This window comes from Mycobacterium sp. 236(2023) (genome assembly GCF_029623955.1).
Classification (GTDB): Bacteria; Actinomycetota; Actinomycetes; order Mycobacteriales; family Mycobacteriaceae; genus Mycobacterium.
Map to the genome: position 1 here is coordinate 342241 of NZ_JARSBP010000001.1, position 55789 is coordinate 398029.

60 protein-coding genes (2 of these 60 running past the window's edge) are annotated in these 55789 nt (G+C 67.3%); 32 read left to right on the forward strand and 28 right to left on the reverse strand.

Going from position 1 to position 55789, the window contains the following annotated elements; translation table 11 throughout:
• The 5 genes from dnaK to P9A17_RS01600 all read left to right on the forward strand — a co-directional run.
• Positions 1 to 1172: the 3' portion of a molecular chaperone DnaK gene (gene dnaK, locus P9A17_RS01580; RefSeq protein WP_278036838.1), read on the forward strand. The gene continues 694 nt to the left of window position 1, outside the view; the window shows 1172 of its 1866 coding nt (coding positions 695–1866); the start codon falls outside the window, past its left edge; it ends in the stop codon at positions 1170 to 1172.
• Positions 1169 to 1810: a nucleotide exchange factor GrpE gene (gene grpE / locus P9A17_RS01585; protein ID WP_278036839.1), complete on the forward strand. Its 642-nt coding sequence runs from the start codon at positions 1169 to 1171 to the stop codon at positions 1808 to 1810. Before dnaK ends, grpE begins: the two co-directional genes overlap by 4 nt.
• A 39-nt stretch (positions 1811 to 1849) precedes the next feature.
• Positions 1850 to 3034: a molecular chaperone DnaJ gene (dnaJ, locus tag P9A17_RS01590; RefSeq protein WP_278036840.1), complete on the forward strand. Its 1185-nt coding sequence runs from the start codon at positions 1850 to 1852 to the stop codon at positions 3032 to 3034.
• Complete coding sequence (locus P9A17_RS01595; protein ID WP_278036841.1) at positions 3031 to 3405, forward strand: helix-turn-helix domain-containing protein; 375 nt, start codon at positions 3031 to 3033, stop codon at positions 3403 to 3405. Before dnaJ ends, P9A17_RS01595 begins: the two co-directional genes overlap by 4 nt.
• 146 nt (positions 3406 to 3551) lie before the next feature.
• Positions 3552 to 4790 carry a DoxX family protein gene (locus P9A17_RS01600; protein WP_278036842.1) on the forward strand — a complete coding sequence of 413 codons (1239 nt, stop codon included), beginning with the start codon at positions 3552 to 3554 and terminating at the stop codon, positions 4788 to 4790.
• Between the two features lie 2 nt (positions 4791 to 4792).
• On the opposite strand, the gene P9A17_RS01605 is transcribed toward P9A17_RS01600, so the two are convergent.
• The 3 genes from P9A17_RS01605 to P9A17_RS01615 all read right to left on the reverse strand — a co-directional run bounded on the left by P9A17_RS01605 (position 4793) and on the right by P9A17_RS01615 (position 7743).
• On the reverse strand, positions 4793 to 5695 hold the full coding sequence (locus P9A17_RS01605) for an aldose 1-epimerase (RefSeq protein ID WP_278036843.1): 903 nt from the start codon (positions 5693 to 5695) through the stop codon (positions 4793 to 4795).
• Between the two features lie 24 nt (positions 5696 to 5719).
• Entirely contained in the window at positions 5720 to 6886 is a 1167-nt protein-coding gene (locus P9A17_RS01610) for an FAD-binding oxidoreductase (RefSeq protein ID WP_278036844.1), read from the reverse strand.
• 179 nt (positions 6887 to 7065) lie between these two features.
• A complete protein-coding gene (locus P9A17_RS01615; RefSeq protein WP_278036845.1) occupies positions 7066 to 7743 on the reverse strand; it encodes a GAP family protein in 678 nt (225 codons plus the stop codon).
• A gap of 68 nt (positions 7744 to 7811) precedes the next feature.
• Here P9A17_RS01615 and P9A17_RS01620 point away from each other — a divergent pair, with 68 nt between their 5' ends.
• The 3 genes from P9A17_RS01620 to P9A17_RS01630 all read left to right on the forward strand — a co-directional run bounded on the left by P9A17_RS01620 (position 7812) and on the right by P9A17_RS01630 (position 9655).
• Positions 7812 to 8762 carry an antibiotic biosynthesis monooxygenase gene (locus P9A17_RS01620; RefSeq protein ID WP_278036846.1) on the forward strand — a complete coding sequence of 317 codons (951 nt, stop codon included), beginning with the start codon at positions 7812 to 7814 and terminating at the stop codon, positions 8760 to 8762.
• Between the two features lie 20 nt (positions 8763 to 8782).
• Positions 8783 to 9136, forward strand: a complete 354-nt coding sequence (locus tag P9A17_RS01625) for a VOC family protein (RefSeq protein ID WP_278036847.1) — start codon at positions 8783 to 8785, stop codon at positions 9134 to 9136.
• Between the two features lie 63 nt (positions 9137 to 9199).
• Complete coding sequence (locus P9A17_RS01630) at positions 9200 to 9655, forward strand: GtrA family protein (protein WP_278036848.1); 456 nt, start codon at positions 9200 to 9202, stop codon at positions 9653 to 9655.
• A gap of 73 nt (positions 9656 to 9728) precedes the next feature.
• Here the strand turns inward: P9A17_RS01630 and P9A17_RS01635 are convergent, their stop codons facing one another.
• The 5 genes from P9A17_RS01635 to P9A17_RS01655 form a co-directional block, all read right to left on the reverse strand.
• On the reverse strand, positions 9729 to 11012 hold the full coding sequence (locus tag P9A17_RS01635; RefSeq protein WP_278036849.1) for an LLM class flavin-dependent oxidoreductase: 1284 nt from the start codon (positions 11010 to 11012) through the stop codon (positions 9729 to 9731).
• Between the two features lie 32 nt (positions 11013 to 11044).
• Positions 11045 to 12367 (reverse strand): LLM class flavin-dependent oxidoreductase, encoded by a 1323-nt coding sequence (locus tag P9A17_RS01640; RefSeq protein WP_278036850.1) that lies wholly within the window; start codon positions 12365 to 12367, stop codon positions 11045 to 11047.
• Positions 12364 to 12693, reverse strand: a complete 330-nt coding sequence (locus tag P9A17_RS01645; RefSeq protein ID WP_278036851.1) for a hypothetical protein — start codon at positions 12691 to 12693, stop codon at positions 12364 to 12366. The genes P9A17_RS01640 and P9A17_RS01645 overlap by 4 nt, the downstream gene beginning before the upstream one ends.
• On the reverse strand, positions 12690 to 14219 hold the full coding sequence (locus tag P9A17_RS01650; protein WP_278036852.1) for a sodium:solute symporter: 1530 nt from the start codon (positions 14217 to 14219) through the stop codon (positions 12690 to 12692). The genes P9A17_RS01645 and P9A17_RS01650 overlap by 4 nt, the downstream gene beginning before the upstream one ends.
• A 170-nt stretch (positions 14220 to 14389) precedes the next feature.
• Entirely contained in the window at positions 14390 to 15007 is a 618-nt protein-coding gene (locus P9A17_RS01655; RefSeq protein ID WP_278036853.1) for a hypothetical protein, read from the reverse strand.
• Positions 15008 to 15100: 93 nt separating this feature from the next.
• Between P9A17_RS01655 and P9A17_RS01660 the strand changes: the two genes are divergently transcribed.
• From P9A17_RS01660 to P9A17_RS01685, 6 genes are all read left to right on the forward strand, one after another.
• The gene (locus P9A17_RS01660) at positions 15101 to 16063 is read left to right on the forward strand and encodes a phosphatase PAP2 family protein (protein WP_278036854.1); all 963 of its coding nucleotides are present in this window, start codon (positions 15101 to 15103) and stop codon (positions 16061 to 16063) included.
• A 130-nt stretch (positions 16064 to 16193) separates the two neighbouring features.
• Positions 16194 to 18740, forward strand: a complete 2547-nt coding sequence (clpB, locus tag P9A17_RS01665; RefSeq protein ID WP_278036855.1) for an ATP-dependent chaperone ClpB — start codon at positions 16194 to 16196, stop codon at positions 18738 to 18740.
• A gap of 146 nt (positions 18741 to 18886) precedes the next feature.
• Positions 18887 to 19702: a trehalose monomycolate transport factor TtfA gene (gene ttfA / locus P9A17_RS01670; RefSeq protein ID WP_278036856.1), complete on the forward strand. Its 816-nt coding sequence runs from the start codon at positions 18887 to 18889 to the stop codon at positions 19700 to 19702.
• A gap of 14 nt (positions 19703 to 19716) precedes the next feature.
• Positions 19717 to 20493, forward strand: a complete 777-nt coding sequence (locus P9A17_RS01675) for an SDR family oxidoreductase (protein WP_278036857.1) — start codon at positions 19717 to 19719, stop codon at positions 20491 to 20493.
• Positions 20494 to 20499: 6 nt separating this feature from the next.
• The gene (locus P9A17_RS01680; RefSeq protein WP_278036858.1) at positions 20500 to 21399 is read left to right on the forward strand and encodes a hypothetical protein; all 900 of its coding nucleotides are present in this window, start codon (positions 20500 to 20502) and stop codon (positions 21397 to 21399) included.
• Positions 21396 to 22040, forward strand: a complete 645-nt coding sequence (locus tag P9A17_RS01685; protein WP_278036859.1) for a TrmH family RNA methyltransferase — start codon at positions 21396 to 21398, stop codon at positions 22038 to 22040. Before P9A17_RS01680 ends, P9A17_RS01685 begins: the two co-directional genes overlap by 4 nt.
• On the opposite strand, the gene P9A17_RS01690 is transcribed toward P9A17_RS01685, so the two are convergent.
• Together P9A17_RS01690 and P9A17_RS01695 are read right to left on the reverse strand one after the other, a co-directional pair.
• Complete coding sequence (locus P9A17_RS01690; protein WP_278036860.1) at positions 21924 to 23537, reverse strand: MFS transporter; 1614 nt, start codon at positions 23535 to 23537, stop codon at positions 21924 to 21926. The genes P9A17_RS01685 and P9A17_RS01690 overlap by 117 nt on opposite strands.
• The gene (locus P9A17_RS01695) at positions 23534 to 24076 is read right to left on the reverse strand and encodes a TetR/AcrR family transcriptional regulator (protein ID WP_278036861.1); all 543 of its coding nucleotides are present in this window, start codon (positions 24074 to 24076) and stop codon (positions 23534 to 23536) included. The genes P9A17_RS01690 and P9A17_RS01695 overlap by 4 nt, the downstream gene beginning before the upstream one ends.
• A gap of 73 nt (positions 24077 to 24149) precedes the next feature.
• Here P9A17_RS01695 and P9A17_RS01700 point away from each other — a divergent pair, with 73 nt between their 5' ends.
• A complete protein-coding gene (locus P9A17_RS01700; RefSeq protein WP_278036862.1) occupies positions 24150 to 25280 on the forward strand; it encodes a glycoside hydrolase family 76 protein in 1131 nt (376 codons plus the stop codon).
• Positions 25277 to 27133, forward strand: a complete 1857-nt coding sequence (gene nhaA, locus P9A17_RS01705) for a Na+/H+ antiporter NhaA (protein WP_278036863.1) — start codon at positions 25277 to 25279, stop codon at positions 27131 to 27133. Before P9A17_RS01700 ends, nhaA begins: the two co-directional genes overlap by 4 nt.
• On the opposite strand, the gene P9A17_RS01710 is transcribed toward nhaA, so the two are convergent.
• Positions 27122 to 28549, reverse strand: coding sequence for an MFS transporter (locus tag P9A17_RS01710; RefSeq protein WP_278036864.1), 1428 nt, complete (start codon positions 28547 to 28549; stop codon positions 27122 to 27124). The two genes, nhaA and P9A17_RS01710, sit on opposite strands and share 12 nt — an antisense overlap.
• A 49-nt stretch (positions 28550 to 28598) precedes the next feature.
• Here P9A17_RS01710 and P9A17_RS01715 point away from each other — a divergent pair, with 49 nt between their 5' ends.
• Entirely contained in the window at positions 28599 to 29201 is a 603-nt protein-coding gene (locus tag P9A17_RS01715) for a TetR/AcrR family transcriptional regulator (protein ID WP_278036865.1), read from the forward strand.
• On the opposite strand, the gene P9A17_RS01720 is transcribed toward P9A17_RS01715, so the two are convergent.
• On the reverse strand, positions 29198 to 29881 hold the full coding sequence (locus tag P9A17_RS01720; RefSeq protein WP_278037011.1) for a VTT domain-containing protein: 684 nt from the start codon (positions 29879 to 29881) through the stop codon (positions 29198 to 29200). The two genes, P9A17_RS01715 and P9A17_RS01720, sit on opposite strands and share 4 nt — an antisense overlap.
• Positions 29882 to 29938: 57 nt before the next feature.
• On the opposite strand from P9A17_RS01720, the gene P9A17_RS01725 reads away from it, so the two are divergent.
• Both P9A17_RS01725 and P9A17_RS01730 read left to right on the forward strand, forming a co-directional pair.
• A complete protein-coding gene (locus P9A17_RS01725) occupies positions 29939 to 30952 on the forward strand; it encodes an alcohol dehydrogenase catalytic domain-containing protein (protein ID WP_278036866.1) in 1014 nt (337 codons plus the stop codon).
• A gap of 48 nt (positions 30953 to 31000) precedes the next feature.
• Complete coding sequence (locus P9A17_RS01730; protein WP_278036867.1) at positions 31001 to 31525, forward strand: DUF3558 family protein; 525 nt, start codon at positions 31001 to 31003, stop codon at positions 31523 to 31525.
• Here the strand turns inward: P9A17_RS01730 and P9A17_RS01735 are convergent, their stop codons facing one another.
• Positions 31526 to 32302 carry a hypothetical protein gene (locus P9A17_RS01735; protein ID WP_278036868.1) on the reverse strand — a complete coding sequence of 259 codons (777 nt, stop codon included), beginning with the start codon at positions 32300 to 32302 and terminating at the stop codon, positions 31526 to 31528.
• 181 nt (positions 32303 to 32483) lie between these two features.
• Between P9A17_RS01735 and P9A17_RS01740 the strand changes: the two genes are divergently transcribed.
• Complete coding sequence (locus P9A17_RS01740) at positions 32484 to 32789, forward strand: DUF732 domain-containing protein (protein WP_278036869.1); 306 nt, start codon at positions 32484 to 32486, stop codon at positions 32787 to 32789.
• A gap of 255 nt (positions 32790 to 33044) precedes the next feature.
• The gene (gene fbaA / locus P9A17_RS01745) at positions 33045 to 34079 is read left to right on the forward strand and encodes a class II fructose-bisphosphate aldolase (protein ID WP_278036870.1); all 1035 of its coding nucleotides are present in this window, start codon (positions 33045 to 33047) and stop codon (positions 34077 to 34079) included.
• Positions 34080 to 34138: 59 nt separating this feature from the next.
• Here the strand turns inward: fbaA and P9A17_RS01750 are convergent, their stop codons facing one another.
• Positions 34139 to 34915, reverse strand: coding sequence for a DUF4878 domain-containing protein (locus P9A17_RS01750; protein ID WP_278036871.1), 777 nt, complete (start codon positions 34913 to 34915; stop codon positions 34139 to 34141).
• A gap of 62 nt (positions 34916 to 34977) precedes the next feature.
• Between P9A17_RS01750 and P9A17_RS01755 the strand changes: the two genes are divergently transcribed.
• Positions 34978 to 35394 carry a DUF3151 domain-containing protein gene (locus P9A17_RS01755; protein ID WP_278036872.1) on the forward strand — a complete coding sequence of 139 codons (417 nt, stop codon included), beginning with the start codon at positions 34978 to 34980 and terminating at the stop codon, positions 35392 to 35394.
• A gap of 5 nt (positions 35395 to 35399) precedes the next feature.
• On the opposite strand, the gene P9A17_RS01760 is transcribed toward P9A17_RS01755, so the two are convergent.
• From P9A17_RS01760 to P9A17_RS01770, 3 genes are read right to left on the reverse strand one after another with little or no spacing between them, the layout of a single operon-like run.
• Positions 35400 to 36293 (reverse strand): cation diffusion facilitator family transporter, encoded by an 894-nt coding sequence (locus P9A17_RS01760; RefSeq protein WP_278036873.1) that lies wholly within the window; start codon positions 36291 to 36293, stop codon positions 35400 to 35402.
• A 40-nt stretch (positions 36294 to 36333) separates the two neighbouring features.
• Entirely contained in the window at positions 36334 to 37113 is a 780-nt protein-coding gene (locus tag P9A17_RS01765; protein WP_278036874.1) for a site-2 protease family protein, read from the reverse strand.
• 20 nt (positions 37114 to 37133) lie between these two features.
• Positions 37134 to 37724 (reverse strand): peptidase M50, encoded by a 591-nt coding sequence (locus tag P9A17_RS01770; RefSeq protein ID WP_278036875.1) that lies wholly within the window; start codon positions 37722 to 37724, stop codon positions 37134 to 37136.
• 113 nt (positions 37725 to 37837) lie between these two features.
• On the opposite strand from P9A17_RS01770, the gene P9A17_RS01775 reads away from it, so the two are divergent.
• The 4 genes from P9A17_RS01775 (at position 37838) to P9A17_RS01790 (ending at position 41607) form a co-directional block, all read left to right on the forward strand.
• On the forward strand, positions 37838 to 39127 hold the full coding sequence (locus tag P9A17_RS01775) for an adenylosuccinate synthase (protein ID WP_278036876.1): 1290 nt from the start codon (positions 37838 to 37840) through the stop codon (positions 39125 to 39127).
• Positions 39128 to 39131: 4 nt separating this feature from the next.
• Entirely contained in the window at positions 39132 to 39767 is a 636-nt protein-coding gene (locus P9A17_RS01780) for a PaaI family thioesterase (RefSeq protein WP_278036877.1), read from the forward strand.
• 111 nt (positions 39768 to 39878) lie between these two features.
• Positions 39879 to 40898 carry a GGDEF domain-containing protein gene (locus P9A17_RS01785; protein WP_278036878.1) on the forward strand — a complete coding sequence of 340 codons (1020 nt, stop codon included), beginning with the start codon at positions 39879 to 39881 and terminating at the stop codon, positions 40896 to 40898.
• Positions 40899 to 40923: 25 nt separating this feature from the next.
• Positions 40924 to 41607 carry a hypothetical protein gene (locus tag P9A17_RS01790; protein ID WP_278036879.1) on the forward strand — a complete coding sequence of 228 codons (684 nt, stop codon included), beginning with the start codon at positions 40924 to 40926 and terminating at the stop codon, positions 41605 to 41607.
• Here P9A17_RS01790 and P9A17_RS01795 read toward each other — a convergent pair.
• From P9A17_RS01795 to P9A17_RS01810, 4 genes are read right to left on the reverse strand one after another with little or no spacing between them, the layout of a single operon-like run.
• Positions 41564 to 41761, reverse strand: coding sequence for a ferredoxin (locus P9A17_RS01795; RefSeq protein WP_278036880.1), 198 nt, complete (start codon positions 41759 to 41761; stop codon positions 41564 to 41566). The genes P9A17_RS01790 and P9A17_RS01795 overlap by 44 nt on opposite strands.
• The gene (locus P9A17_RS01800) at positions 41758 to 42975 is read right to left on the reverse strand and encodes a cytochrome P450 (protein WP_278036881.1); all 1218 of its coding nucleotides are present in this window, start codon (positions 42973 to 42975) and stop codon (positions 41758 to 41760) included. The genes P9A17_RS01795 and P9A17_RS01800 overlap by 4 nt, the downstream gene beginning before the upstream one ends.
• Before the next feature lie 9 nt (positions 42976 to 42984).
• Positions 42985 to 43791 (reverse strand): alpha/beta fold hydrolase, encoded by an 807-nt coding sequence (locus P9A17_RS01805; RefSeq protein WP_278036882.1) that lies wholly within the window; start codon positions 43789 to 43791, stop codon positions 42985 to 42987.
• Positions 43742 to 45790 carry an efflux RND transporter permease subunit gene (locus tag P9A17_RS01810; protein WP_278036883.1) on the reverse strand — a complete coding sequence of 683 codons (2049 nt, stop codon included), beginning with the start codon at positions 45788 to 45790 and terminating at the stop codon, positions 43742 to 43744. The genes P9A17_RS01805 and P9A17_RS01810 overlap by 50 nt, the downstream gene beginning before the upstream one ends.
• 62 nt (positions 45791 to 45852) lie before the next feature.
• On the opposite strand from P9A17_RS01810, the gene P9A17_RS01815 reads away from it, so the two are divergent.
• Positions 45853 to 46329 carry a MarR family transcriptional regulator gene (locus tag P9A17_RS01815; protein ID WP_278036884.1) on the forward strand — a complete coding sequence of 159 codons (477 nt, stop codon included), beginning with the start codon at positions 45853 to 45855 and terminating at the stop codon, positions 46327 to 46329.
• Here the strand turns inward: P9A17_RS01815 and P9A17_RS01820 are convergent.
• The 3 genes from P9A17_RS01820 to P9A17_RS01830 are packed head-to-tail and all read right to left on the reverse strand — an operon-like array spanning position 46307 to position 49804.
• Positions 46307 to 47242, reverse strand: coding sequence for an SDR family oxidoreductase (locus tag P9A17_RS01820; protein WP_278036885.1), 936 nt, complete (start codon positions 47240 to 47242; stop codon positions 46307 to 46309). The genes P9A17_RS01815 and P9A17_RS01820 overlap by 23 nt on opposite strands.
• Before the next feature lie 21 nt (positions 47243 to 47263).
• Positions 47264 to 48157 carry a helix-turn-helix transcriptional regulator gene (locus P9A17_RS01825; protein ID WP_278036886.1) on the reverse strand — a complete coding sequence of 298 codons (894 nt, stop codon included), beginning with the start codon at positions 48155 to 48157 and terminating at the stop codon, positions 47264 to 47266.
• Between the two features lie 60 nt (positions 48158 to 48217).
• Positions 48218 to 49804, reverse strand: coding sequence for a Na+/H+ antiporter (locus tag P9A17_RS01830; protein ID WP_278036887.1), 1587 nt, complete (start codon positions 49802 to 49804; stop codon positions 48218 to 48220).
• Between the two features lie 39 nt (positions 49805 to 49843).
• Between P9A17_RS01830 and purT the strand changes: the two genes are divergently transcribed.
• The 5 genes from purT to P9A17_RS01855 are packed head-to-tail and all read left to right on the forward strand — an operon-like array spanning position 49844 to position 53505.
• Positions 49844 to 50968 carry a formate-dependent phosphoribosylglycinamide formyltransferase gene (purT, locus tag P9A17_RS01835; protein WP_278036888.1) on the forward strand — a complete coding sequence of 375 codons (1125 nt, stop codon included), beginning with the start codon at positions 49844 to 49846 and terminating at the stop codon, positions 50966 to 50968.
• Complete coding sequence (locus P9A17_RS01840; RefSeq protein ID WP_278036889.1) at positions 50965 to 51408, forward strand: lumazine-binding protein; 444 nt, start codon at positions 50965 to 50967, stop codon at positions 51406 to 51408. Before purT ends, P9A17_RS01840 begins: the two co-directional genes overlap by 4 nt.
• Before the next feature lie 19 nt (positions 51409 to 51427).
• Positions 51428 to 51841, forward strand: coding sequence for a rhodanese-like domain-containing protein (locus tag P9A17_RS01845; RefSeq protein ID WP_278036890.1), 414 nt, complete (start codon positions 51428 to 51430; stop codon positions 51839 to 51841).
• Entirely contained in the window at positions 51838 to 53061 is a 1224-nt protein-coding gene (locus P9A17_RS01850; RefSeq protein ID WP_278036891.1) for an O-succinylhomoserine sulfhydrylase, read from the forward strand. The genes P9A17_RS01845 and P9A17_RS01850 overlap by 4 nt, the downstream gene beginning before the upstream one ends.
• Positions 53062 to 53505: a hypothetical protein gene (locus P9A17_RS01855; protein ID WP_278036892.1), complete on the forward strand. Its 444-nt coding sequence runs from the start codon at positions 53062 to 53064 to the stop codon at positions 53503 to 53505.
• On the opposite strand, the gene P9A17_RS01860 is transcribed toward P9A17_RS01855, so the two are convergent.
• The 4 genes in view from P9A17_RS01860 to P9A17_RS01875 are tightly spaced (at most 20 nt apart) and all read right to left on the reverse strand, a layout consistent with a single transcriptional unit that may run on beyond the window.
• Positions 53506 to 54375 carry an SDR family oxidoreductase gene (locus P9A17_RS01860; RefSeq protein ID WP_278036893.1) on the reverse strand — a complete coding sequence of 290 codons (870 nt, stop codon included), beginning with the start codon at positions 54373 to 54375 and terminating at the stop codon, positions 53506 to 53508.
• 20 nt (positions 54376 to 54395) lie between these two features.
• On the reverse strand, positions 54396 to 55133 hold the full coding sequence (locus P9A17_RS01865; protein ID WP_278036894.1) for a DUF899 family protein: 738 nt from the start codon (positions 55131 to 55133) through the stop codon (positions 54396 to 54398).
• Positions 55130 to 55774 carry a maleylpyruvate isomerase N-terminal domain-containing protein gene (locus P9A17_RS01870; protein WP_278036895.1) on the reverse strand — a complete coding sequence of 215 codons (645 nt, stop codon included), beginning with the start codon at positions 55772 to 55774 and terminating at the stop codon, positions 55130 to 55132. The genes P9A17_RS01865 and P9A17_RS01870 overlap by 4 nt, the downstream gene beginning before the upstream one ends.
• Positions 55761 to 55789, reverse strand: partial view of a DUF899 domain-containing protein gene (locus P9A17_RS01875; RefSeq protein ID WP_278036896.1) — the final stretch only. 694 nt of this gene lie beyond the right edge of the window; only the last 29 of its 723 coding nucleotides appear in the window; the start codon falls outside the window, past its right edge; its stop codon occupies positions 55761 to 55763. The genes P9A17_RS01870 and P9A17_RS01875 overlap by 14 nt, the downstream gene beginning before the upstream one ends.

Sequence of the window (55789 nt, forward strand, 5' to 3'; positions counted from 1 at the left end):
AGCGTCTGCGTGAGGCTGCGGAGAAGGCAAAGATCGAACTCAGCTCCTCGCAGAGCACGTCGATCAACCTGCCCTACATCACCGTCGACGCCGACAAGAACCCGCTGTTCCTCGATGAGCAGCTGACCCGGTCGGAGTTCCAGAAGATCACTCAGGATCTGCTGGACCGCACCCGCAAGCCGTTCCAGTCGGTCATCAAGGACGCCGGCATCTCGGTCGGCGAGATCGACCACGTCGTGCTCGTCGGTGGTTCCACCCGCATGCCCGCGGTCTCCGAACTGGTCAAGGAAATGACCGGTGGCCAGGAGCCCAACAAGGGCGTCAACCCGGACGAGGTCGTCGCCGTCGGCGCCGCCCTGCAGGCCGGTGTGCTCAAGGGTGAGGTGAAAGACGTTCTGCTGCTTGACGTCACCCCGCTGTCCCTCGGTATCGAAACCAAGGGTGGCGTGATGACCAAGCTCATCGAGCGCAACACCACCATCCCCACCAAGCGCTCCGAGACCTTCACCACCGCTGATGACAATCAGCCCTCGGTGCAGATCCAGGTGTTCCAGGGTGAGCGCGAGATCGCGTCGCACAACAAGCTGCTCGGTTCGTTCGAGCTGACCGGCATCCCGCCGGCCCCGCGCGGTGTGCCGCAGATCGAGGTCACCTTCGACATCGACGCCAACGGCATCGTGCACGTGACCGCGAAGGACAAGGGCACCGGCAAGGAAAACACGATCAAGATCCAGGAAGGCTCCGGCCTGTCCAAGGAAGAGATCGACCGGATGATCAAGGACGCCGAAGCGCACGCCGACGAAGACCGTCAGCGTCGCGAAGAGGCCGACGTCCGCAACCAGGCCGAGTCGCTGGTCTACCAGACGGAGAAGTTCGTCAAGGAGCAGCGCGAAGCCGAAGGCGGATCGAAGGTCCCGGAAGACACGTTGACCAAGGTCGACGGCGCCATCACCGAGGCCAAGACCGCGCTCGCCGGCACCGACATCGCCGCCATCAAGGCGGCCATGGAGAAGCTCGGCGAGGAGAGCCAGGCTCTCGGCCAGGCGATCTACGAGGCCACCCAGGCCGAGCAGGCCGCCGGTGGACCCGCGGGCGGTGCCGAGGGCGCCTCGAGCTCCAACGATGACGTCGTCGACGCTGAGGTTGTTGAGGACGACCAGGAGCGCAAGTGAGTGCCGACGATCAGCGCCGTGTAGACGAAGAGCGAGAGCCGATCACTTTCACCGACAAGCGGCGCATCGACCCCCAAACGGGTGAAGTGCGCGAGGCCCCGGCGACGGAGCCGGCCCCCGGTGGGCCGGCCCCGGAAGCCGAGGCGGCCGGTAGTGCTGAGGTCGACGAACTGAAGTCGACGTTGCAGCGCGTGAAGGCGGAGTATGACAACTACCGCAAGCGCGCGCTGCGTGATCAGCAGGCGATCGCGGAGAGGGCCAAGGCGTCGGCAGTGGTTCAGCTGCTGCCGGTGCTCGACGACCTCGACCGTGCCCGTAGCCACGGTGACCTGGAATCCGGGCCGCTGAAGTCCGTCGCGGACAAGCTCTCGACGGCGCTTGAGGGACTGGGACTTTCAGGTTTCGGCGAGGAAGGCGATGCCTTCGACCCCGCGTTGCACGAAGCCGTGCAGCACGAGGGCGACGGGACGCATCCCGTCGTCGGCACCGTGATGCGCCGCGGCTACAAGGTCGGCGAGCAGGTCGTCCGCCACGCGATGGTCGGTGTCATCGACACAGTTCCGGACACCGCGCCCGGCGCGTCCGGGGCCGGCAATGCCGACGCAGGGGCCCAACAGGCTTCAGAATCAGAGAACTGATTGAACATTCACGACGAGCAGGTGAGGAGGTGACGCGATATGGCCCAACGCGAGTGGGTTGAGAAGGACTTCTACAAAGTGCTCGGCGTCGCCTCCGATGCCGACGAGAAGGAGATCAAGCGGGCTGCCCGCAAGATCCTCGCGGACAACCACCCTGACCGGAATCCGGGCAACACCGAGGCCGAGGAGCGGTACAAGGCCGCCTCCGAAGCCAAAGAGGTGCTCACCGATTCCGCGAAGCGCAAGGAGTACGACGAGACCCGCCGTCTGTTCGCAGGCGGCGGTTTCGGACGCGGCCGCTACAGCGGCGGTGGAGGATTCCCCGGCGGCTTCGGCGGCGGCGACGGTCAGGAGTTCAATCTCAACGACCTGTTCGACGCCGCCGGACAATCCGGCGGAGCCAACATCGGCGACCTTTTCGGCGGGCTGTTCGGACGCGGCGCACAACAGCCGCGTCCGACCCGCCCCCGCAGGGGTAACGACCTGGAGACCGAAACCGAGCTGAGCTTCCTGGAAGCGACCAAGGGTGTGGCGATGCCGTTGCGGCTCACCAGCCCGGCGCCGTGCACGAACTGCCACGGCAGCGGTGCACGCCCGGGAACCAGCCCGAAGGTGTGTCCGAACTGCAACGGCGCGGGCGTGGTCAGCCGCAACCAGGGTGCGTTCGGATTCTCCGAGCCGTGCACGGAATGCCGTGGCAGTGGGTCGATCATCGAGAACCCGTGTGACGAGTGCAAGGGCACCGGTGTGACGACGCGGACCCGCACGATCAACGTCCGGATCCCACCCGGTGTGGAAGACGGACAGCGGATCCGGTTGGCAGGGCAGGGCGAGGCCGGGTTGCGCGGGGCGCCTTCGGGTGACCTCTACGTGACCGTTCACGTCAAGCCGGACAAGGTCTTCGGTCGCAACGGCGACGACCTGACGGTCGCGGTCCCGGTAAGCTTCCACGAATTGGCTTTGGGGACAACGCTTTCCGTGCCGACGCTGGAAGGAAAGGTCGGGGTTCGCGTACCCAAGGGCACCTCAGACGGCCGTATCCTGCGCGTCCGGGGCCGCGGCGTCCCGAAACGTGCGGGCGGGCATGGTGATCTGCTGGTCACCGTCAAGGTGGCGGTGCCGCCGGACCTCGAGGGCGAGGCAGCTGAGGCGCTGGAGGCCTATGCCAAGGCCGAGCGTGCCAGTGGCTTCGACCCGAGAGCAGGTTGGGCAGGTTCGCTGTGACCGCCGGTCGGAGAGACCCCAGGGAAGAAGCCAGGACCTTCCTGATCTCGGTGGCCGCCGAGCTGGCCGGTATGCATGCGCAGACCCTGCGCACCTACGACCGGCTCGGCCTGGTCAGCCCGGAGCGCAGTTCCGGTGGGGGACGGCGCTATTCACAACGGGACGTCGATCTGCTCCGCGAGGTGCAGCGGCTGTCTCAGGATGAAGGCGTCAACCTCGCCGGGATCAAGCGCATCATCGAGCTGACCAACCAGGTCGAGGCGTTGCAGGCGCGGGTGCACGAACTCAGCAACGAGGTCGAGCATCTGCGTGCTCAGCCCCGTCCCAAGAGCACCGCGCTGGTGGTCTGGCAGCCCCGCAACAAGCGCTGACGCGCCGAAACTGAAACCTCGCAGGCCTCTTCTCGAAGTTTGGCCGCGAGGTTTCCGTTTCGGCAAAAGGCCGGGGGTTAACCCCACCCCCGCGACGGGGGCACGCCCGATTGCTCGACGTGGCGGCGACGGTGACCATGGTCGCTGTGACAACGCCGTGGCACCCATTGACCCGGATCGCCTTCCGCTTCTGCTTCCTCTACTTCGGCCTGTTCTGCCTGACTTTCGCGCAGATCCTCTTCGTCTACGCAGGCATCCTGGGTCGGTGGTTGCCGGAAGACGCGATCATCTGGCAGATGACGGTGTCGGAACCACTGTTCACCTGGGTGGGCCACCACGTCTTCGGAGTCGACGCAGTCCTGCATCTGGATTCGGGCAGCGGCGACCAGACCGTCATCTGGGTGATGGTGTTCGTACTGGTCGTCGCGGCGACCGTGGGGACGCTGGTGTGGACGGTGCTGGACCGTCGTCGGGCCGAATACCGCAGGCTCTACGCCTGGTTCGCGATGTTCCTCCGCCTGAGCCTCGCCGGCCAGATGCTGTTCTACGGTGTCGCGAAAGTCATCCCGTCGCAGATGCCGTCACCGCCGCTGGCCGCACTGCTGACACCGTTCGGCGACCTCACCCCGATGTCCGTTCTGTGGCTGCAGGTCGGCAGCTCGCATCCGTACGAGATGGCCCTGGGCGCGGTCGAGGTGATCGCCGGCCTGCTTCTCTTCTGGAATCGCACCGCGACGCTGGGCGCGCTGGTCTCCGCGATGGCGATGGCGCAGGTGTTCCTGCTGAACATGACCTACGACGTTCCGGTCAAGGTCCTGTCGTCTCATCTTCTTCTGATCAGCCTCATCCTGGTGGCGCCCCATGTCGGTCGACTTTCCAATATTCTTGTGCTGCAGCGTCCTTCGGAGCCGGCAACGCAGCCGGATCTGTTCCAGAGCCTGCGTGCCAACCGGGCCGCCACCGCGGTTGTGGCGCTGCTATGTGCGTGGGTGTCGATCGGAATCGCCATCGAAGGCTGGAGTGCGTGGCGTGAATACGGGGATGGCCGCCCGAAGCCGGAACTCTACGGGATCTGGGAGGTCACCGAATTCACCGCCGACGGTGTCGCTGTCGCGCCGCTGGTGACTGACGAGACCCGCTGGCAGCGGGTCGTTTTCGACGAGCCCGGGCTCATCACCTACCAGCTGATGGACGGAGAACTGGTTCAGGCGCCCACCGAAGAGATCACCGTGCACTTCGATCGGGTGTCACCCGCGCGGCTGCGCGCCGACGGTGAACTCGGCGGCAAGCACGTCACGATGTCACTGCAGCAGGTGGACCTCGACACCCTCCCGCTGCGCAACCGGGGCTTCAACTGGGTGCAGGACTACCCGCACTTCGCCTGACCCTAAGACACCTTGATGCGGTACTGCAGCACCGCGGTTTCGCCTGGCTGCACCTCGCGGTAGCCGCCCCGACGCAATGCATCGGTGGGCGCGGCCATCGGCTCGAAGCAGACGACGTCGTCATCGCCGGGCGCGAAAACCTGTGCCGCGGTGTAGCCCTCGTCGAAATGCACCTCGATGCGGCGGTCACCCCCGGACAGCGCGAACACCGAACCTTCCTCGACTTCGTCGAAACCATCGTCGATGAACTTGTCGCCCAACACTTCTGACGAAGCAGGGCGCGGCTCCACCCGGCCCGTCGGGATTCCCCACGCGTTCACCGGCTGATACCGCATGGCCGGCGTCTCGATCTGCCACTGCGCGCGGGGCACCCCCGGCAGCTGCAGGTAGGGGTGGAACCCGAAGCACAGCGGCACCCGCGAACCCGTCGTCGCCGTCACCGTCGTCTTCACCGTCAGCGTCCGGTCCGCCAGCGTGATGTCCAACGTCAGCAGATGCGGAAACGGGAACGTCGCAAGCAGCGCCGGTCGTGCCGCGAAGTCCAGCTCGGACGTCAGCTGCGACTCCAGCAGCGTCGTCACCGTCCAGTCCTTGTACGCGGCCAACGTGCCGTGGATCGGGACACCGTGCTGGTCCGTGCGCACCCCGCCGGTGCCGGGCGTCAACGTCACCACCGCGCCGTCCACGCCGTAGCCCATGCTGGAGAGCCGGTTGGCCCACGGGTAGAGGATCGGGATCCCCATCGTCTTGTGGTTGGACACGTACGCCTGCAGCCCGCGGCGCTGGCCGAGCAGTTCGACGCCGTCGTCGGACAGCGAGGTGCCGACCATGCCGGCGATCGGGACGTAGGTCGCGGTCAGCGGGGACGAGGGATCGCGCAGCGTGACGGTTTCGAACTCCTCCATGCCAGCGATCCTGCCATGCGGCCCTCAGTCGGCCAGAGGATCGTGCTGAATCCTTTCGGCAGGCGCGCCTTTGGCGATCAGCGCGGCCCTGGTCGCCGCGACCATCTCGTGCCGACCGCACAGCAGGATCTGGCGGTCTCCCCAGTTGCCGTACCCCGTGACCACCTCGGGCAGTCGGCCGAGCTGGCGTACGTGAAGTCCGCGCGGAGGCCTGTTGTCGGGGAAGTCGGCCGACCACGGCGGGTCGAAATCCAGCTCCGACACCGGCGTCACCGACAGCCATGAGTTCATCGACGCGATCTCCCACAGCGTGGGCAGGTCGTAGAGCTCGGACGGGTACTTCGCGCCGAAGAACAGGTGAACCCTCGGGTTCTGGCCGAACCTGCACAGGTCCATGATCAGCGCCCGCAGTGGCGCGAGCCCCGTGCTGCCCGCGACCATCAGCACGTCGCCGCCGTCGCGGTCGACCTGCATCGCGCCGTGCGGGTTCGACACCCGCCAGCGATCCCCGGGCCGGGCCTCGCCGACGATCGCCGTGCTGACCATCCCGCCAGGCACGGAACGGACGTGGAACTCGACGTAGCCGTGCGGGTCGGCGGGAATCGCTGGGCTCAGGTAGCGCCACCGTCGCGGCCACTGCGGCACCTGGACGGGCACGTACTGGCCGGGGTGGTAGTTGAGCGCATGGTCCATCTTCAGCCGGATCACCGAGACGTCGCGGGTGGGGCGCAGATGTTCGATCACCGCCCCGTCGCAGAACGGCGGGCTCTTCTCGGCGTCGGCCGCACCGCTCATAACGCCGATGACCAACCCGATGACGTCGTTGACGGCCTCGGCCAGCCTGCGGTCCCACCGATCGGCCAGGGCCCGGCTCAGCGTCGTCTGCATGGCCTGCTGCAGCGTGATGTAGTGCGCGTTGGTGACGCCGTACTTGCGGTGGTCGCGACCGAGTTGGGCCAGGAAGGCGACGGGTTCCTCGGCGCGCTGGGCGATCAGTTCCTCGCACAGCCAGTACATCGCCTGCGCGAAGACCTGGCGCTGCTTCTCCATGTCGGGCGGAAACAGGTCGCGCGCCGACAGGTCGGAGGCAAACCACCGCCCATAGATGTCCCCGATCAGCGCTTCGGCACCCAGACCGAGATCGAACGCGTCCTTGAGGATGCGCATCGATCCACGGTCTTCGAGTCCCACGCCGCACGATCTTAAGTCACTTCGGCGAGGGACTTCGGCTGGCGAACAATCGCGACGACGATCAGCGCCACGCCGGCCAGCGCCCAGCACGTCAACACGACCACCGGGGTCGAACCTCCTGGGCCGCCGAACGCGGCTACCGGCGAGGGCAGGGTGGTCCGATGGGTGGCGCCGAGGAACTACCCGACTAATGCGTGAATGCCCTTGTACAACACCAGAAGGCCGATGACGACCAGGATCACCGCGACCAGGACCGCGTGCTGACGCTCCATCCACGCCTTCACCCGACTCAGCATCGGCTCCAGCTGCCGGCCCGCGACGACGTAGGCGAGGATGGGCAGCGCCACGGTAGACGCGGCGAAGGCCACGAACCAGATCTCGGCGCCCCACACCGCAGGCGTGTCGAGACCTGACGAGCCGATCGCCAAACCCGCTGCGGCACAAATGAAGAGAACCTTCGGATTGACCACGGTCAACGCCGCGCCGGTGACGGCAGCCTTTGCGGGCGTCAGCGACGTCATCCGTGTCATCCACCCTGGCATGTGCTCGGACGACTTGCGCTTGGCGAAGCGGTACGCCCCGAACACGATCAGCGCCGAACCGACGGCGATGCGCAGCCAGGACGCCCAACTGGGTGGCTTCGTACCGATGCCACCCACCAGATTGGACAGCTCCAGGAAGATCGCGGTCAGTGCGGCCAGCCCGATCAGCCAGCCTGCCAGGAACGCCAGCCCCGTCGGCTTGGGGCGGGGGGTGCTCAGCGCCAACACCGCCGGAATGATCGAGAACGGGGACAGCGCGATCACGAGGGCAAGTGGAATGAGCTCCGTCAGAACCGATCCCCACGTATGCGGCACCGGGCAAACCTAACAAGCGCCGCTGCCCGATGCCCGGCAAATCACGCGCGCGCCGGTATCGTCACCGCATGACTCGGGTGACCGCTGTCGCTGTCTTCCACCGTCCGCCGGATGGCACGCAGTTCGACGCGTGGGCAGACGAACTGCTGGCGTCGGCGCGAGCCGCGCCGGGCCACGTGTCCGGCCGAGTCGCGATTCATGACGATCTGCGCCTCGATTGGGCTGTCGCTGTGACGTTTTCCGACGAGGACACCCTGCACGCCTGGCTCGACAGTGCAGAGCGGGCGCAGATCCTGGCGGGCGGTGAGGGCCGCGGCATCTGGCGCAGCTCCGGAGACCTCATCCTCGGTGATCAGGGCCCCGCATCCCCGGGCGTCGGCGTGTTCCGCCACACCGTCACCGCGGGCAAGGAACACGAATTCCGGGACATGCAGACACGGCTGGCTGCCGCCGCCGTCGCTCTGCCCGGCCACGAAGGGACGACGCTGCTGCCCGCCGACGAGCGTGGCCAGTGGACCTCGATGGTGCGTTATCGGACCGGGCACCAACTCGCGGCGTGGATGGACTCGGATGCGCGGGCGCAAGCGCTGCGTGGCCTGCGGTCGACGTTGACCGCAGACTTCACGACGGTGTCGAACACGACCCCGTTTGCCACCACCGTTCGAATCGAGCACGGGCGGACGCTGATGACGCCGAATTGGAAGTCGGCGATGTTGGTGCTGGCCGTCCTCTACCCGACGGTGATGCTGCTGTCGCGTTTTCTCGGCCCCATCGTCAACAGCGCAGGCGCGCAGCCGTGGCTGGCGCTGTGGATCAGCCAGATCGTCAGCGTCGTCGCGATGCAGTGGTGGCTGATGCCCGCGGTGTCCCGGCCGTTCGCGGGCTGGCTCGATCCCGTCGACGGGGCCGGCGCGCGGGTCTCGGCGAAAGGAGCGCTCGCGATCGTCGTCGTCTACGCGGTGACGCTGACGCTGTTCGCCACGGTGCGGGAGCTTCAGTTCTGGGACTACATGGACTGACCGGTGGGTATGCCGATCGCATGGCCATTGCGCATGTGCTCGCCGTCGTCCACGTGTCCGACATCGAGGCGGCCAGCACGTGGTACGCCGCGCTGTTCGGCAGGCCTGAGGACAACAACCCGATGCCGTCCCTGGTCGAGTGGCAGGTGCTGCCCGGGGCCTGGGTGCAGGTCTTCCACGACGCGGACAAAGCCGGGACCGATGAGCTCAACGTCGCGGTCGACGATCTCGAAGCCCACATCGCCGAACTGAAAGGCCGGGGTCTGGAACCCGGCGACATCGTCGATGCCAGCAAAGGTGTGCGTCTGTCGCGGTTCGACGATCCCGATGGCAACACCATCGGATTGATCGGCGGATTTCGCGTCGACTACTGATCTGTGTCCTGGCGTTGGCCAGTCGCTCACGATCAGGACACCTGCCGACGTCACAGTGGACACGTGCTCGTCCTGGCGCCCGAACGATTTCACCGTTGGTGCACCGGAATCGTCAGCCGCCTGCCGTTCGGCCTTGCCGACGTCGTCCCGCCGATGTTTCTCGGCTTCTGTCTGATCAACAGCTTCACCTTCGCCGTCGACCTGGTTCTTCTGGTGACACTGCGCGGCGGCCTCGGAGTGCCCTACCCGATCGCCGTGACGGTCGCCTACGCATGCGCCTTCGGTCTCAGCTATGCGCTGAACCGTTACTTCAACTTCCGCTCCCATGCCCCCGTCGGTCCGCAACTCGCGATCTACATCGTCGTCGTGGTCGTCAACTACCTGGCATTCATCCTGGCGCTGTCGACACTGCTGACGAATCTCGGTATCGACTACCGGATCTCACGGTTGATGGCCGGGGGCTGTGAGGCGGCGTACATGTACTGCGCGCTGCGCTGGGTGGTGTTCCGGAAGGGCTGACGGCCTCCACGAGTTCTGCGTGATGGTTGTCGAGTGGCGACGACGACGACCGCGATGCAGAAGTCGTAGGCCGTCAATCGCCTCGGATGTTCTCCCGCAGCGTGCGGCCCGGATAGGCGGTCCGGTATCGACCGCGACGCTGCAGTTCCGGCACCACCAGGTCGACGAACTCCTCGAAACATCCTGGCGTATAGGTGGCCAACAACATGAAGCCGTCGGCGCCGCCGTCGTCGAGGAACACCTCGAGCTGGTCGGCGACGGACTCCGGCGTGCCGATCACCTGGGGCATCGAGAAGCGGAACGCGTAGACGTCGGCGGCCTCGGCGACGGTCACCTGCTCACCGGCGCCGGTGGCCACCAACGCGTCCTTGACGCCCTGGATTCCAGGGACGGGGATCTCGTCGAGCGGACTGGCCGGATCGAACGTCGAGAAGTCCACGCCCAGTTGGCCCGACAGCATCGCGAGCGACGCCTCTGGGCGCAGCAGCGAGCGCAGGTACGCGGCTTTCTCGTGTGCGTCGGCCTCCGTGGTCCCGACGATCACCTGGGCGCCGTAGTACAGCTTCACCGACTCGGGGTCGCGTCCGGCCGCCGCGACCCGCGCTCGGATGTCGTCGGAGTAGGCGCGCATCGAGGTGACAGTCGGCTGGATCGCAAAGATCGCCTCCGCGGTCGATGCCGCGAACTGCCTGCCCTGCTCGCTGGCGCCCGCCTGCCACAGCACCGGGCGCCCCTGCGGTGACGGTGCCACGAAATGTCGTGCCCTGCTGCGGAAGTGCTTGCCCTCGAACACCACTTCCCGAATCTTCTCCGGGTGGGCGTAGATGCCTGTTTCGCGATCGGCTACGACGGCGTCGGGCTGCCACGAGTCCCACAGTTGGCAGCACAGGTCGACGTACTCGGCGATGCGCTCGTAGCGGACCGACCGGTCCGGCATCTCCTTTCCGTATGCCGCGAACTCGGACGGCGAGTACGACCCGACGATGTTCCACGCGATTCGCCCGCCCGAGAGATGGTCGAACGTCGAGAGCCTGCGCGCCATCGAATACGGATGCTCGAACGCCGTCGACAGCGTGATCCCGACCCCGAGATGTGTTGTGGCCCCGGTGATGATCGGGGTCAGCGCAGCCGGTTCGTGCGTCGGCGCCTGCACGGCGTACCGCACGGTGGCGTCGGAGCTGTCCTCGAACGAGTTGTACGGGGCCAACTCATCGGCGAGGAATACGGCGTCGAACAGCCCACGCTCCAGCGTGCGGGCCAAGTGCTCCCAGTACGGCGGGGACGCGTAGTCCCAGCCGATCTTGTCCTGCGGATGGCGCCACATACCGACGGAGTGACTGCTGACCCCGTGCTGCATGAACGCCAGAAAGTGAGCTTTTCGAGCTTTGATCAGTACTCCTGCAGGCTCTCGCGTAGCGTCGTTCCGGGGTAGCGTGTACGAAAACGGCCGCGGCGCTGCAACTCCGGGACGAGCAGCTCGGTCATGTCGTTGAAGCAGCCCGGCACGTCGGTGGCCAGCATCATGAAGCCGTTGCAGCCGCCCTCGTCGATGTACTGCTCCATCTGGTCGGCGACATCCGCCGGCGTACCGACCGCGACGGGTGCGCCCATCGAGACGCCGTAGATCTGGGCGGCCTCGCGCACGGTGACCGGCGCGCCATCCTTGGCTTCCAGGATCGCGTCGAACAGGCCACGAATGCCCTGGACATCGGCGTCGACGACGTTGTCGTCCAGCCCGAGCGTCGAGAAGTCGAAACCGGTGTGGCCGGACAGGATTCCGAGCGCACTCTCGATCTGAACCTTCTCGACGAACTCGGCGTACCGGTCGTTGGCGCGGCCCTTGTCTCGATCGATGATCGTCTGCAGGCCGTAGATCAGCTTCACCGACTCCGGGTCACGGCCAGCGTTGTCGGCACGGGTGCGGATGTCGTCGGCGTAGGCGCGCATGCTCTTGGGCGTCGGGAAGATGCCGAACACGGATTCGGCGTGCTTGGCGGCGAATTCGCGGCCCTGCTCCGATGATCCGGCCTGCCACAGCACCGGACGCTTCTGCGGTGACGGGGCGACGAAGTGGCGGCCCTTGGACTGGAAGAACTCGCCCTGGAAGTCGACCTCGCGCACCTTGGTGGGGTCGGCGAAGACGCCGTTCTCCCGGTCGTAGACGATCGCGTCGTCGTCCCACGAATCCCACAGCTGATACAGCAGCTGCATGTACTCCTCGACGACCTCGTACCGCTTGTCGCGCGGCGTCAGATTCTCCTTGCCCATCGCCTGGAACTCGCTCTTGGAGTACGAGGTGACGATGTTCCAGCCAACGCGGCCGCCGGTGAGATGATCCAGAGTCGAGAGCTGGCGGGCCATCATGTACGGCGGCACAAAGGACGTCGACAACGTGATGCCGATGCCGAGATTCTTGGTGAAGGCACCGACGATCGGCACGACACTGGCGGGCTCGTGCACCGGACACTGGCCGGCGTACTTCACCACCGGATCCGAGTTGCCCTTGTAGGTGGTGTAGGGAGCGAGCTCGTCGGCGATGAACATCGCATCGAAAAGCCCACGCTCCATGGTTCTTCCGAGGTCGCGCCAGTATTCCGGCCGCGACCAGTGGTAACCGACCTTGTCGCGCGGATGCGCCCACATCGTCGAAGCGTGGTTCATCACGCCGTGCTGGACGAAGCCCAGCAGGTGCATCTTCTTCTTGTCGGTCACGAAGTACTCCTGGCGTCGATGAGGAAGGCGGCGATCACGGCGACAGCCGTCCCGATGGCGAGGATCGCCGGGATGTACCAGAACACGGGGCTCACTCCGAGCAGCGCGATGACTGACGTTGAAATGACCACGGCACCAGCAGCTTTCCAACTGAACGAAGCGGCGTTGGTGGCTTCGAGAGTGTCGACCTCGAGGTCGGCGGTCTCACCACTGGCGGCCAGCGCCAGCACGTCCTTGCGGACCCGCAGGAACGACTGGACGCCCAGCGTGATGTACACGACACCCACCACGGATCCGACGACTACGGCAATCCAGAACGCGATCATCCGACCGGGTCCAGATCCTGTGCGGCCCGCTTCTTGTCCTCCGACAGCGCACCACCGCGCGTCTTCAGTGAGTCGAAGTCGAACGATTGCTTGGACAACAGGCTGATACCAACGGCAGCCACGAGTGAAATCGCCTCCAGGGTGATGATTCCGTACAGTTCTCCGACGTACTCGCGGACGGGGAATCCGATCGCGATGGCCAGCAGCAGGCTGGTCACGAATGCCGTCGATGTCATGCGCTTCCAGAAGATCGCCAGCCCCAGCGGAACGATCAGGGCGGCCTTGATGAAGTACACGGTGTTGACGAGTTCGACATAGTCGATGCCGGAGCTGACCACGATGCCGCCCAGGACGCCGGCGATGATGATCGAGGCTTTTGTCCAGCGGAACAACGACTTCGGCGCGATGTCGGGCTTGAGGGGTTTGAGAATGTCGACGGCCACCACCGAGGACAGTGCCGAGAACGCACCGTCGATCGTCGAGTAGCAGGCGTTGAGAATGATCAGCACGTAGAGCGCGATCAGGATCAGCGGCAGGCCGAGATTGCTGACCACGTAGGGTCCGACGCCTCCCGGTCCCGCGGCGCCGAGGTCTTCGACGTTGAGGTTGAACGCCAGTGCCACCAGCCCGAGCAGCCCCATCGCGATCGGGATGGGATAGAACCACAGGCCCGCCCACAGGAATGTGCGCCCAGCCGTGGCGGGCTTGAGTGCCCACGCCTTCTGCCAGAAGGTCTGGTCGGCCATCGTCGAGGCGAGCAACCCGAGCGCCAACGAGATGCCGAACGCGGCAGCGGCCTGTGTGTCAAAAGCGTTGAGCAGGTTGGGGCCTGCCTCGTCCACACGCCGGAAGACCACGTCGGGTCCGCCGACCTTCGCGAGCACGTAGAGCACGACGACGGCGGCGGGGACGGTGATCAACAGCGTGTTGAACGTCGCGGTGATCGCCGACGTCCACAACCCGCCGAAGTAGGAGTACACGGTGACGGTGGCCAGCGTGACGATCAGCACGACGGTCGGATTCAGTCCGAACACCACGCCCGTCACCAGCACGACGCCGAACAGGTTGATGAAGATCTCGGCGAGCAGGCCGAGCAACATCGCGACGAGCATCACCGTGGTGGCCGGCTTGTTCTGGAAGCGCTCGCGGATGAACTCGACGATCGTGTAGCCGGCCGGCATCTGGCGACGGAGTTTCAGCGCGAACGGCACCATCGCCATCACCGCGAGGCCGTTCGGGACGACGAACCAGATCAGTCCTGAGACGCCGAAGGTGTAGGCCTGCGCCGACGACATCATGACGGCCATCGACCAGGTCCAGACCGCGATGACCGATCCGACGCCGAAGCCGAAGCCGATTCGACGGTCGGCGATGACGAAGTCGTGGGTGTTTTTCACCATGGAGCGAACGGTGAACGCGACGACGAACATGAACGCGCCCAGGCCGAGCATCAGGGCGATGCCGATGCCTGGCGACAGGTTGGACGGGTGGAACACGAAGGACTCCTCGGCAAGTGAGGGCACCACGACGAGACAGGTTGCGGCACAAGAAAATAGGCCGTTCCCGTCAGGTGGGGTTGGTGGGGAGCGCGCGACGGGCGAACTCCTGCCACGTCGTAGTGGCGGCGTAAGCTTCGCCGTAGTGGTTACTTAAGAAAAGAATATAATTCAAGGTGAGTGAAACTGCAGGGCGAGGATCAGGTGCCTTCGAATTGGTTCTGCCCGAGGCTCTCGACGAATTTCGGCCCGAGCAGTTCGAGTTCACGTCCGTAGTCCTGCGCCCACGTGCCGAACGGGTGGTGCGCCAGGTACTCGTTGCGGAACCGGTCGTCCTCGGACACCTCGGTGGTGCAGAACGAGGGGATCGCCAGATCGACCACAGGCCCGTCGCGTTCGACCTCGGCCAGCAATAGGGGAGCGTCACCGCCCAGGAACCGGTCGATGACCCAGCCGTCCTCGCCGAGCCAGATCGACGACCGGACTTTGACGATGACGTGCGGAGCCCGCGACACGATCTGGCCGGCCACCGCAGGGTCGAGTTCCCGCTCGGCCTCGTAACGGGTGCCGCCCGCTGCCGGGCCCTTGGCCGTCATGGTGCCCATCGCCTCGTCACCCAGTGCGGTCACCAGTTCGGCGGGTGGGGCGTCGAGGCGTTCCGGTGCCGGGCCTTGGAGGCGGACGCGCACCGCATAGCCCTCGGAGACGAAGAGATAGGCCTGCGCGATGAGCAGCGGGCTCGGATCCGACGCCGCGACGGCCGGCATCTCGCGAACGAAGAATTTCCGTTCGAACTCGAAGTCGCCGATGTCGGACATGTCGCGACGTTAACCCTGCTCGTGCCGAAGGCAGCGGACCTGGGGCTCGTGTCCGGCGCCCAAACACATCGCCGAACGTGCCTAAGGTCGTCGGTGACGCGTCGGTTCGCGCTGAAGGGAGGCTTCCGGGTGGCGAGTGTTCGAGCCGGTGGTGTGCTCGATGTCGACCGCCGATTGACGCGTGCCCGACGCCGCTGGATAGCCGTTGCGTTGGCGGCGCTGTTTCTTGGTGCGGCGGTCTACCTGCTGGCGGTGCGGACCCGCCGAGGTCAGGCGATGGAGAACGCCGGTGTGCGCGGCTCCGAGCAGGTCGACGCCGAACTGCACCGCTTCGCGCTCGAGCAGTTCCACACGATCTCGGTCTCCTCGCAGGTGGCCGCGGCGCTGATCGTCGGCCTCATCGCACTTCTGCGACGCCAGCTATGGCTCTCGATCGCCGGTGTGGCGGTGATCTTCGGGAGTCAGGCGGTGACCCAGGTGCTGAAGTACCACCTCCTGACACGTCCGGACCTCGGTCCGTCGAACGGTGCGACCGCCGAGAACACCCTGCCGAGCGGCCACACGACGGCGGCGATGTCGCTGCTGTTCGCCGTATTGATCGTGATGCCCTACAGATTTCGCGGCATCGCGATGTTCTTCGCACTCACCTGGGCGGTGGGCATCGGCGCCTACACGGTCGTCATCGGAGCCCACCGTCTGTCGGACACGCTGGCCGCGGACGCGGTGGCCCTGGTCGTCGCGTGCGGCGCGTCTCTTTTCCTCGCTGCGACCGGCCGGATTCGCGCAGTCGTGTCACCCGCGGCGGCGCGATACACGCTGCGCACCGTGTTCGTCACGGTGGTAGGCGTCGTCGCCGTCGCCTGTCTGACGCTGGGCCTCGTCGCCGCGCTGGAGGTGGTGTCGGCCCGCATCAACGAGAGGCCCACCCAGTGGTATCTGTTCCTGGGCTCGCAGTGGCTGGCCGCCGCCGGATCGCTGGCCGCCGCGCTGCTGTTCTGGTGGACCTGGCACCGGCTGGAGACCAAACGCTCGGGAGATCCGGTCCGCAGCCGGTAAGGCGTTTGCGGACTCGTCAAAAATTTCTAGACTTGAGCGGAACAGACTCAACCTTGACGGCGTTGTTCAACACGACAAGCATTTCAGGGGCTGCTTCGTGCGGCCCCCTGTACTCAGAAAGGGAGGTGTCGTGGACTCGTTCAATCCGACGACCAAGACCCAGGCGGCCCTGACTTCGGCGCTGCAAGCGGCTACTGCCGCGGGCAACCCGCAGATCACGCCCGCCCATCTGTTGATGGCACTGCTCACTCAGAACGATGGCATTGCCGCACCACTGCTCGAGGCTGTCGGCGTCGAACCCGCGACCATCCGCACCGAGACGCAGCGGGTTCTCGATCGGCTGCCCAGCGCGAGCGGATCGAGCTCGCAGCCCCAGCTGGCGCCCCAGGCGATCGCTGCGATCACGGCGGCCACCAATCTGGCCACCGAGATGGACGACGAATACGTCTCCACCGAGCACCTGCTCGTCGGCCTGGCGACGGGCACCGACGACGTCGCGAAGGTGCTCACCGGCGCCGGCGCGTCCCCGCAGACCCTGCGGGAGGCGTTCACCAAGGTGCGCGGCAGCGCCCGCGTCACCAACCCCGACCCCGAGGGCACCTACCAGGCGCTGGAGAAGTACTCCACCGATCTGACGGCACGCGCCAAGGAAGGCAAGCTCGATCCGGTCATCGGCCGTGATCACGAGATCCGGCGCGTCGTCCAGGTTTTGAGCCGTCGCACTAAGAACAACCCGGTGCTCATCGGCGAGCCCGGCGTCGGCAAGACCGCCATCGTCGAGGGTCTCGCGCAGCGCATCGTCGCCGGCGACGTCCCAGAGTCGTTGCGGGACAAGACCGTTGTCTCGCTCGACCTCGGTTCGATGGTCGCAGGCGCCAAGTATCGCGGCGAGTTCGAGGAGCGCCTGAAGGCCGTCCTCGACGACATCAAGAACTCGGCCGGGCAGATCATCACGTTCATCGACGAGCTGCACACCATCGTCGGCGCCGGTGCCACCGGCGAATCGGCGATGGACGCCGGCAACATGATCAAGCCGATGCTGGCCCGCGGTGAGCTGCGACTGGTCGGCGCGACCACGCTCGACGAGTACCGCAAGTACATCGAGAAGGACGCCGCGCTCGAACGCCGTTTCCAGCAGGTGCTGGTCGGCGAACCGTCCGTCGAGGACACCGTCGGCATCCTGCGCGGCCTGAAAGACCGCTACGAGGTGCACCACGGTGTGCGCATCACCGACTCCTCGCTGGTGGCCGCGGCCACGCTGTCGGATCGCTACATCACGTCGCGCTTCCTGCCCGACAAGGCCATCGACCTCGTCGACGAGGCCGCCTCGCGCCTTCGCATGGAGATCGACTCCCGCCCCGTCGAGATCGACGAGGTCGAGCGCCTGGTGCGTCGCCTCGAGATCGAGGAGATGGCGCTGGCCAAGGAAGAGGACGCGGCATCCAAGGATCGGCTGGAGAAGCTGCGCGCCGAACTGGCCGACAAGAAGGAGGAGCTTTCCGAGCTGACGACGAGGTGGCAGAACGAGAAGGGCGCCATCGACATCGTCCGCGAGCTCAAGGAACAGCTCGACACGCTGCGCGGCGAGGCCGACCGGGCCGAGCGCGACGGCGATCTGGCGAAGGCGGCTGAGTTGCGTTACGGCCGCATCCCTGAGATCGAGAAGAAGCTCGACGCGGCGCTGCCACACGCGGAGGCACGCGAGAATGTGATGCTCAAGGAGGAGGTCGGACCCGACGACATCGCCGAGGTCGTCGAGGCGTGGACCGGGATCCCGGCCGGCCGGATGCTCGAAGGTGAGACGGCCAAGCTTCTGCGCATGGAGGAGGAGCTGGGCAAGCGCGTCATCGGGCAACGCAAGGCCGTGACGGCTGTCTCCGACGCGGTGCGTCGTTCGCGGGCCGGTGTGGCCGACCCGAACCGTCCGACGGGCTCGTTCATGTTCCTCGGCCCGACCGGTGTTGGTAAGACGGAGCTGGCCAAGGCGTTGGCGGAGTTCCTGTTCGACGACGAGCGGGCGATGGTCCGCATCGACATGAGCGAGTACGGCGAGAAGCACTCCGTCGCTCGTCTGGTCGGCGCCCCTCCGGGCTACGTCGGTTACGACCAGGGCGGTCAGCTGACCGAGGCGGTGCGACGGCGTCCGTACACGGTGATCCTGTTCGACGAGATCGAGAAGGCCCACCCGGACGTGTTCGACGTGCTGCTGCAGGTCCTCGACGAGGGCAGGCTGACCGATGGCCAGGGCCGCACGGTCGATTTCCGCAACACGATCCTGATCCTGACGTCCAACCTCGGTGCCGGTGGTTCCGAGGAGCAGGTGATGGCGGCGGTGCGGGCGGCGTTCAAGCCGGAGTTCATCAACCGCCTCGACGACGTCATCATGTTCGACGCGCTCGATCAGGAGCAGTTGGTCTCGATTGTCGACATCCAGCTGCAGCAGCTGGCCAAGCGGCTGGCCCAGCGTCGACTGACGCTGGAAGTGTCGCTGCCCGCCAAGAAGTGGCTGGCCGAGCGTGGGTTCGACCCGCTCTACGGCGCGCGGCCGCTGCGCAGGCTGGTGCAGCAGGCCATCGGCGACCAGCTCGCCAAGATGCTGCTGGCCGGCGAGGTGCACGACGGCGACGTGGTGCCGGTGAACGTCAGCGCGGACGGCGACTCGCTGATCTTGGGCTGATTGTTGGCATCGAGAGTGCGCTGAGGGCGAGATTCCGGCTGAAAAGCCACCCTCAGCGCACTCTCGACGCGTCCAGGTGCCCCGTGACCTGGTTGTTACCCGATCGGATTCGAATAGGTCCGGCAGAAGCGGATACTCTTTAGCCAATGGTCCCGCTTTGGTTCACGCTGTCGGCACTCTGCTTCGTGGGTGCGGCGGTGCTGTTGTATGTCGATCTGGACCGTCGTCGTGGGCTGGGCCGGCGCCGCAAGTCGTGGGCCAAGTCGCACGGATTCGACTACGAGCACGAGTCCGCAGACATCCTCAAGCGCTGGAAGCGTGGCGTGATGGCGACGGTCGGCGATGTGACTGCCCGCAACGTGGTCCTCGGCCAGATCCGCGGCGAGGCCGTCTTCATCTTCGATCTCGACGACGTCGCGACCGTGATTGCGCTGCACCGCAAGGTCGGCACCAACGTCACCGTCGACATGCGGCTCAAAGGCATCAAGGAACCGCGCGAAAGCGACATCTGGCTGCTCGGCGCGATCGGCCCTCGGATGGTCTACTCCACCAATCTCGACGCCGCCCGCCGCGCCTGCGACCGCCGCATGGTGACCTTCGCCCACACCGCGCCCGACTGCGCGGAGATGATGTGGAACGAGGGGAACTGGACGCTGATCAGCATGCCGGTGACGAGCACCCGCGCCCAGTGGGACGAAGGCCTGCGCACCGTCCGCCAGTTCAACGATCTGCTGCGGGTGCTGCCTCCGACACCGACCGCCAGCACGGGCCAGCCTGTCGCGCGTCGCGCGGGCTCTCCGAGCCGTCCGCTCACGCCCGCCCCCGCGGGGCGCGAGCTTCCGCCCGGCTACGCCGGACAGCCCCGGCCCGAGATGGGCAGGCCCGAACACATGGCTCGTCCTGCGCCGCCGGCCCAGCCCGTCCCGCGTAACGGGCGGCAGTCTCCGAACTATCAGCGGTAAGTATCCTCTGGGGCATGCCACGCCCCGTCGCCCTCATCACCGGACCGACGTCCGGGCTCGGTGAAGGCTTCGCGCGCCGCTTCGCCGTGGACGGCTACGACCTGGTTCTCGTCGCCCGCGACGCCGTCCGACTCAGTACGCTGGCCGCCGAGCTGCACGACGAAGCCGGGGCCGCGGTCGAGGTGATCCGCGCCGATCTCGCCGACGCCTCCGACCGGGCCGCGGTCGCCGATCGCCTCCGCGACGGCGTGCGAGTTCTGGTGAACAACGCCGGATTCGGCACCTCTGGCGAGTTCTGGACCGCCGATTACGACGTGCTGCAATCGCAGCTGGACGTCAACGTCACCGCCGTCATGCAGCTGACCCACGCCGCGCTGCCGCCGATGCTGGCGGCCGGCGAGGGCACGGTGCTCAATGTCGCCAGTGTTGCCGGGCTGCTGCCGGGCCGCGGCTCGACGTATTCCGCATCCAAGGCGTGGGTGGTCTCGTTCTCCGAGGGGCTGGCCAATGGTCTCGGCGGCACCGGTGTCGGAGTACACGCGCTGTGTCCCGGGTTCGTGCGCACCGAATTTCACGAGCGGGCAGGCATCGACATGGCGGGCACCGCGGGTTTCCTGTGGCTCGAGGTGGACGACGTGGTGCGGGAGACGATGGCCGACATCGCCAAACACAAGATCGTGATCGTCCCGGGTCTGCAGTACAAGGCCCTGACCACGGGCGGCCGCGTGGTGCCGCGAAATGTGGTGCGCGCGTTGACCAGAGTGGTTGGCAAGGGCCGTGGCAGGACTTAGGAACCCGTGCGGATAATCGCCACTCTGGCAGCGATCGTGCTCGCTGTCGCCTCGTGTTCGGGTGACTCGGGGTCCCGCGAGGACGTGTTCTCCGCCGCCTCGGCGTCGATGGGTGAGTCGATGGAGCTCCTCGGGTGGAACATGTCGGTGGCCAACCTGCGATTCGATGCCGAATATGTGCTCGTTGACGTCGACGCAACGCCCGCCAAAGAGGGTGAGCCGCACGCGAACCCGGAGGATCTCCGGTTCGGCCTCTACGGCGCACTCGCCCATCCGATCGAAGCCAACGGTCTCGGCGGCTGCGGGGACGTGACAAACCTTGACATCCAACCGTTGTCGGCCACCCCGGACCGGCTGACGGGGACGGTCTGCCTCGGCCCACTGCGCGACCAGTCCCAGGTGCGCGGCGTCTACGCGTACTCGCCCAAGGACCGCATCGCCGGCACCACCGTGGCCTATCCGGCGGCCTTTCCGGTCGGCGTGCTGCCCACCAACTCCGGCGACACCGGCCTGACATTGAAGACCAGCAGTGTGGACGCCTTCCAGGCAGACGGTTCGCAGCTCGCCCCGACGGCGCTCGGCGAGCCCACGGCTTTCGAGGGCAAGGGGTACATGTTGCTCGGGCTCGAAGTCGACGGTCTCGCACAGCAATACCGCGACGACTCGGCGAAGCGGGGCGGGCCGATGATGGTGTTGGCGGCGCCGACGATTCCCGGCAAGGGCCTCAGCCACGCCTGCGACATCTACGGGGCGTCGGTGCTCGTGCTGCCGGATGCGTCCCGCGAAGGAGTGCAGCTGCGCGCGTCGCTGTGCACGGAGGGCGAGATCAACGAGGCGCTGCTGTATGCCACGGTGTCGCTGACGGCGACGCACGCCGCGCTGTGGACCGAGGCCGTCTCACAGTGACCGACGCGCCCGGACCCACTGAGTGGGGGGAGGGCAATGGTGTCGGTCCCTGGGAGGGTGCGCTACCGGACGACCCCCGCTACGACGCCGACCTTCTCCGGGACGGAGACACCCGCAATGTCGTTGACGCCTACCGGTATTGGACCCGAGAGGCGATCATCACCGACATCGACGAGCGCAGACACCCGCTGCACATCGCGATCGAGAACTTCGGCAACGACGCCAACATCGGCGGGGTGGTGCGCACCGCCAACGCGTTCGCCGTCGACACCGTGCACATCGTGGGCCGACGCCGCTGGAACCGGCGCGGGGCCATGGTGACCGACCGCTACCAGCGGCTGCGCCACCACGACACCACCGCCGACCTTCTCGACTTCGCCGACCGGACCGGCCTGACGGTGGTAGCCGTCGACAACGTCCCCGGTGCGTCGCGCTTGGAGGACGTCAGCCTGCCCCGCGACTGCCTGATGATCTTCGGGGCGGAGGGTCCCGGCATCACTGACGACGCGAAAACCGGTGCGCGGCTAACAGTCTCGATCGCACAGTTCGGCTCCACGCGGAGCATCAACGCCGCGATCGCCGCCGGAATCGCCATGCACGCCTGGATCCGCCAGCACGCCGACCTCGGCCGCGCCTGGTAACTCCGGCCTGGGTCGTAGCAACCACCAGACCCCCACCGAGGAGATCAGCAGCAGCGCGGCGCCGACACCGGATGCCACCGAAAGTCCCTGTGTGAACGACTCTTTCGCGGCGTCGAGCAGTACCGTCTGCTGACCGGAAGGCAGTGCCTGCGCGGCGTGGATCGCGTTCGGCAGCGAGTCGCGGGCCTGCGTTGCCACATCGGTCGGGACACCCGGCGCCACAACGATGCCGCGGTACACGGCAGTGACGATCGAACCGAGCGTCGCGATGCCCAGCGCCATACCCAGTTCGTAGGCGGTCTCGGAGACGGCTGCCGCCGCACCCGCGCGTTCCTTCGGGACGCTGGCCAGGATCACGTCGCTGGCGACGGTGAATGCGAGGCCCAGGCCGACGCCGACGACGAACAGCGAAATGCCCAGCGGCAGATACGGAGCCATCGGTCCGAACACCACCAGCGTGGTCATCAGTGCCGCCATCGCCGCGCCCACGAGTGCCAGGCCTGTGGTCAGCACGGAGCGATGGGAGAAGTACCGGACCGCCACCCCGGCGAGCACGCCGAACACCGTCGCCGTCACCGCGGCGGGCAGTTCGGCGAGACCGGCCTTCAGCGGCCCGTAACCGTGGACGAGCTGAAAGTACTGGGACAGGAAGAACACCAGACCCGACAGACCCAGCACGGAGAGCAGGTTGGCCGACACGACGCCCGAGAATCTCGGGTTGGCGAACAACCGGACGTCGATCAGCGGGTGGGGGAGTCGCAGCTGTCGCCGCACGAACAGCGTCAGCCCGGCCGCACCGAGGATGCCCGCGATGACGATGTCAGCGCCGATGCCGTGGGCGAGGCCGGTGAAGCCCTCCTTGATCGCGTAGACGAGGCCGAGCATGCCTGCCATCGACAGCGCCACGCTGGGCAGGTCCCACGGGCCCGGGTCGGGGTTGCGGTGTTCGGGCAGCAGCACGATGCCGCCGACGAGCAGCACCACCATGACCGGGATGTTGATCAGGAAGACCGAGCCCCACCAGAAGTGTTCCAGCAGAACACCTCCGACGACGGGTCCGAGCGCGGCGCCCGCCGAGAACGCCGAGGCCCAGATGCCGACGGCGACGCTGCGCTCCCGCTGGTCGGGGAACAGGCCGCGGATCAGTGCCAGCGTGGCCGGTGCCAGAGTGGCACCCGCGACGCCGAGTAGGGCGCGGGTGGCGATCAGCATCTCGGGGCTGGTCGCGTAGGCGGAGATCACCGATGCGAATGCGAAAGCCGTTGCACCGCAGAGGAGAAGCCTCTTGTGCCCGATGCGGTCGCCGAGGCTGCCCATGCTGATGAGCAGTGCGGCGAGCACGAACGAGTAGATGTCGCCGATCCACAGGATCTGCGTGCCGGTGGATCCGAGATCGGCAGTGATGAACGGAGTCGCCAGCGCAAGCACGGTGCCGTCGATACCGATGAGCAGCACGGCCATGGTGAGGACGCCGAGCGCGAACCAGCGTCTAGTCATGCGGTTTTCACTCCGTTGAGTAGTAGGTCGATGATGAGTCGATCGAAGTCACGTGCGGCGGCACGGCCCGCGCGGATGGACCACGCGGTGCCGGCGATCAGGGCGTAGACCGTCTCGGTGAGCCATGCCGCTGTCAGCTCGGGCCGGAACTCACCCTCACGCTGCCCGCGCAGGAACAGGTCGGTGATGGCCGAGTCGACTTCGTCCCAGATCTCGATGGTGTTGTCCAGGTCGAGTTCCTGGCTCTGGCTGTACAACAGCGCCAGGTACGGGTAGACGGGCTCGCACGCCGTCACCAGGCGGCGCAGTGCATCCGTCGCCGAGCCTTCGTCCAGTCGCACATCCTTGAGGACTTCGCGCATCTCGGCGATCGCCAGTTCCTCCAGCGCGGCCATCAATGCCACGCGACCAGAGAAGTGTCGGTGCAGCGTTGCGCGGCTGACCCCGACGGCACCGGCGATCTCGTCTTGTGTGGCGTTGGGGCGGCGCCCGAGAAAGTCGGCGGCCGCACGCAGCAACTCGTCGCGACTCGCAGGCATGCGACAATAATAGCTCAAATGAGACATATTTGTCTCATGGCCTCTGAGCTGCCGGTAGGGCAGGATCAACGGCATGGATCAGATGTGGGCCAACCGCGCCGCCAGCGCCGAAGCCGCCATCACCCAGCGCCACTTCAAAAAGCTGTGGGGGCTGCCGGGCACCCAGCTCGCCGTCGTGGCGTGGCCGGCTGCTGGTAGGCACCGCCGCTTCGGCACCTGGCACTACTGGTGGCAGGCCCACCTGCTGGACAACCTGGTCGACGCCCAGCTCCGCGATCCCCAACCCGAACGTCTCGCGAGAATCACCCGCCAGATCCGCGGGCACCGGCTCCGCAACATCGGCAAGTGGACGAACAACTACTACGACGACATGGCCTGGCTGGCGCTGTCGCTGGAGCGCGCGGCCAGGCTGACCGGCGTGGCGCGTCCGCGGGCGCTGCACACCCTCGCCGACCAGTTCCTCACATCCTGGGTTCCCGAGGACGGCGGCGGCATCCCGTGGCGCAAACAGGACCAGTTCTTCAACGCCCCCGCGAACGGGCCCGCCGCCATCTTCCTGGCCCGCTACGAGGGTCGGCTGCGGCGCGCGCAGCAGATGGCCGACTGGATCGACGAGACGCTGATCGACCCGGAGACGCACCTGGTGTTCGACGGCATCAAGGCAGGCTCGCTGGTGCGCGCACAGTACACCTACTGTCAGGGCGTGGTGCTGGGAGCCGAGACCGAGTTGGCCGTCCGCACCGACGACGCCCGGCACGCCGAACGTGTGCACCGCCTCGTCGCGGCCGTCGCCGAACACATGGCGCCGGAGGGCATCATCGCGGGCGCCGGAGGCGGCGACGGCGGACTGTTCAATGGCATCCTGGCGCGCTACCTCGCGTTGGTGGCGACGGAGCTGCCCGGCACCTCCGACGCCGATGACCGAGCCCGCGCGACGGCCTCCAAGCTGGTGCTCACGTCGGCGCGCGCGGCGTGGGACAACCGGCAGAGCGTCGAGAACCGGCCGTTGTTCGCCGCGTTCTGGGACCGGCCCGCACAGGTGCCGACTGCGGGCACCAAGGACGCCCAGTTCACCGACGGCGCGGTGAATTCGTCCGAGATCGCCGAACGCGATCTGTCGGTGCAATTGTCGGGGTGGATGCTGATGGAAGCGGCCCACACCGTCGCAGGCGACGAATCGGACACCGTGGAGAGCGCTGAGTGAGCGAACCGACCACCGGGCGGGGGTTCCCGCTGCTGCCGTCGCGTCTCAACCGCGGCAGCAAGGCCACCAAGACCACCGACAACACCTCCGCGGCACTGCTGCTGACCTTCACCGTCATCGCGATCCTGTGGGCCAATTCGCCCTGGGCGGACAGCTATTCGGCGCTACTGGACACCCACGTCGGCGTCAGCTTCGGCAGTTTCCACTTCGAGATGACGGTCAAGCACATCGTCAACGACGCGTTGATGACGTTCTTCTTCTTCATCGTCGGGCTCGAGGTGACGCGCGAGTTCACCATCGGCGAGCTCACCGACCGATCACGAGCCGCGGTGCCGGTGGTCGCGGCGGCCGCGGGCCTCATCCTGCCCGCGGTCGTCTTTCTCGCGTTCAACCCGTCCGGTGAGAACGCGGCCGCGTGGGGTGTGGTGATCTCGACCGACACCGCGTTCCTCGTCGGGGCGCTGGCCATCATCAAGCCGATGTTTCCGGCCCGGGTGCGGTTGTTCCTGCTCACGCTCGCGGTTGTCGACGACGTGGGGGCGCTGATCGCGATCGCGGTGTTCTACTCCGAGAGCATCCAGGTCGGCCCGCTCGTCACGTCGGTGCTGCTGATCGTCGCGCTCGCGCTGGTGCGTTTCCTGCCCAAGGGTCGCGGCCCGGCCTACGCCATTCTGGGTGTGGCGCTGTGGATCGCGTTGTATATGGCGGGTATCCATCCCACCCTGGCCGGTGTCGCCGTCGCGCTGCTGATCCCCGTCTTCACCCCGGCACGGCGGCCCGTCGAAAAGGCCGTCGAGCAGATCCGCGCCTTCCGCCAGTCGCCCAACTCGCAGTACGCCCGCGCCGCGAGTCGTTCACTGCGCGAGTCGATCTCGATCAACGAACGGCTCCAGGCCGCCGTCGGGCCCACGGTGTCGTTCGTCATCCTGCCGCTGTTCGCGCTCGTCAACGCCGGCGTTCTGCTGGACAGCCAGAGCCTGATGACGGCTCTGCGATCGCCGCTGACGTGGGGCATCGTCGCGGGTCTGGTGATCGGCAAGTTCGTCGGCATCACCGGCGCCACCTGGCTGATCCGCAAGACGGGAATGGGCGTGCTGGCGCCAGGGCTGACGCTGCGCCGGATCGCCGGTGGCGCCGCGCTGTCCGGCATCGGGTTCACGATCTCGCTGTTCATCGTCGACATCGCGATCGAGGATCCGAGCCGTCAGGATCAGGCGCGTATCGGTGTGCTCGCCGCGTCGGTCATCGCGTTCGCGTTCGGCTGGGCGATCTTCCGGATCACCGACTGGCTGAGTCCCCCGGAGCCGGTCGGCATGAAGCTGCTGCGGCCCGTCGACCCCGAGCGCGACCACGCCCGCGGCAGGCGCGACGCACCGCTGACGCTGGTCGAGTACGGCGACTTCGAATGCCCGTTCTGCAGCCGTGCGACCGGCGCCATCGACGAGGTCCGTGCTCACTTCGGCGACGACCTGCTCTACGTGTGGCGCCACTTCCCGCTGGAGCGTGCCCATCCGCGGGCGTTCGACGCCGCGCGGGCCAGCGAGGCCGCGGCCCTGCAGGGCAAGTTCTGGGAGATGGCCCGCGAGTTGTTCGCCCACCAGGACGACATGGAGTGGTCGGACATCTACCGCTACGCGGTGAGCGCCGGATGCGATATCGAACAGTTCGACCAGGACGTCCGGGTGCACTCGAAGAAGGTGCTGCACCGCGTGGAGGACGACGCCGAGGATGCCGACGCGATGGACCTCAACTCGACTCCCACGCTGTTCGTCAACGGCAAACGCCACAAGGGACCGTGGGACGCGGCGAGCCTCATCCGTGCGCTGGAAGCGAGCAGGACGTCACGGCTGTGAGCGCGACCGGACGATCCCGAACGTCACGAGCGCGGCGGCGATAAGCGTCAGTGCCAGGCCCGCGGCCGTGACAGACGCCCGGAACTCGGAGGTCTGCTGGGAACTCCAGTGCGCGGTTGCGACGGCGCCGGTGAACAGGGCGGCGAGGATCGTGCCGCTGACGGCGACGCCCACGCCGGACGTCACTTCGCTCGCGGTGTCGACGAGTGCCGTCCCGGTCGTCGTCCGGTTCTCGGGCAGCCCGCGCAGCACGTTGACCGCGGCGACGACGCCGACCACGCGCATGCCCGCCGCGACGAGCGCGAGAGCGGTTGCGACCCAGGGATATCCGAAGCGGCCCAGCGCGGCGTAGACGGCGAGACCGGCCACGACCGCTGACGCGCTGAGCCAGGCGGCACGTTCCGGCCCGACGCGTTTGACGAACGGATTGACGACGAAGCTGCCCGCGATGAGGACGACGACCTGCGGCAGCATGCCGATCGCGGCGAGAGCCGGGGACCAACCCCAGTCCAGCTGAAGTTGCAGCGTCACCAGATAGCCGATGCCGGCGATCGCCAGCCCTGCCGCGGCCTTGAAAGCCAATCCGCTCGAAACCAGGGGGTGCGCAACGAGTTTCGGCGAGATCAGTGGGAAACGTGCGGATCGCTCTCTCAGGACGAACGTCGCGGACGCGACGAGCGCCGTCGCCGTCACCACCCACGGGAGCCACGAGCGGGCGCCGTCCTCGACGAACATCGTCGGTGCGACGAGCGCGAGGACGACCGCCGTCGTGCCGAGGAGTGCGCCCGCGACGTCCAGTGGGTCGCGGTGCAGATCGTCGGCGCGGTCAGCAGCGATGCCGCGCCGAACTCCGACGATCGCGAGGATTGCGATCGGCACGTTCACCAACAGCAGCACCTGCCACGGCGCGACCGCGATGACGAGCCCGCCGACGGTCGGGCCGATCGCCAGACCGATGAGGCCCACCGTCGAGATCAGCGTGATCGCCCGCAGCCGCAGGCCGTCGTCGTCGAACAGCCGGAAAGCCAGCGCCATCGATCCCGGCGTCGTCATCGCAGCGGCAACACCGGTGACCACGCGGACGGCGACGAGTTGTTCCGCGGTGGTGACGAACGCCGTCGCCAAGCTTGCGGCGGCGAGCAGGACGAGTCCGGCGATCATGACGCGGCGCCGGCCGTAGCGGTCGGCGACGGCGCCGAAGGCCAGCATCAGCCCGCCGAACACGACGGCGTAGGCCCCCGTGACCCACTGCAGCTCCGTGGTCGACGCGTGGAGGTTGCGCCCGATCGTCGGGAGCGCGACGTTGAGGATCGAGTTGTCGAGCATTTCGAACAGGAACACTGTGGACAGGCCGACCAGCGCGGGCCACGCCTGCGTCAGCGAGCGGGGAGAGACAATGCTCGGAGCAGAAGTCATGTCACTAAGCTAAGTGACTAAACTAAGTCAGTCAACTAAGAGAGGTGAAATGCCCAGGACGTCGGAGCGCGGCGGGCCGCTCACCCGGCGCAAGATCTCGGACGTCGCGACCCGCCTGTTCCTCGACCGCGGGTTCGACGAAGTGACGGTCGCCCAGGTCGCCAAGGAGGCCGGCGTCTCGAGCGTGACCGTCTTCAAGCACTACCCGCGCAAGGAAGACCTGCTCTTCGACCGCGTCGAGGATGCCGTCGAGATCCTGCGGTCGGCCGTGTGTGACCGCGCCGCCGGCGTCGACGTCCTGACGTCACTGCGGAACGTCGCATTCGGTCTCGTCGATGACCGGCACGCGCTGTCGGGCGTCAAGGATGGGTCGATCCCGTTCTTCCGAACCGTCGCGGCGTCGGCCGCGCTGATCGCGCGCGCCAGGGAAATCGCCGCCGAACTCGAACGCACGCTTGCCGCGGAACTCGACGACGACGCGGCGTTCGACGGCGACGCCACACTGTTCGCCGCGCTTGTCATCGCCGGGTACGCGACGGTGTTGACCGGGACCGCGCAGCGCGTCATCGCCGAAGGGTCACCGGACCCCGTCGTCGACGATCATCGCGAGCGCGTCACGCGGCTGTTCGACGCACTCAGGGACGGGCTTTAGGTCGGCTCGCCGGCATCCATCGGCGGCGTCGGGATGCCTGCCTGCTTGGCGGCCTTGCGGCGCTTGTACCACTCGAACGCGATCGGCAGCACCGACAGGATGACGATCCCGATGACGATCGGCTCCAGCAGCTTCTGGATGATCTCGATCCGCCCGAGCCAGTAGCCGAGCAGCGTCAGGCCTGCGCCCCACACGATCGCGCCGACGGCGTTGTACAGCGTGAACACCGCGTAGTTCATCTTGGCGGCGCCGGCGGTGATCGGCGCCAGCGTGCGCACGATCGGAACGAAGCGGGCGATCACGATGGCGAACGGGCCGCGCTGCTCGAAGAACAGATGCGCCTCGTCGAGGTACTTCTGCTTCAGGAATCGCGCGTTCGGCTTGAACATCGCGGTGCCGACATTGCGACCGATCCAGTACCCGACCTGCGCGCCGAGGATCGCGGCGATCGGGATGAAGACGAGCAGCTGCCACAGCTGAAAATTCACCTCGGCGACGTTGCCCTCGGCGGACGCCGTCGAGATGCCCGCGGCGAGCATGCCGGCCACGAACAGCAGCGAGTCGCCGGGAAGGATCGGGAACAGCACGCCGGACTCGACGAACACGACGACCAGCAACCCGATCAGCGCCCAGGTGCCGAAGTAGCTGAGCAGGTTGATGGGGTCCAGAAAATCGGGCATCAGCGCGAGATTGTCGACGACCACGGCCCCAAGGGTACCGGCGGCTTAGGCTGAGACATGCCCACCCATAAAGCTGTGCACGTCGCCGCCGCCAACGAAGCGCTCGTCCTCACCGAGGTCGAGACACAGTCGCCGCCGTCCGATCATGTCCGCCTGGACGTCGCAGCGTGCGGCGTCTGCGGGACCGACCGGGAATTCCACGCCGGACACTTCCCGGGCCTGCAGTGGCCGCTGACGATGGGTCATGAGATCGCCGGGACCGTGGCCGAGGTGGGCGACGGTGTCGAGGACTTCGCCGTCGGCGACCGGGTGGCGGTCGGCTGGTTCGGCGGCAACTGCAACCGCTGTGTCCCGTGCCGCAAGGGACAGTTCATGCAGTGCACGAATCTTCAGGTGCCGAGTTGGCAGTACCCGGGCGGCTATGCAGAGTCGGTGACAGTGCCGCGGACGGCCCTTGCGCGGATCCCGGACGGGCTGTCGTTCGTCGAAGCGGCGCCGATGGGGTGCGCGGGGGTGACGACGTTCAACGGCCTGCGTCAGACGCGCGCGAAGGCGGGCGACGTGGTGGCGATCCTGGGTGTCGGCGGGCTGGGACACCTCGGGGTGCAGTGGTCGCGGGCGATGGGCTTCGAGACCGTCGCAATCGGGCGCGGTACCGGCAAGGCCGAGGAGGCCAAGGGGTTCGGCGCGCACCACTACATCGACTCCACGGCGCAGGACGTCGCGGAGGAGTTGCAGAAGCTGGGCGGCGCGACCGTTGTGCTGGCCACCGCGAACAACGCGGAGGCAATGGCTGCGACGGTCGGCGGCCTGGGACCGCAGGGAGAATTGGTGACCGTTGGAGTGACCCCCGAGAACCTTCCGATCAGTCCGCTGCAACTGATCAACGCCGGGCTCTCGGTGACCGGCCACCCGTCGGGCACAGCGCGTGACGTCGAGGAAACGCTGCACTTCGCACTGCTGTCGGGGGTGCGCGCGATGATCGAAGAGCAGCCGCTGGCCGAGGCCGCGGAAGCCTTCGCTGCGATGGACGAGGGCCGCGCCCGCTATCGCCGGGTTCTGACCGTATAGGGAAACACCCGATTTCTCCTGCGTCGCGCCGGCGCTAGCGTCCGGTGGATGACCGAACACTGTGGCGTTTCAAGGACTTTCGCGGTCGCTGCAGCATGCCTGGCCGTGGCCGGCTGCAGCTCGTCTGGCGACGGCGAGCCCGCCGCGGCCGACGACGCACCAGCGACGACATCGGCGGCCGCTCCGGCCGTGATCGACGCGTGTGCGCTGCTGTCGGCGCAGGACGTCTCGGCGTTGCTCGGTACAGACATCGAGGGGCGGTCCACCTCTACCGACCCCACGATGCCGGGGTGTCTGTGGGAGAACCCGGACAACTACGAGTCCATCTCGATCGAGATCGGTAATCCGAGTTCGGCGGTGAACAACACCCTTCCGCCACCAGAACCCGGTTTTCCCGACGTCGGGACACCGGGCCCGGACGGCATGCGGTTCCTGGTGCCCGGGCAGGTGGAGTTCGCCGCGGGCGGCCGTAACAACATGGTGCAGGTCGCGGTCCTGGCGATGTCGGGGGACGAGGCCAACGCCGCCGCCGTCGACCTTGCCCGCAAGATCGGCCCCCAGATCCCGCGCTGACTAGAAGCTCGAGAAGTCCTGTTGTACGCGGCCGATTTCGACGTTCTTGCCGTTGAAGTCGGCGCGGCACGTGACAACGACGGTGTAGGTCTGCCCGGGAAGCGGAGCGGCGAACTCCAGTGGGGTGGTGCCCTTGGGGTTGACCTGAAAATCGCGGCTGGCAGGAAGTCCGAGTCCGTTGACTTCCCTGGCGTTGTAGGTGCACTGGGCCTGCAGGTTGGAGGTGTTGCCCACGGTTACCTTGGCGCGCAACCCTTCTCGCACGATATTCAGCGTGACGGCATTCGTGGGTGCTTTCTCGACCGGTGGCGGGGGCGGCGGGGGTGCCGGCTCGGGAGCCGGGGCGGGCGCGGGCGCAGGCGCGGGCTCGGGAGCCGGGGAGGGTGGCTCGCCGAGCACGATGGCGACGTAGCTGATCTCTGCGTCGTCGTCCCGACGCATTCCCACACCGAAGTCCTTGAATCGGCAGTTGGTGATCGCGCCGCGCATTCCGTCGACCAGGAGCGCGATCGCATCCGAGGTGGGGTCCGCGTCCGCGTTGCCCGCCTGGGTGATGCCGGAATAGCGGCCCGGCGGGGGTACTCCAGGTGCGCTGTTGCTTATCCGCGCCTGCGCGTCGCCTTCGAGGTCGATGTTGTAGTTCAGCGCTCCGCAGGGTGCGCCGCTGCGAGCAGCGTTGACAGCAGAACGGATCCCGTCGAGCGGGCTGGCGTTCGCGGCCGGCGCCACAACCGCGGACAGGGCACACGTAGCCGCCAAAAGCGCTGCAGATGCCACAGATACAGATGATCGATTCGTGTTCACGCTCAGACCCCCTCGGACGACAGCCGGCCGATCGACGATAAGTCGTGCATCACCGGCAACTAAATAGGGTGTTTTCCTACATCTGAGGAATGGACCCCGCCGGAGACGCCGGCAGCGGATACTCTCGGCACGACTGCTAGGAGACGAGGACTCGATGCCGAAGATGTATGGCCCACTGACTGCTGTGATCGCCTGCGGCGCAAGCATGCTGATGCTCGCCCCCGCGGCAACGGCTGACCCGGGAACGTTCCTGGAAGAACTGACCATCAATAACGCCTGGCTACCGGGCAAGAACGCCGAGCAGGTCATCGCCGCGGGCTACGGTGCGTGCGCGGACCTGCGCAGCGGCGTCCCGGTACTCGACGAGATGAGCCGGGTGGAGCAGCTCTACCAGTTCCAGCAGGGCACCCTCTTCGTCAGCGCGGCCAGCACACACCTGTGCCCGGACTTCGCCGGGTAACGCGCTGAAGTCCTCGCCCATTCGCCGCACATTCGCGGCTCACCACCCCCGCTGACACCTCGGATCATGACGTAGCGGGGCGCGACCTGCGCCTGGTCAATATGCAAAGCAGTCGGGATTCGCCCGATTCAAGTGCTCCCGCGGCGTCGGAAGCTTCCGACTGTGGCGATCGACATCCGTCTCTGAGCCCTCAGGGCTGTGGAGCTCGACCATTCTTGACATACTTCGGTGTACGCAAAATGGAGAGGAACCGCCATGCCCATCGCTACGCCCGAGGTTTACGCGGAGATGCTCAGCCGCGCCAAGGAGCACTCGTTCGCATTCCCGGCGATCAACTGCGTCGGCTCGGAGAGCGTCAACGCCGCTATCAAGGGTTTCGCCGACGCCGGCTCCGACGGCATCATCCAATTCTCTACTGGCGGTGCGGAATTCGCGTCTGGGCTCGGCGTCAAGGAGATGGTCACCGGCGCGGTGGCGCTCGCCGAGTTCGCCCACGTGGTCGCCGCCAAGTACGACATCACCGTCGCGCTGCACACCGACCACTGCCCGAAGGACAAGCTCGACACGTACGTCCGGCCGCTGCTGGCCATCTCCGCCGAGCGTGTCGCCAAGGGGCAGAACCCGCTGTTCCAGTCGCACATGTGGGACGGCTCGGCGGTGCCGATCGACGAGAACCTCGAGATTGCGCAGGAACTGCTGAAGCTCTCGGCCGAAGCCAAGATCATCCTCGAGATCGAGATCGGCGTCGTCGGCGGTGAAGAGGACGGTGTCGAGGCCGAGATCAACGACAAGCTCTACACCACGCCCGAGGATTTCGAGAAGACCATCGATGCACTCGGCGCCGGCGAGCACGGCAAGTATCTGCTGGCGGCGACGTTCGGCAATGTGCACGGCGTCTACAAGCCGGGCAACGTCAAGCTCAGGCCCGAGGTGCTCGCCGAGGGGCAGAAGGTGGCCTCGGCAAAGCTCGGTCTTGAGGCCGGATCGAAGCCCTTCGACTTCGTCTTCCATGGTGGCTCAGGCTCGTTGAAGTCCGAGATCGAGGATTCGCTGAAGTACGGCGTCGTCAAGATGAACGTGGACACCGACACCCAGTACGCGTTCACCCGCCCGATCGTCGGCCACATGTTCTCCAACTACGACGGCGTGCTGAAGGTCGACGGCGAGGTGGGCAACAAGAAGGTCTACGACCCGCGCAGCTACTTCAAGAAAGCGGAAGCCTCGATGAGCGAGCGCGTGGTGGAGGCCTGCAACGACCTGCACAGCGCGGGCCGCAGCGTCTCGGCCTGAGTGATTTCGGCGTAGTTTGTCGCGCTGACGTTGACGAACTACGCCGAAATCGCAGGTAACTACTGCGGGGCCTGGCAGATCTTCCACTGGTCGTCGCGAAACTGCAGGTCGAAGCTGCGGGTGGAGCGCGTCTGCGGTGCGAACGCCATGAAGGTCGTGACGTTGGCTTCGGCGTGGTCGCCGTTGACGACGATCTGGTCGATGCTGGCCACCACGGGGTAGCGGCCCGCATCGGCCACCCGCTGGTGGGTCTCGGTCCACTTCTTGTCGTCGAGGTTGTTGTAGCCCTCGGCTGTCGTGCCGCAGGTGATGCTGCGCAGCGTCGCGAGGTCGCCCTTTTCGATCGCGGCGTCGTAGTTCTGGATCGTGGTGCGCACGTGGTCCTCCTGCGACACCGCGGGTGAGGATTCCCGGGTCAGCAGGATGGTCCCGAGCACCGCGACGGCCGCCAGCGCCGCGATGACCAGCACGATGGCGATGGCCCAGCCCCACTTGCGCTTCGGCTTGGGCGGTTTCGGGGCGTCGTCGCGCGGTGGAATCATCTGTGGCGCAACGGGAGTGCCGGGGTCGCGTGCGGCGAACTGCTCGGTCGCCGGGTCGTTCGAGCGGCTGATGATCTGCGTGGAGCCGGCGTCGAATCCGGACGGCGCGGTGAATCGCCGCTCGTTCGGGTCGACCGTCAGCTCGTCGCCGGACGTCTCCGCCGGGGCGAACACCTCGGTGGCCGGCTCATGCTCGGGATCGGCCCCCGGCAGCACTTCCGTCTCGGCGTCGGTGGCTGCGGCCACCTCCTCGGTGGGCTCGTCCGAGTTGTCAGGCCCTTGGGGGTTCGACATACCGCGGAAGCTTAGCCATCCGCAGTGACGGCTGCCCACGCCCACACGGCACAATGGGGCCCATGACTCGGATGGGTGATCTTCTCGGACCGGAACCTGTGTTGCTGCCCGGCGATCCCGCGGCGGAAGCCGAACTCGACGCCGCGGAGAACCCGTCCATTGTCGCTGCGGCGCACCCCGCGGCCTCGATTGCGTGGGCTGTGCTGGCCGAGCAGGCCCTCGAGGCCGATCAGGCTGTCACCGCCTACGCCTATGCGCGCACCGGATACCACCGCGGGCTCGATGCGTTGCGCCGCAACGGGTGGAAGGGCTTCGGTCCGGTGCCGTTCGCGCACGAACCCAATCAGGGTTTTCTGCGGTGTGTCGGCGCTCTGGCGCGTGCCGCCGAGTCGATCGGGGAGACGCCTGAGTATCAGCGCTGCCTGGATCTGCTCGACGACTGCGATCCGTCGGCGCGAGGCGAACTCGGCCTGAGCTAGGCCCGTTACTTCGTCTCGCACTCGCAGTCGGCGGCGCTGCTGGGAGGTTCCACCTGCACCGTGGCGTGGTCCAGCCCGCGCGCGGTGAGCACAGCGCGTGCCTCGTCGAGTACCTGCGCCGAATCCCGGCTGCTGGTCAGATGGGCGGTGACCATGTCCTTGCCGGGCACCAGCGTCCACACGTGCAGGTCGTGCACCTCGGTCACCCCGGTGACCGCACCGAGTGCGCTGCGCAGTTCCTCGACGTCGACGTGGGCAGGCGACGATTCGGACAGGATCCGCAGTGCAGCCCTGGCCAGCGCGAAGGCGCGGGGCAGCACCCACAGCGCGACGAGCACGGCGACGACGACGTCGGCGTAGGGCCACCGGGTGGTGACGGTGACGATGCCGGCAATGAGGACCCCGATGCTGCCGACGGTGTCGGCGACGACCTCCATGTAGGCGCCCTTGACGGCCAGGCTCGTCTCGGAGTGCGAGCGCAGCATCATCACGACGACGGCGTTGGCGATCAGGCCGGCGAGGGCGACGACGATCATCGGGACGCCGGGAACGTCAGGCGCATCGCCGAGGCGTTCGAACGCCTCGTAGAGGATGAAACCGGCGACGCCCAGCAGCAGCACGGCGTTGGCGACAGCGGTGAACACCTCGGCGCGGTGCCAGCCATAAGTCCGTGAGGGGGAGGTGCTGCCGCGCTTGGCGAGCAGCACCGCGGTCAGCCCCATGAACATCGCGACGAGGTCGGTCAGCATGTGGCCGGCGTCGGCGAGCAGGGCGATCGAGTTGATCGCGAGCGCGGTCGTCAGTTCGACGACGAAGAAGACGGTGAGGATGCCCGCGGCGATGACCATGCGGGAGACCTTGGTGTCACCACCATGGCTGTGATCGTGTCCTGCTCCCATGCGGTGAATATATGCGTATTAATGCATATGTCGCAAGTGTCTAGAGCCAGGCCGACCAGAAGCGGGTCAGCTGACCGCCGACTGCGGACAGGTACGAATCCACCCCGGACAGGTCGAACAGCCAGTAAACCGCCCCGAAGAACCACTGGTTCATGCCCGGCGCGAGCAGGAGCAGAAGCAGGATGAAGAAGCCCCACTGCTTGGCAGGCGCCACGGCCCGCTGTGTCTCCGGGCTCAGATGAGGTTCGAGGGATCCGTAGCCGTCGAGGCCGGGGATCGGCAGCATGTTCAGCAGGAACGCGGTGACCTGAAGGAACCCGAGGAACGCCATCCCGGCCCAGAACACAGAGTGCTCGGGGTCGTAGAACATCCGCGTGAGAAGCAGCAGGACGACCGCGAAAACCAAGTTGACGGCAGGCCCGGCGAGGCTGACCAACGTCTTCTGCCGCTTGGTCATGTAACCCGTCTGCACGTAGACCGCACCGCCGGGAAGCCCGATCCCGCCGAGCGCGATGAACAGCACCGGTAGCCCCAGCGACAGCAGCGGATGGGTGTACTTGAACGGGTTGAGCGTGAGGTATCCGCGGGCCGCCACCCCGTGGTCGCCGAACCGGTGCGCCGAGTAGGCGTGGCCGAACTCGTGCAGGCACAGCGTCACCAGCCAGCCGAAGATGACGAAGACGAACACGCCGGCATAGGCGATCGGCGCGACGTCGCGACCCGCGACCCAGGCCAGTGCGCCGCCCGCTGCGGTCACGGCGATCAACGCCACGAAGATGGGGCTCGGCCGCACCGACTGGCGCAGCGGGCGAATGCTCACCCCACAAAAAATACCTGCGGTTAGACGCGCAACCAGCCCTCTGTGTGGCGGTAGAACGTCGAGCGTCGGGCCGGCCGGGGCATCGGCTCACCGTCGCGGACGACGAGTGCGCTGGTGGTGCCGAGCTGCGCCGCACGCCCGCTGACCCAGCGCTTCGGTCGCATCCGGCCCGACAACACGGCCGCCCGCAGTCCCGGCATCGTCGCGATCGGCTCGATCCGCACCCCGGTCACTTCGCCGTCGAAGAGCCGCTCGTCGTCGACGATCGCCTCGCCCTCAATCGTGCGCTGCCCTTCCGGAGGAAGCCAGTACGCCGCCCCGGCGATGACGGTGCCGGTCTCGTCGCGCACCAGCGGAACCCGGGTCGCGGAGCCGGTGCATGCGCGTCTGGCCTGCCACGGCCATCGCACGTGGGCCACCTCGATGTCGAGCCGGTCAGCCCGCAGCAACGCTGTGAGCACGGCAGATAGGTCTCGGTCGGGGCCGACGACGACGAGGCGTCGGTGATCGGTCAGCCCGTCGGAGGTGCTGTCGAGGACCTGAGCCCGACGCAGCGCACCGGGGACACGGCTGCTGCCGAGGCGTACGACAGCCAGTTCTGACGGGTCCAACAAGCTCCTTTGATCGAGCCGCTGATCAGGCCGGATGCAAATCAGCTAAGGTGGGTCACCGGCTGCCCACAGTATCGAAGCGCAGCTTCAGCGTTAGACAGCGGGAGACTCGCATGCCGGCAATCGTCCTCATCGGCGCCCAGTGGGGCGACGAGGGCAAAGGTAAAGCCACCGACCTACTGGGTGGACGCGTCCAATGGGTAGTTCGCTACCAGGGCGGCAACAACGCTGGGCACACCGTGGTGCTGCCCAACGGGGACAACTTCGCCCTCCACCTCATCCCGTCAGGCATTCTCACGCCCGGCGTGACGAACGTGATCGGCAACGGTGTCGTCGTCGACCCCGGTGTGCTGCTGACCGAGCTCAAGGGGCTCGAGGACCGCGGAGTGGACACATCTCGGCTGCTGATCTCCGCCGACGCGCACCTGCTGATGCCCTACCACGTGGCGATCGACAAGGTCACCGAGCGCTACATGGGCAGCAAGAAGATCGGCACCACCGGCCGCGGCATCGGGCCCTGCTACCAGGACAAGATCGCCCGGCAGGGGATCCGGGCCGCAGACGTGCTCGATCCGGCGCAGTTGGCCCAGAAGATCGAAGCCGCGCTCGAATTGAAGAATCAGATCCTGGTCAAGATCTACAACCGCAAGGCACTCGACACCGCCGAGGTCGTCGACAACCTGCTGGAGCAGGCCGACGGTTTCAAGCACCGCATCGCCGACGCCCGACTGCTGCTCAACGAAGCGCTCGAAAAGGGTGAGACGGTGCTGCTGGAGGGCTCGCAGGGCACGCTGCTCGACGTCGACCACGGCACGTATCCCTTTGTGACGTCGTCGAATCCGACGGCGGGCGGCGCATCGGTGGGTTCGGGTATCGGCCCGACCCGCATCACCACCGTGCTGGGCATCCTCAAGGCCTACACCACCCGCGTCGGCTCCGGCCCGTTCCCGACGGAGCTGTTCGACGAGCACGGGGCCTACCTCGCCAAGACCGGCGGCGAGGTCGGTGTGACCACCGGCAGGCCGCGCCGCTGCGGCTGGTTCGACGCCGTCATCGCCCGCTACGCGACCCGGGTCAACGGCATCACCGACTATTTCCTCACCAAGCTCGACGTGCTGTCGAGCCTGGAGACCGTGCCGATCTGTGTCGGCTACACCGTCGACGGCAAACGCACCGACGAGATGCCGATGACCCAGAGCGACATCGCCCGTGCCGAGCCGATCTACGAGGAGCTGCCCGGCTGGTGGGAAGACATCTCCGGTGCCCGGGAGTTCGACGATCTGCCCGCCAAGGCGCGGGACTACGTGCTTCGCCTGGAAGAGCTTGCCGGCGCCCATTTCTCGTGCATCGGGGTGGGGCCGGGACGCGACCAGACGATCGTGCGTAGAGACATCCTGGCGTGACGGGATGACCGAGGATCCCAGGGCGGCAGACCCGGAATACGATAGCCACGGCGGCTTCCCGAATTTCCAGCCCGCCAATCCCGGCCCGGGGTTCGGGCGTTTCCTGACGGCGATGCGGCGTAGCCAAGATCTGGCGGTTTCTGCCAATCCCGACGCCGCTACCTGGGATCGCGCGGCTGAGCTCGCCGAGGAACTCGCCGAATTGCTGGGTCCTTTCGAGGCGGCCGAAGGCGTCGGTCCTGCCAATCGCGTCCCCGCGCTACCCGGTGCTGGCAGTTTGCTGATGCCGCCGTACAAGGTGACGAGATTCGAGGCCGACGAGGTCCGGTTGGAGGTACAGTTCAGCCGGTTCTCGGTGGGCGGGAATTACGCCGTGCACGGGGGCGTGCTGCCACTGCTGTTCGACTCGGTATTCGGCATGGTGATCCACGCAGCGGGGCGGCCGATCAGCCGGACAGCCTTCCTACATGTGGAGTACCGCAAGGTCACACCGATCGACACGGTGTTGACCGCACGCGGCTGGGTTCGCGAAACCGAAGGGCGTAAGGCCTTCGTCAACGCCGAGCTTCTCGACCCCGACGGCAACCTGCTCGCCGAGGCGAACGGTTTGATGATCAGGCTGCTGGCGGGACAGCCGTAATGTGTGGCCGGGGGGAGTATGGAGAAGGGGCTGCGGGAGTACCTGCGGGCTTGGTGGCGGCTTCCTCACGAGTTTGATTGGACTGCACGGTATTTCCGCGCTCGCGGACTGATGCGCATCCATCAGGTGGCCGTCGGCAGCTTCTCGTTGCTCTATGGGCTCACCGCGCTGCTGTCGGTGGTGTGGGCCACCTTCGAGGGCGGGTCGCTCGCCTCCCGGATCTTGGTGCTCGCGATCGCGGGCAGTTCGACGGTGCTCGGGGTGCTGTGGATGTTCGGCCCATGGCCCACCGAGCGGCAGTCCATTGCGTTCGCCGTGTATGCCGACCTGGCCGTGGTGGCCGTGATGGCTTGCTACCACGATGCGTTCACCGCGATGCCGGGTCTGGCGCTGCTGGCCACCAACGGCATCTACATCGTGGTCGTCCACGGGCCACGCGCGCTGTTGATGCACCTGATCTTCACGGCGCTGGTGTTCACGTGGTGGTTCGTCTGGGCGATCGCCCAGGGGGCGTTCGGGCTGTCGGTCATCACCGTTCGGGTCCTCGCGCTGTTACCTCCGGTGATGGGGGTGCCCGTCATCGTGCAGTCGTATCTGCTGGCGCTGCGCCTGGGTGCCCTGGATTCGCTGCACGATCCGCTGACCCGGCTGTACAACCGGCGCGGCCTCGACACCCACGTGGCCGAACTCGTGGCGCACGGCGAGACGAGCCTCGCCGTCCTGGCGATCGACATCGACAAGTTCAAGGCTGTCAACGACGGCTACGGGCACGACGTCGGCGACCAGGTGCTTGTCGCGGTGGCCAATGCCGCGCAGGTTGCCGTGCTGAACCTCGGGGTCCGGTCGGTGATCGCCCGCACGGGCGGTGAGGAGTTCGTGGTTGTGATCGCCGGCGGCCCGCATGTGGTCCGCGGGCTCGCGGCGGAACTGCACCACACCGTCGCCGGGTGCGACACCCCGACGGTGCCGACCGTCAGCATCGGCGCGGCCACCGCGCGGGTCGAGGACCGCGATGTCGGGCGGGTGGTCCGCGATCTGATGGAGCACGCCGATGCGGCGATGTACCGCGCGAAGAACGCCGGCGGCAACCGGACTGTGACCGTCGACGACGCGGTTCCGGCCGAGGATTGAGTATCCGTCGTGCCACGATGTGCCCATGACGCATCCGGCCGACCGGCACCTGCGGAAGCTCAGCACGCCGCGGGCCGCCGCGTTCGCGGGCGTCTTGTTCGCGCTGCTGTTCGGCACCGCGCTGGTTCTCATCCGGATCTCGCTGCCCGAGGGCCATGAACTCGGTTCACAGTGGCTGGACGGGTCGAGTCAGCGACTGCGTGTGGCTGTCGTGCTGATGCCGTTCTCGGGTATCGCGTTCCTGTGGTTCATCGGCGTGGTGCGCGACGGTCTCGGGAAGCTGGAGGACAAGTTCTTCTCGACGGTGTTCCTCGGCAGCGGGCTGCTGTTCCTGGCGATGATCTTCGCTTCGACGGCCGTGGGCGCGGGTCTGCTCGCCACCAAGGAGTTCGACGGTTCCGGGGCGCACACCGAGGTCGCCGCATTCGGTCACGGGCTGTTGATGGCGTTGTCGAACACGTACGCGCTGCGGATGGCGGCGGTGTTCATGATGTCGCTGGCGACCATCTGGTTACGCACGCGGCTGATGCCGAGGTGGCTGGTGGTCACCACCTACCTGGTGGCGCTGTGCGTGCTGATCGCCAGCGATGTCAGCCGGTGGATGACGATCGCGTTCCCGATCTGGGTGCTGATCGTCAGCCTGCTGATGCTGGTGCGGTCAGGGGTTATCGATCTTCCAGACTCAGAGCACTCGCCGGACAGAGCTTGACCGCCTCGGCCGCGTGTGCGGCTTCGTCGCCGGTCACCTCGTCGTGCAGGATCTCGACGATGCCGTCGTCGTCCTGATCGAACACCTCGTGGGCCACCATGACGCAGTTGCCGGCCTGGATGCAGAGTTCGCGATCCGCAGTCACTCTCGTCACCACGCCACCTCCAATCTCTTCAGACCGTAGATGAAGTGAAACGCCCGGAACTGCACATCGGCGAAGTCCTCGGCCAGCCTCAGCGCCGGGAATCGCCGCAGCAGCGCGGGGAAGGCGATCTGCATCTCCATCCGGGCCAGCGGCGCGCCGAGGCAGTGATGGACTCCGTGCCCGAACGCCAGGTGACCGGGCGCCCCACGGGTGATGTCGAGAACGTCTGGTGCATCGATGAATTCGGCGTCACGGTTACCCGACGGCAGCGACGCGAACACCAGCTGCCCCGGCGGGATCGCGACGCCGGCGAGTTCGACGTCGGTGGTGGTGATGCGCGGGATCGCGGTCTGCACGATCGACAGCCAGCGCAACATCTCCTCCACCGCGGGCGCCACCGCGTCGGGATCGTCGCGGACCGCGGCCAGTTGATCGGGATGGCGAAGCAGCGCAAGGGTTCCCAGCGCCAGCATGTTCGACGTCGTCTCGTGGCCGGCGAGCAGCAACAGACCGGCGATGCCGATGAGCTCGTCGTCGGTCAGGTCGGCGCCGTGCTCACGGATCAGCATGCCGAGGATGTCGTCTCCCGGAGCGTTCCTGGCGCCCGCCACGAGAGCCTCCATGTAGGCCCGCCCCTGGCGCTGAAGCTCGAAGCGCTCGGGGATCGGGATCGACAGGTCGAGTTGTCGGGCGCTGCGTTTCTGGAAGTCTTCGCGATCGGCGTACGGCACCCCGAGCAGCTCGCAGATCACCAGGGACGGGATGGGCAGCGCGAAGTGCTCCACGAGATCCGTAGGGCCTGCCGTTTCCATCGCATCCAGTTGCGCGTCGACGATCTCGACGATCCTCGGCCTCAGCCGCGTCATCCTCCGGTGGGTGAACTCCGGCGTGAGCATGCGGCGCAACCGCTGGTGCTCGGGCGGGTCGAGGCCGAGGAGATTGCCCGCCCTGGCGCGGGCCTGGGCTTCCTCGTCCATCGGCGGCCCCCCGGGCATGGCGAAACCTGGTGGCCTGCTGTTGGAGAAGCGCGCGTGGTCGGACAGGACGGTCTTGACGTCGTCGTAGCGGGTGACGAGGTAGACCTGCATGCCGAACGCGTTGGTGACGGTCCGGACACCCTCGTGTGTGCGGATGTCCCGAAGCAACGGGGTGGGGTCGAACGCCTCGCGCCGCATGTGCAGCGGTGGCAGATCGGCCGGCGCTTCACCGGTGGCCTGACTCATCTCTCGACGCTACGCGCCGAAGACGAAGTCCCCGATCAGCGCGTTGACCAATGCCGGATTCTCCAATCCGGCCAGGTGGGCCACACCGTCGAGGACCACCATCCGCGCACCGGGAATGGCGTCGGCCATCGCGGTCGTCTCCTCGAGCGGGAACGTCGCATCTTCGTCGCCGGCGACGACCAGGACGGGCGTTGTCACGCCGGCCAGCAGTGCGCGTTGGTCCGGACGGTTCGGGACGACGCTGCGCACCGCCCAGCGCGCCGATGCGACGTCGACGGATTCGACTCCTGCGCGGACGAAGTCGACGACGTCGGGGCGGTCCCGGAACGTGGTCGGACCGAGGAACGCCTTGAGCACCGACCGCGTCAGCGGCGGGCGGATGCGCCCCAGCAGCCGGGCGATCTGCAGGAGAAGTCCGTACTCCAGCTTCTGGGGTGTGGCGGCCGCGGCCGCGGTGCAGTTCATCAGCACCGTGCGACCGGCCCGGCTGGGGTGCAGCGCCGCGAACGTGCCGCCGATCATGCCTCCCCAGGAGTTGCCGACGAAGTGGATCCTCTCGATGCCGAGCGCATCGATGACGTCGACGATGCACTGCGCGCACTGCTCGAATGTGAAAGGGGCGGTGAGCTTCTCGCTGCCACCATGGCCGGGCGGATCGATCAGCAGGACGCGGTGGTCGGCGCCGAAATGATCGGCCTGGGCCCGCCACATGTCGCCGGTCATCAGCAGGCTGGGCCAGAACATGAGCGGCTCGCCTGCACCGGTGCTACGGACCCGAAGGCGCCCCAGAGCGGTGTCGACCTGCAGGTTCTCCACGGTCAGAACCGTAGTCGCGTTGCAGGGCGGGCCACCAGATCCGCGGCCCGATCAGGGTGAACAGTGCGGGGATCACCAGCGTGCGTACGACGAAGGTGTCCAGCAGGATGCCGAGCCCGACGATGATCCCGACCTGCGTCAGCACGATCAGCGGAAGCACGCCGAGCACGCAGAACACCGCGGCCAGCACGATGCCAGCACTGCTGATGACCGCGCCCGTCGCCGAGACCGCCCGCACGATGCCGTCGCGGGTGCCGTGCTCCGGTGTCTCCTCGCGGGCCCGGGTGACCAGGAAGATCGTGTAGTCGACGCCGAGCGCCACCAGGAACAGGAAGGCGAACAACGGCGCGGTGTTGTCCAGCGCAGGGAATCCAAACAGGTGCACGCTGGCCCAGCCGCCGAGGCCGAGCGCGGCCAGCGCGCTGAGGACGGTGACACCGACCAGAACCAAAGGCGCGAGCGCCGAGCGCAACAGCGCGTAGAGCACCACGAGAACCACGATCAGGATCGCCGGGATCACGACCGCGCGATCGTGGGAGGCGGCGGACGCGGAATCGCGCGCCACGGCGTCCGAACCGCCCACCAGGGCGTCCGGGTCCACCTGATGTACCGAATCACGCAGTGCATCAATGGTTTCGAAGGCCTCGTCGGAGGCCGGTGCGGCGTCGAGGACGACCGACCATTGGCTCAGGCCGTTCGGCGACGTGCCTGCCGGGGTCGCCGAGACGACGCCCGGAGTGCCGGTGATGGCCTGCTGGATCTCGGGAGCCCGGTCGGTGGATGCGATGACCCGGGCCGGGTCGGTCAGTCCGCTGGGGAAGTGTGCGGCCAGAGTGTCGTAGCCGCTGACCGATTCGGCCTGCACGCGGAACTGTTCGGTCTGCGACAAGCCGACCGGTGTATTGAGCAGGCCGGTGCACAGCAGCCCCAGCGCTGCGATCGTGACGATCGACACCTGCGTGGGTCTGCGCGCCACGGCGGCGGCCACCCGGTGCCAGATGCCGCTGTCGGTCAGCGGGGTGGCGCCGACGGTAGGGATGAACGGCCAGAACAGTTTCCGGCCGAACAGCCCGAGCGCGGGCGGCAGCACGAGAAGCACGAACACCGCCGCGACGACGAGGCCTGACGCGGCCTGCACGCCGAGGCTGCGGGTGCTCGGCGACGACGCGAACAGCAGTGTCAGTAGCGCGAGCACCACCGTGGCGTTGCTGGCGATGATCGCCGGGCCTGCCCGCCGCACCGCGGTGTCGAGCGCGTCGCGGTGGGAACCGCTGCGGCCCAGCTCTTCTCGATACCGCGAAATCAGCAGCAGCGCGTAGTTGGTGCCTGCGCCGAACACGAGCACGCTGGTGATCCCGCCGGTCGATCCGTCGGGGCTCATCCCCAGGGCTTCCGCGACGGCGGCGCCGACGACGGCGGCGACCCGGTCGGCGAAGCCGATCACCAGTAGCGGGACGAGCCACAGCACCGGTGAGCGGTAGGTGACGATCAGCAGCAGTGCCACGACGGCGGCGGTGACGGCCAGCAGGGTGAAGTTGGCGCCGGAGAACGAGTCGGCGATGTCGGCACCGAACGCGGGGCCGCCCGTCACCTGGGCGTGCAGATCCTTCGGCAGCTGATCGGTGGCCTTTGCGCGCAGTTCTTTCACCGTGTCGGTGAGGTCGAAGCCCGACAGATCCGCGGACAGCGGGATCACCGTGACCGCGGCCCGACCGTCCTCGGACACCTGCGGGGGAGGACCGGGAAAGGCCTTAACGACGGCGGCGACGTCGGACGGGCTCAGGGGTGCTTCGTCGGTGCGGGTGACCACCAGGATCGCCGGAACCTGATCGCCTCCGGGGAACTCGGCACGGGTCGCGTCGGCACGTGCGGACTCAGAGGCGGGTGGCACGGCGACAGGTGATTGCCCAGCGGAATCGCCGCCGCCGAGGACGCCCATCAGCGCACCGGACACGAGGACGACGAGGAGCGCGATCACCCAGGAGTAGCGGCGGCTCATACCTCCAACATTTCAAATGTTTAACAATTAAGCAATTGAAGGTTCACCGATAGGGTGACGGGATGCAGGGTGAGGACCGGGCCGCGCTCGAAGCGTTGATGGCGGCCGACATGCGCGCTCTGACCGCGGCCTCCGATCAGTTGGGGCACACGTTCGCGGCGTTACACGACGTCACCGCCAACGACTTCCGCGCCTTGCTCCATGTCATGGTCGCCGAGAGTGCCGGCGAGCCGCTGACCGCCGGAGAGTTGCGGCGGCGGATGGGGGTGTCGGCCGCGGCGATCACCTACCTCGTCGAGCGGATGATCGCGTCCGGCCATCTGCTGCGCGAGGTCGACCCGGCCGACCGGCGCAAGGTGAAATTGCGGGTGTCCGAGCACGGCATGGGTGTGGCGCGAGGCTTCTTCACCCCGTTGTCCGGGCACGCCAGCGACACCATGGCCGATCTGACCGACGACGACCTCGCCACCGCCCACCGTGTCTTCACCGCGCTGGGCGCGGCGATCGAACGTTTTCTCACCGAGCTCGGACCCCGGTGAGGCGTTCGGACACCTCCCACAACCGCGCCGCATCGGCGGCGTCGCTGGCGGGCCGGTAGACGTCCTGCTCGGCCGGCGGCCCGGACAGATGACGAAAACCGCGAGGGCCGTAGAACTTTCCGCCCTCGGCCAGTGGGCTCGTGCCGGCGTACAGGGCGGGCAGCAGGCCCTGGTCCACCGTCTGGGTGAGGATGCCGAGCCTTGTGGTGGCCCGGATCATCCGCACCGACAGCGTGTCCCGGGACCGGCCCATGTGTGGTTGAGCGGCAAGCAGGTTCGTGGCCGTGACACCGGGATGGGACACGTTGCTCGTGATGCCCCACCCGGCGTTCTGGCTGCGGCGGTGCAGCTCAAGGCCGAACATCAGATTGGCGATCTTCGACTGGCTGTAGGCCCTCCCCGCAGAGTAGGACGACTCGAAGTTCAGGTCGTCCCAATTGATCGCGTGCGACGCCGCGGCGATGCTCGATTGCGTCGTGACGCGCGCGGCGCCCGCCCGCAGCAGCGGCAACAGCTGCAGCGTCAACGCGAAATGGCCGAGATGGTTGGTGCCCCATTGCAATTCGAAACCGTCCGCGGTGGTCTGGCGGCTCGGCGGGTTCATGATCCCGGCGTTGTTCACCAGGAAATGGATCGGTCTGCCGTCGGCGACGAGCTCGCCGGCGAGGTCGGCGATCGATTGCAGGGAGGCCAGGTCGAGCCGGCGGAGGCGCACGCGTGCCCCGGGCACGGCGGCGTTGATGCGCTCGACCGCGTCGCGGCCTTTGTCGGTGTTGCGAACCGGCAGAACCACCTCGGCGCCGGCCGCGGCCAGCCGGTGCGCCAGCCCCAGGCCGATGCCGTCGCTGCCGCCGGTGACGACGGCCAGCCTCCCGCTCAGATCAGGGACGTCCACTGTTGCGTTGCGTGTCATGACCCCACGCTGGCAGCGTCGTCACAATGCATTCAGGGTTCGGTCATCCACTGATCGCCGATCCCCGGATACCACGTCGTCGCGCTGATACGACTCCGGATCAGCGCCCAGCGCAGCCAGTTTGGCGTAGCTGGACGTCCCGGGCTCGGCGGTGAACACGAGCAGGACGTGCAGCCGGTCCGGGTCGTGCAGGCTCTGGCACTGCACGTCGAGCACGCCCAGCTTGGGGTGCGCGATGCGCTTTTCCAACTCCGGTGGCTGCGCCACGTCGTGGCGACTCCACAGCTCGGCGAATTCGGGGCTGCGTGCCAACAGGTCGTCGACGATCCGCGCGGCCTTCGATCCGGCCCCGTCACGGGCGCAGGCCATCCGGGCGCCGGCAGCGAAGGAACGGCTCAGTGCCGCATGGTCTTCGACCGGATACACCCCGCGGGCCTCGTCGTCGGTGAACCAGCGGTACACCACACTGCGCGCGAAACCCCGATGAACTGTCTCGTCACCGAGCAGGGCCCGGGCCGCGGGGGTCTGTACCAGGGTTTCGCCGAGCGCCGTCATCACCTGCGCCGGGGTGTCCTGCAGGCGGTCCAGTATTCGCAGGGTGGCGGGGCTGACGTTTTCCCCCGACACAGTGCGCGCCGGCGCGTTGTGGCCGGCGAGGCGGAACAGGTGGTCGCGTTCGTCGAGCGACAGCCGCAGCGCACGCGCCAGCGATGCCAGCACCTCGACCGACGGCTGCGGAGCGCGTTGCTGTTCCATCCGGCTGTAGTAATCCGTCGAGATCGACGCCAGCGCCGCGACCTCCTCGCGGCGCAGCCCCGCGGTCCTGCGGCGCGACCCGGCGGGCAGCCCGACGTCGGTGGGCCGGAGGGCTTCGCGGCGGGTCCGCAGAAAATCGGCGAGCTGTCCCTGGTCCATCAGCCCAGTGTCCCTGCGGCCGGCGAGCCCATCCAGGGATCGCCGGACCCCCGGTCGCGGTCAGTCCCTGTTCAGGGTCGCCTCTTCGAGATCGAGGCCGTGCAGCATGGCGCGCAGCACCTCGTCGTCGATGGTGCCGTTGTCGCGTTCGGCGATGAACGCGGCGCGCTCGGCGGCCAGCATCTCCAATCGCAGGTTCCGGAACACGCCCATCGGCGATTCGGCGCCGTCGCCGTCGATCTGTTCCCGTGCCGCCGTGCCTCGCCGGTGGTTCCACGCCCGCAACACGTCGGCGGCGCGGTCGTCCACCTCGGTGGACCCATCCGACATCAGTTCGTCGAGGCGCTGTGCCGCCGCGCGGGCCGCCGTCTCCTTGGCCGTCGCTGCCGCCAGCGCGTCCGCGCGTTCCTGCGCACCCTGCCCGTCCAGCCTGCGGATCACCCACGGCAGGGTCAGACCGTGCAGCAGCAGCGTCCCGATCACGACGACGAACGTCAGGAAGATGATGTGGGGCCGTCCGGGGAAATCGGCGCCCGAAAGGGTCGTCAACGGAACACCGAACGCCGCTGCCAGCGAGACCACCCCGCGCATGCCCGCCCACGCGACGATGAAGACCTGGCCCGGCGCCGGGGCCGGTTCGGTGGCGCGGATGCGTGCCGACAGCAGCCGCGGCAGATAGGCGAACGGATACACCCACGCGATCCGCACGGCGACCACGGCCGCGAACACGGCGATCGACGACGTCACGATCACGGCGAACGACAGACCGTGCAGTTCGTCGATGATGACGGGAAGCTGCAGCCCGATCAGCAGGAACGCGAACGACTCGAGCACCAGTTGCACCGCCTTCCACACGGCGGTGTCCTGCAGACGGGTGGCATAACTGGCCCGGGTGGCGCGCTGCCCGCTGATCAGCGCGGCGACGACGACGGCGAGCACGCCGGACCCGTGGATCTCCTCGGCCGCGAGGTACACCAGGAACGGGGCCACTAGCCCGATCGCGCTCTCGACGAGCGGGTCGTCGAGGCGGGCCCGGATGTAGACGATGATCTTGCCCAGCACGTACCCGACGGCCACGCCGCCGGCCAGCGCGAGCCCGAACGTCGTCAGCCCCGCCTCCCACGTGGCAGCCGCACCGATCGCGGCAGCCAGCGCGACCTTGTAGGCGGTCAGCGCTGTCGCGTCGTTGAGGAGGCTCTCCCCACCCAGCAGCGTCATCGTGCGTCTGGGCAGGCCGAGTCTGCGCCCGACGGCGCTGGCCGAGACGGCGTCCGGCGGCGCGACGATCGCGCCGAGGACGAACGCCGCGGCCACCGTCAGGTCGGGCACCGTCTGGTAGGCCACGAATCCGACGACGGCGGTGGTCGCCAACGGCAGCCCCACGGCGAGAAGTCCGATCGGCCGCTTGTTGGCGCGCAGGCTGACGTAGCTGCTCTCCAGCCCGGCCGACCACAGCAGCGGCGGCAGGAGCACGTAGAGCACCAGCTCGGGGTCGAGCTCGATGCTGACGACGTCGTGAATGTTCGGGATCAGGCCGACGGCCAGCCCCGCCAGGACGAGGAACAGCGGAGACGACAGGTCGTAGCGGCGCGCCACCGCGGCCAACAGCACCGACACGACCAGGATCGCCAGCAACGAGGCACTCATGTTCCGATTCTGTCGGTCGGTCTGGCAGGCTGAAAATCGATGAGTGCAATTGAGGCCCCGCACGACCCCGGGACTGTGGTCATGCTGCTGGGCGCGAGCGACCGCAGTGGCGAGCTCGCGCTGGCGTTCACGCGTCTGGGTGCGGACGTCGTCACGGTCGACGACCACTCCGACGTGACGGCGCTGATCGAGGACACGAAACCGCGGTACGTGGTCGCCGACGTGGGTTCCGTCGCGACCGATGTGCTGGTCGAGATCGCCGGGCGCGATGACGTCGAGGTGTTCCCCACGCCCCGCAGCGCGCGCCTTTCGCTGGACGGCGAGGGCCTGCGGCGCCTCGCTGCCGACGAGCTCGGCCTGCCGACCGCGCCGTTCTGGTTCGCCGGTTCGGTGGAGGAGTTGACGGCGATCGCCCAGCACGCGGGGTTTCCGTTGGTGGTCAAACCGGTGGCCGCCGCGCCCGGCGAGGGGGAGTCGGTACTGCTGCGGGCCGAGGACGTGGAGCCGGCGTGGCGCAGCGCGGTGGCCGGCGGCAAGCTGAGCCTGCAGCGGGTGATCGCCGAAACCGTCGTCGAGGTCGACGTCGAGGTGACGCTGCTGACGGTGCGCACGACCGGCCCGGCGGGGCCGACGGTGTCGTTCTGCGAGCCGATCGGTCACCACCAGACCTCCGGTGAAGCCCTGGAATCGTGGCAGCCGCAACAGCTTTCGCCTGCCGCGTTGGATTCCGCGAAATCGATCGCGGCCCGCATCGTCAACTCGCTCGGCGGGCGCGGTGTGTTCGCGGTGGAGCTTTTGGTGCGCGGCGACGAGGTCTACTTCTCCGACGTCCGGCCGCGGATGCAGGACAGCGGCATGGTGACGCTGCGCTCGCAGCGGCTGTCCCAGTTCGAGTTGCATGCCCGCGCGATCCTCGGATTGCCCGTCGACACGATCATGATCTCGCCCGGTGCCGTCGAGATCGCCTATGCGGGCGACGACGACACCGCACCCGGCGACCTGCGTGCGGTGCTGGCCGAGGCGCTGGCCGTGGCCGAGAGTGACGTTCGTCTGCTGCCCGGCGGCGATACCGTCGCCACCGCGACCGCCCCCGATCCGATCGTGGCGCGCGACCGGGCCCGGCGGGTGGCGTCGGCGCTGCGCAGGCTCCGGGTGACGGGGTGAGCGAGGGCGAGGACGCGCCGGACAAACCGGCGGTCGCACCGTTTCTCGGCGCGCTGACAATCATTGTCGCCGTCGTGATCGGAATCTGGCTGATCAACATCTTCTCCGGTGACGACCTCACCGAGGAGCAGCAGATCGCGCGGGCGGCGTCGGGTCAGAACGATGCGCTGCAGCGCGAGGACTACCAGGATTTCCAGGCGTTCACGTGCGCCGCCCAGCACGGTGATGAGACCAAAGTGATGGATGGACAACGGGATTCGGTGGCCAACCGGGGTGACCGGTTCGTCGACCGGGTGGCCGGGGTCAGGATCGACGGGGACAAGGCCACCGCCGACATCACGTACTACTTCGAGAGCGACGAAAACGCCAAGGAGACGGTCGAGATGTCCTTCGCGCGCGAGAACGGAGCCTGGAAGGTCTGTTCGACCGGTCCCAGTTAGCTATGCAAGACTTCTGAGCGTGAGCTATGCCGGAGACATCACGCCCGAGGAGGCCTGGAAGCTGCTCAGCGACACACCGGATGCGGTGCTCGTCGACTGTCGCACCGAGGCCGAGTGGCGATTCGTCGGAGTGGCCGATACCTCGAGCCTCGGACGCGAGGTCGTCTACATCGAGTGGAACCGCACCGACGGCAGCCACAATGACGGTTTCGTGGACGACCTGAAGGCCGCCGGCGTCACCCCCGGTGAGCGTCCCGTGGTCTTCCTGTGTCGCTCCGGTAATCGATCGATCGGTGCGGCCGAGGCCGCGACGGAGGCCGGTATCGCGCCGTCCTACAACGTGCTCGACGGTTTCGAGGGCAACCTCGACGACGCCAAGCATCGCGGCGGCACCGGCTGGAAAGCCGTCGGACTCCCGTGGGTGCAGTCATGAGCGCCGAAGTTCCTTCGGTTCCGTCTGTTCGGGTCCCGGCCGCACTTCCCGACGGCGTCAGCCAGGCCACCATCGGTGTGCGCGGTGGGCTGCTGCGCTCCGGCTTCGAGGAGACCGCCGAGGCGATGTACCTGACGTCCGGCTACGTCTACTCCTCGGCGGCAGAGGCGGAGAAGTCGTTCACCGGCGAGATCGACCGCTACGTCTACTCGCGCTACGGCAACCCGACGATCTCCATGTTCGAGGAGCGGCTGCGTCTGCTCGAAGGTGCGCCCGCCTGCTTCGCCACGTCCACCGGTATGTCGGCGGTGTTCACGTCGCTGGGCGCGCTGCTGGGCGCCGGTGACCGGCTGGTCGCCGCGCGCAGCCTGTTCGGTTCGTGCTTCGTGGTGTGCAACGAGATCCTACCGCGCTGGGGCGTCGAGACGGTGTTCGTCGACGGCGACGACCTCTCCCAGTGGGAGGAGGCACTCTCGGTGCCCACCCAGGCGGTGTTCTTCGAGACACCGTCGAACCCGATGCAGTCGCTGGTCGACATCGCCGCAGTGTGTGAGATGGCCCACGCCGCTGGCGCAAAGGTCGTGCTGGACAACGTCTTCGCCACGCCGATCCTGCAGCAGGGGATGCCACTGGGTGCCGATGTCGTCGTGTACTCGGGCACCAAACACATCGACGGCCAGGGTCGCGTGCTGGGCGGGGCGATCCTCGGCAGCAAGGAGTACATCGACGAGCCGGTGCAGAAGCTGATGCGCCACACCGGTCCGGCGCTGAGCCCGTTCAACGCGTGGACGCTGTTGAAGGGCTTGGAGACGCTGGCTTTGCGTGTGCAGCACCAGAATTTGTCGGCGCACCGGATCGCTGAGTTCCTCGAAGGTCATTCGTCGGTGAGCTGGGTGAAATACCCGTTCCTGGAATCGCATCCGCAGTACGACCTCGCGAAGCGGCAGATGACGGGCGGTGGCACGGTGGTCACGTTCGAGCTGAAGGGCGGCACGAAAGATCGCGCGTTCGAGGTGCTCGACAAACTGCAGATCATCGACATCTCGAACAACCTGGGTGACGCGAAATCGTTGATCACGCACCCCGCCACCACAACTCACCGCGCGATGGGCCCCGAGGGGCGCGCCGCGATCGGTCTCGGCGACGGCGTCGTCCGCGTCTCGGTCGGCCTGGAGGGGACCGAGGATCTGATCTCGGATCTGGACCGGGCGCTGAGCTGAGTGTCGCGCGCATCGGACAAGAAGAAGGCACGCCGCAAGAAGCGGCAGTCGGCGCGCGATGCGGCTTGGTTACCGGCGGGCGTCCTCGACGAGCTCGAAAAGGCTTTGGAGCTCGAGGATTTCGACGCGCGGCTGACCGAGCGCGGCTGGGAGTTCTCCGAAGAGGTCGACGACGAAACCGGTGCGGTCTGGTATTGGCCACCGTCGGAAGCTGACGTCGCCGACACGGAAACCGTCAATGTGACCGTCATCCTGTTGACTCCCGACGAAGGCGGCGAGATCGCGCACGTCGTGTTCGTCGGCACCGACGACGACTACCAGTTCAACCTCGACGAGCTGTTCGAGCACCTCGACGCGATCGAGGCCTACCGCATGGGCGGGACCCTCCCTGACTTCGCCGAGGCTGAAGCTACGCAGGACCCTTCTCGCACTTTCCCTGCGTAGTTACAGTTTCGGCGCGCCGGACCCTTCGATCACACCTTGGGCTGCGCGGGCACGATCCTCGTAGCTCTTACGCTTGGCGGCGTCGAACGTCAGGAACACATCGGACAGGCCGAGCTTCTTGTTCAGCCAGCGACGTCCCTTGGGCGGCAGCATCTGCGCGGCCTGGGCGGTGAACCGCAGCGGTGGCGGCACCGCGACATGGGTCTTCGGCTTGTTCAGTGTCTTGACGATCGCCGCGGCGATCTCTTCCGGTTCCACGGGCTTGATCGCGCCGGAGGATTTGGTGCCCGAGATGAGCTCGGTGTTGGTGAACGGCGGCATGACCACCGAGACGGTGACGCCGTGCGGTGCCATCTCGTCGGCGAGCGCGGTGGACAGGCCCACGACGGCGTACTTGGCGCCGACGTAGACGACCTGCCCGGGCAGCGGGATCAGACCCGACAGCGAGGCGATGTTGATGATGTGGCCGCTGCGGCGTTTCACCATGTCCGGGAGGGCGAGCTGGCAGCCGGTGAGCACGCCGTAGACGTTGACCTCCAGCGATGACCGGACGGACTGCTCGGTCTCGTCGAGGAACGGTCCGACGGGCATGACGCCGGCGTTGTTGATGAGCACGTCGATGTGGCCGCCGCCGTCGGTGCGGGCCTTGTCGAGGAAGGTCGCGAACGACTCGCGGTCGGTGACGTCGAGCGGATAGCCCGAGACGGGGCCGAGGTTGGTCAGCTTGGCGACCGACGACTCCTGAAGTGCCACGTCACGGTCACCGATCACGACGCGCGCGCCCTGCCTCAGAAGGGCTTCCGCGGTTGCGTATCCGATACCCCGCGCAGCTCCGGTGATGGCGATGGTCTTGCCACGGATGTTGTCCATGCGGCCGAACTTTACACGTGTCAACTTTCTCGGGAAAGGGGCGTCGTGAGGTCGTCGGAGCGGCCCGCGGCCAGGCGTGACCACTGGGCGGCTGGGCGCCCGTCGACCCGGGTGTTCGAGCCGTCGACCTGCCAGGACTGCGGCCATCCGGCCGGGGAGTCCTCCCACGGCTCCTGGCGTCCGTACACGGTGAGGTCCATCAGGGCGAGGCTGTAGTCCATGGCTTCGACGCCGCGCAGGGTCGTCCAATACGTCTCGAACACGCGGTCTCCGTCGCGCACGTAGCCGACGATGTGCATCATGCCGACGGTGCGGCCGACGAGCAGTCGACCGAGCGACGGCAGCGCCGAGTACCAGGGCACGTCCCACCCCATGAACTCCCGATACCTGGCACTCTCCGGATAGGGGCCCTGACAGAACACCGCGTAGGTGATGTCACGCGAATGCAGGTAGGACAGTTCAGCGACCTGCGTGGTGACCCAGGTGCAGCCCTCGCACTGCTCGGGCGCGGGGTGACCGGCGTGCCACATGGAGTAGTAGGCGAGCAGTTGAGCGCGCCCCTCGAACGCATCGAGGAGCGTCACCGGCCCGCCGGGCCCGGTCAGCTCAAGGCCGGCGTCGACCTCCACCATCGGCAGACGCCTGCGGGCCGCCGCGATGGCATCGCCTTCACGGGTGTGCGCCTTCTCCCGGACACGCAGGGCGGCCACACCGGCCTCGAAGGTGGCGCGGTCGACGATGGGTGGCAGCGCGGTCATTCGACGACGTCCTCCGCCGCGGGGCCGAACAGATACAGATGCTCGAGCACCGGTGCCGGGTCATCCGACCAATCCATCGCCGCCAGTTGCGCACGGCTGCGCCGCCCCGTCCGCCACCGGAGAGCCTCGAAGTGCGTTGTGCGGAGTACCAATTCGGTTCCACCGGGTGGACCACTGCGATACTGCGCGTCCTCGGTGACGATCTGCAGCGGCTCCGGGGTCTCCAGCATCGTGAGCAACTTGTCCGCTGTCCAGCGGACCGACGCCGCGTCCCGCGCACCCGGTCGTCCGATGGCGCTGCGGATGTCGTGCTCGTGACACGCGACGTCGCCGGCGGGCGGCTCCAGTCCGGACGACTTCGCCAGTACCGCAAGGCGTTCGGCCGCTTCCGACCACGCCGCGAGGACCTCACCGTTGTCCCGGCCGGCGAATCTGGCGACGTGCTCAGCGGTTTCGTCGTCGCTCGGTGCGCCCGACAGTGACCCGTCGGCCCAGTCCGAGGCGACCGCCGCCATGTGGGCGACGACGTTCCGCACGGTCCACCCGGGGCAGGCGGCGACGGGTTGGTCCCACCCACTGGGCTCCGTCAGAAGTCCCATGACCCGCACCGTGGTCTCCTGGTAGAGGTCATTGGCCAGCATGGCAGCCTCCGCACG

Coding starts and splice junctions, on each gene's coding strand:
- dnaJ (WP_278036840.1), top strand. CDS start 1,850: ATGGCCCAACGCGAGTGGGTTGAGAAGGACTTCTACAAAGTGCTCGGC.
- P9A17_RS01605 (WP_278036843.1), bottom strand. CDS start 5,695: ATGGAGGAGTTCGAAACCGTCACGCTGCGCGATCCCTCGTCCCCGCTG.
- P9A17_RS01620 (WP_278036846.1), top strand. CDS start 7,812: ATGACTCGGGTGACCGCTGTCGCTGTCTTCCACCGTCCGCCGGATGGC.
- P9A17_RS01625 (WP_278036847.1), top strand. CDS start 8,783: ATGGCCATTGCGCATGTGCTCGCCGTCGTCCACGTGTCCGACATCGAG.
- P9A17_RS01635 (WP_278036849.1), bottom strand. CDS start 11,012: ATGCAGCACGGGGTCAGCAGTCACTCCGTCGGTATGTGGCGCCATCCG.
- P9A17_RS01645 (WP_278036851.1), bottom strand. CDS start 12,693: ATGATCGCGTTCTGGATTGCCGTAGTCGTCGGATCCGTGGTGGGTGTC.
- P9A17_RS01655 (WP_278036853.1), bottom strand. CDS start 15,007: ATGTCCGACATCGGCGACTTCGAGTTCGAACGGAAATTCTTCGTTCGC.
- ttfA (WP_278036856.1), top strand. CDS start 18,887: ATGGTCCCGCTTTGGTTCACGCTGTCGGCACTCTGCTTCGTGGGTGCG.
- P9A17_RS01675 (WP_278036857.1), top strand. CDS start 19,717: ATGCCACGCCCCGTCGCCCTCATCACCGGACCGACGTCCGGGCTCGGT.
- P9A17_RS01690 (WP_278036860.1), bottom strand. CDS start 23,537: ATGACTAGACGCTGGTTCGCGCTCGGCGTCCTCACCATGGCCGTGCTG.
- P9A17_RS01695 (WP_278036861.1), bottom strand. CDS start 24,076: ATGCCTGCGAGTCGCGACGAGTTGCTGCGTGCGGCCGCCGACTTTCTC.
- P9A17_RS01700 (WP_278036862.1), top strand. CDS start 24,150: ATGGATCAGATGTGGGCCAACCGCGCCGCCAGCGCCGAAGCCGCCATC.
- P9A17_RS01710 (WP_278036864.1), bottom strand. CDS start 28,549: ATGACTTCTGCTCCGAGCATTGTCTCTCCCCGCTCGCTGACGCAGGCG.
- P9A17_RS01715 (WP_278036865.1), top strand. CDS start 28,599: ATGCCCAGGACGTCGGAGCGCGGCGGGCCGCTCACCCGGCGCAAGATC.
- P9A17_RS01720 (WP_278037011.1), bottom strand. CDS start 29,881: ATGCCCGATTTTCTGGACCCCATCAACCTGCTCAGCTACTTCGGCACC.
- P9A17_RS01725 (WP_278036866.1), top strand. CDS start 29,939: ATGCCCACCCATAAAGCTGTGCACGTCGCCGCCGCCAACGAAGCGCTC.
- P9A17_RS01730 (WP_278036867.1), top strand. CDS start 31,001: ATGACCGAACACTGTGGCGTTTCAAGGACTTTCGCGGTCGCTGCAGCA.
- P9A17_RS01740 (WP_278036869.1), top strand. CDS start 32,484: ATGCCGAAGATGTATGGCCCACTGACTGCTGTGATCGCCTGCGGCGCA.
- fbaA (WP_278036870.1), top strand. CDS start 33,045: ATGCCCATCGCTACGCCCGAGGTTTACGCGGAGATGCTCAGCCGCGCC.
- P9A17_RS01750 (WP_278036871.1), bottom strand. CDS start 34,915: ATGTCGAACCCCCAAGGGCCTGACAACTCGGACGAGCCCACCGAGGAG.
- P9A17_RS01755 (WP_278036872.1), top strand. CDS start 34,978: ATGACTCGGATGGGTGATCTTCTCGGACCGGAACCTGTGTTGCTGCCC.
- P9A17_RS01760 (WP_278036873.1), bottom strand. CDS start 36,293: ATGGGAGCAGGACACGATCACAGCCATGGTGGTGACACCAAGGTCTCC.
- P9A17_RS01775 (WP_278036876.1), top strand. CDS start 37,838: ATGCCGGCAATCGTCCTCATCGGCGCCCAGTGGGGCGACGAGGGCAAA.
- P9A17_RS01780 (WP_278036877.1), top strand. CDS start 39,132: ATGACCGAGGATCCCAGGGCGGCAGACCCGGAATACGATAGCCACGGC.
- P9A17_RS01785 (WP_278036878.1), top strand. CDS start 39,879: ATGCGCATCCATCAGGTGGCCGTCGGCAGCTTCTCGTTGCTCTATGGG.
- P9A17_RS01790 (WP_278036879.1), top strand. CDS start 40,924: ATGACGCATCCGGCCGACCGGCACCTGCGGAAGCTCAGCACGCCGCGG.
- P9A17_RS01800 (WP_278036881.1), bottom strand. CDS start 42,975: ATGAGTCAGGCCACCGGTGAAGCGCCGGCCGATCTGCCACCGCTGCAC.
- P9A17_RS01810 (WP_278036883.1), bottom strand. CDS start 45,790: ATGAGCCGCCGCTACTCCTGGGTGATCGCGCTCCTCGTCGTCCTCGTG.
- P9A17_RS01815 (WP_278036884.1), top strand. CDS start 45,853: ATGCAGGGTGAGGACCGGGCCGCGCTCGAAGCGTTGATGGCGGCCGAC.
- P9A17_RS01820 (WP_278036885.1), bottom strand. CDS start 47,242: ATGACACGCAACGCAACAGTGGACGTCCCTGATCTGAGCGGGAGGCTG.
- P9A17_RS01825 (WP_278036886.1), bottom strand. CDS start 48,157: ATGGACCAGGGACAGCTCGCCGATTTTCTGCGGACCCGCCGCGAAGCC.
- P9A17_RS01830 (WP_278036887.1), bottom strand. CDS start 49,804: ATGAGTGCCTCGTTGCTGGCGATCCTGGTCGTGTCGGTGCTGTTGGCC.
- purT (WP_278036888.1), top strand. CDS start 49,844: ATGAGTGCAATTGAGGCCCCGCACGACCCCGGGACTGTGGTCATGCTG.
- P9A17_RS01850 (WP_278036891.1), top strand. CDS start 51,838: ATGAGCGCCGAAGTTCCTTCGGTTCCGTCTGTTCGGGTCCCGGCCGCA.
- P9A17_RS01860 (WP_278036893.1), bottom strand. CDS start 54,375: ATGGACAACATCCGTGGCAAGACCATCGCCATCACCGGAGCTGCGCGG.
- P9A17_RS01865 (WP_278036894.1), bottom strand. CDS start 55,133: ATGACCGCGCTGCCACCCATCGTCGACCGCGCCACCTTCGAGGCCGGT.
- P9A17_RS01870 (WP_278036895.1), bottom strand. CDS start 55,774: ATGCTGGCCAATGACCTCTACCAGGAGACCACGGTGCGGGTCATGGGA.